Below are 57,671 nucleotides of genomic sequence, written 5' to 3' on the forward strand. Positions count from 1 at the left end.
AGGAGTCTCGCATCTTCCACTTCAATTAACTTTTCATTGAAGATTTTTCAAGCCAAAAAGGGGCTGCCTGAAGGTCAATTTTCGACTTTCTGGACAGCCCCTTTTTTTATTTCTGGTTTAAACAAGTGTTTAACCAGAATGGTTCCTTCCTTTCATTCATAGGTATAAGTAGCAGGGGTCTGGCTGAAAAGCCCTAACGTAAGAAATATTGTGCATTTTATGCTAATCTGTGGGTAGCGAAACGAAGAAAGGGATGTTATGAGTGGGAGTGGAACAAAAGGAAATTAAGCTTATTGCCCTGGATATGGACGGAACATTATTGAATGAACAGCTGGAGATCTCTGAAGGGAACCGGCAGGCGATTCGAGAGGCTCAGGCAAAGGGCGTGCATGTTGTCCTCAGCACAGGCCGTTCGCTTTTGACGTGCCGGGACTATGCAAAATCGTTAGAACTTAATTCTTATCTTGTAACGGTAAACGGCAGTGAGGTATGGGACAGCAAAGGCAGCCTTGTCGAGCGGACTCTGCTTCATAACGATCATATCGAGGCAATGATGGAGTTAACGAAAAAACATGGTGCACAGTTTTGGGCCGTGTCGACGGATAAGGTATGGCGCGAAAATTTTCCGGAAAACTGCGCAGAGATGGAGTGGCTGAAATTCGGCTTCAACATTGCCGATGATGAGGTTCGGAAGCTCGTACTCGAGGAACTCTCGAAGAACAAGGAGCTCGAGATCAGTAACTCAAGTCTCACGAACATCGAGGTTAACGCAGTTGGAATCAACAAAGCACGGGCGCTCAACCGAGTGTGCCAGGAGCTTGGCATCACGATGGGTCATGTGATCGCGATGGGCGACAGCCTGAACGATATCGCAATGATTACGGAAGCCGGGATTGGCGTGGCGATGGGCAATGCTCAGGACGTTGTAAAACAAGCGGCCGACTGGGTGACAGGCACCAACGTGGAAGATGGTGTCGCCCAGGCGATCAGGCATTGGGTGCTTTAGAATAGTGGAGAGACCATTCAGACGATGTCTGGATGGTCTTTTTTTGTGGGAACTTCAACTGGGCTGAGCAGGCGATCCTTTAACGCGTGTAATGAAGGCAATGTGGATGATTTTAGCGCTGTTTTTGGTGATAAAATGAGGATTTTCAAGTGATTTTTTCTTCGTGAAGCTTTCACTCGCGTTTTAAGCAGCTTTAGGAGGGTTCAGGAGGTCATTTAGCACTTGATTTCAGAGAAAATTTAGTTTTTTTCTTCTGTGATTTGATGTTGCGGAAATTTAATTATCGAAAACACCAAATATTTTATCGAAATTCTCGTTTTATTATCGAAAAAGTCAATATATTATCGAAACAGCTGATTTTATTATCGAACAGGATATGCCCGACGCTAATCGACTGTTTTCGACGCATTTGTCCCACAAAACCTGTAAATACGCCTCAAGTCGTATGTGGAAATACAGCCGGAGGACATTATGGAAAAATCGGCCAGCAAGTAAACTAATGTTATGAATTTTAAAGGTATATTTACTTTTTTGGTTTATATATCCATAAAATGTAAGTATACTGTATATGGGCATTTAGTCTGCTTGAAGAATGTGAACAAATGAGGCAGACAGTCCGTCATACATAGGGGAGGATGAACAAACAAAGGGGTAGTTTGTTCTAACAGCTCTATAACAAATTAAATGGGGAATGGTGGGAAACGTATGCAGTTTATAACAAAATGGGCTTTTCGGAATAAAGCGTCGGTGACATTGCTTGTCATTATTGCGCTCATTATCGGGACGGTGAGCTATTTCCGTCTGCCGATGGAATTTTTGCCGGAAGCGGATAATCCGCAGGTAAGCGTCGTGACGCTCGGGCAGGGATATGATGCAGGATCCATGACAGACAAAGTAACCGAGCCAGTGGAACAGGCCGTTTCAGGGGTAAAAGGAAAGTCGTCAGTTCTTTCGACGACAGGGGACGGCTATTCTCAGATTACGATTAACTTTGATTCGAAAACAAATATGAAAGACGCAAAAAGAGAGGTTCAGGAGGCGGTCAGCGGACTGCAGTTTCCTGAAACGGTCGGCAAACCACTAGTATCACAGCTCAACACTTCCATGATACCGGTCGGGCAGATCTCCTTTACGTTTGCTGACGGACTGACCAAGGCAAATATGGAAAAGGCAAAAAAGACGCTGCTCCCTCTTTTTGAAAATAAGAAAAGCATTTCCCAAGCCAGTATTTTCGGGGAAAACAATTCCCGTGTAGAAGTGAAGCTGGATACGAAAAAAATGAAAGAGAAAAACATACCCGTCAATAGCGTGATGAGTGTTCTTCAAGGACAAAACGCCTCGGTAACTGCAGGCGGCGCAACGATTGACGGCAAGAAAAGTACGATCAATGTGACGGACAATCTAACATCCGTCAGTGCGTTGGAAAAGCTGGTCGTTCCGGTTCAAGTGATGAATCCAAAAGCACCAGTCATCCATTTAAAAGATATCGCATCTATTAATCTGAAAAAAACTGAGAACACGGTGATGCGCATTAACGGAAAAGAAAGCCTGGCCATCACTGTTTTCAAAGACAACAGTGCAAGTGCTGTGACAGCCAGTAAAGATGTGAAGGCAACCGTGAAAAAAATCAATAAAGACTTTCCGGGTGTAAAAGCCAGTACGGTATTTACGACTGGAGACATGGTGGAAAACTCCGTAAACAGTATGATGAAGGAAGTACTGCTCGGAGCATTGTTTGCGACTCTAGTCATTCTTGTTTTCTTGAGAAGAGTGAAGCCGACCCTCGTGACGATCGTATCCATCCCGCTTTCGCTGGCGATCACACTTCTTCTGCTCTGGCTGTCAGGGGTTACACTGAACATCCTGACTCTGGGAGGAGTGGCGGTGGCTGTCGGACGGCTTGTTGATGACAGCATCGTGGTCGTTGAAAATATTTTCAGACGAAGCCAAAGCAAAGCATTTACGAAAGAAAATGTCATGGCAGCAACGGCTGAAGTATCACGGGCCATTACTTCATCAACCTTGATTACAGTCGCCGTGTTCCTGCCAATGGGCCTCGTCAACGGCTCCCTAAAAGAATTTTTATTGCCGTTCGGTCTTACGGTGACGTATTCGCTACTTGCTTCTCTTTTAGTAGCATTGGCCGTCGTACCGTTATTGAGCCAGGGCATGCTGAAGAAGATGAAGCTTCCTGCCCACTCCGAGCCAAAGCGTTATTTGAATGTTTTAAAATGGTCGCTTAACCATAAATATGTTCCGATCATTATCGCAATTGTTGTACTTGTCGGCTCGCTTGGATTGTATGTTTCCTTGCCGAAGGGAGCTGTCAGTGCAGAGGATGCCAGCATGGTTGCCGTCAATATGGAGTTCCCGAGCAACACGCCGGCAGACGACATTAAAGATCGCATGGTTGCCTTTGAAGAGAAGCTGGCTGATATCAAGGGCTATGATTATTTGATCACTCAGTATGGAGCCAGTGAAGACGAAGCGAAATACGGTCAGGTCAGCACCCCGGATACGGTCAAATTTACCGTCATCATGAAAGAAAAGGGCGGCGCCGATAATTACATCAAAAAGGTAAAAGAACTGAAGAAAGACGAAAACGGAGTAACCATTACCGCTTCTGCCGGATCAATGTTCGGCAGCGGATCCGGTGGTTCTGCCATCACGTATGATATCAGCGGGAATGACCCGGATGAAATCATGAGTTCCTCTAAAGAACTAATGAGTGTGATAAAAGATGTAGACGGAGTGAAGAAGGTCTCAAGCAACCAGGAAAAAACTGCTCCTGTCTATACCGTCAAAGTAGACACTGAAAAAATGAACACCCAGCAGGCTGCACAGCAGGTGGCTTCTCTTATTCAGCCAATGCCGATCGGATCCATTACGCTGGATGGGAAATCAACACCGGTGCTGCTGAACGCAGGAATCAACCCTTCAAAGGCATCTGACCTGGAGGATCTTTCCATCCAGACAGCCCAGGGTATTCTGCCTCTTTCCAAAGTTGCTCAGATTACAGAGGAAGATAAACCAAGCACCGAGCTTCATAAAGACGGCAAACCGTTCATCCGCATTTCTGCGGAAGTGAAACCTGAAAAGCTGTCAGTTGTATCCGCAGCAATTGATAAGAAAGTGAAAAAAGTCGACTTGCCAAAAGGCGTCAGCCTGGAGCAGGGCGGAGCGGCACAGCAGCAGTCCAGCGATTTTGCTGATCTTGGTCTGACGATGCTCGCTTCCATTTTAATCGTGTACCTCATTATGGTCATTACGTTTAAAACGTTCCGTGCGCCGCTCGCGATTTTAATGACGCTTCCGCTAGCTTCCATCGGTGCGGTTCTCGGCCTCCTGATTTCAGGCGTGCCAGCTGATCCGACTGCATTAATCGGCGGACTCATGCTGATCGGTATCGTCATCACGAACGCGATCGTACTTATCGACCGCGTGAAGCAGAACGAAGAAACCATGATCATTCGCGACGCGATCATCGAGGCGTGCGGTACACGCTTACGCCCAGTTATCATGACAGCGGTCGCTACGATTTTTGCGATGCTTCCGCTTCTGTTCTCTCAATCCGAAGACGGCAGCCTCGTTTCAAAATCACTTGCTGTCGTTGTTATCGGTGGACTGACAGGTGCAACCATTTTAACGCTTGTCATCGTCCCGGTCTTCTATGAGCTGCTTCATTTCAGAAAATCAAAACGCCAGCGGGTGAAGATGTCCCAGCAAGATGGCTTCCCACTGAGCCAGGATGCGTAATGAAGCAGGAAAAGAGGGGGCTGTCCAAGAAGTCTGGTAGCTGTTGATCTCCGCTCCAGGCTGCTCGCTTTCCGCGGGGCGTGCGGTGAGCCTTACCGGCGTGAACGCCTACTTTTTGGCGCAAGCGCCTGCGGGAGTCTCACCTGTCACGCTAGTCCCGCAGGAGTCTCGCACCTTGCACTCCAATCAACTTTTCATTGAAGATTTTTCACGTCAAAGGAGCTGCCTGAAGGTCAATTTTCGACTTTCAGGACAGCCCCTTCTTTTTTTTGAGTGGATGAAGGCTAAAAATGGATGCCGCTAGATTATTTAGCTCAGGCGCCAGATTAATTACTTCAGGCGCCAGTTCTGCAGGGGTTGTCCTTAGCTAATGACACAAAAAAAACCTGCCGCAGCAGGTTTTTTTAGTTCTTAAGTTTGGACAGCAGGCGGAGCATTTCAAGATACAGCCAGACGAGTGTAAGCATTAACCCAAATCCTGCGTACCATTCCATATATTTTGGCGCTCTTTGTTCAACGCCTCTTTCAATAAAATCAAAATCAAGCACAAGATTGAGAGCGGCTACGCCGACAATAACCAGACTGATGATAATGCCGACTACACCAGTTTCATGAATAAAAGGAACATGAAGCCCGAAAAAGCGAAGAACAAAATCAATCAGGTAAACGATGGCAATCCCCAGAGTGGCTGACATGACGCCAAGCCTGAAATTTTTCGTGACTTTGATCAAGCCCAATTTGTATACGATCAAAAGCGCAAAGAGCACGCTGAATGTGAGTAAAACTGCTTGCGTGGTAATGCCTGAAAACTTTGCCTCATACATGGCACTTATGCCGCCAAGAGCCAGACCTTCCAGCATCGCATACAGCGGTGCTAAAAAGGGTGATGCCTTTGGAACAAAAATGGTGATCAGCGAAACAATGAAAGCTCCGATGACTCCTGCGAGCAGAAGCGGAGCCACCTGTTTTCCATCAAAATATTGATTCCACGTGTAAAAGGCAGTCGCACATAATAAGACGAGCAGGATGAACGTTTTATTAACCGTCCCCTGAAGGGTCATCGGGCGGTCGATCCCTTGCCCTCTCAGCTTGGAAAACGTGGAATCTTTTAAACTAGGGTTAGAACTCCTCATCACACAGCCTCCTTTTTATTTAAACTATACTAGACGTGGGGAATGGGTTCAATCTGTACCTTTTGCATCTTTGTAATAAGGGGGCATATTTTATGAAAATGATGTGTTTTGCAAGTAAACTATGTCGAACCGCAAGTAACTGGTCGATTTTTGCAAGTAAACTATGTAAAGTCGCAAGTAACGGAGCGGTTTTCGCAAGTAAACAGGGTATAATCGCAAGTAATTCAATACCGCACACCCTACAGGCTTTCTCATACCCTCCAGAACCACGCCATTTCGCCAAAAATTGTCGAACGATTCCGCCCAAAACCGCCAACGTCCTGTGCTAAAATTTACCCGACACCTCTTTTTTCTACATTAAAAAACTTCAATTCCACCCATTCTACGATTCAAATTTAGCGAAAAAATATCTTAGACTTTCATAATATGAAATTACCTCATTGAGTTTAGAAAGCGCTTTCATCTATAGTGTGGACAGGCTATAGAAAATGAAGGAGGAAGTGCTATGGGAATCCGAACGGGAGCTCAGTATATCGACGGGTTAAAGTCCCGTCAGCCTGAGATTTGGCTGGAGGGCAGGAAAGTGACGGATATTGTCAACGAGCCTGTTTTGCGCCAGCCAATCCTGGAGATCGCGAAGCTGTATGATATGCAGCATGATCCTGATCAGCAGGAAAAGATCACGCATGTTTGTGAAGAGACGGGCGAGCGTGTATCCAACGCGTTTCTCGTGCCGCGCAAGCTTGAGGACGTTATGGCAAGGCGCAGCTTGTTTGAAGCATATGCTAACGCTACATACGGTCTGATGGGAAGAACACCGGACTTTTTGAACGTCGTGGTCACCGGGATGGCGAGCAACTCCTGGTTCCTGGACAAGTACAATCCGGAATGGTCCGTTAACATTCAAAATTACTACCGATACATCCGGGATAACGACTTGTTCCTTACGCATGCGATCATCAACCCGCAAAATGACCGAAGCAAAACATCGCATGAACAAAAAGATGCATTCACTCACCTTGGAGCAGTGGAGGAGACGCCGGAAGGACTGCTTGTTCGGGGAGCGAAAATGCTTGCGACACTTGCTCCAATTACAGATGAAGTCATCGTGTATTCGTTCCCAGGCTTCAAACCGGGAGATGAGCGGTATGCACTGGCATTTGCGCTTCCGATTGATACACAGGGACTCCGCATCATCTGCCGTGAGCCGATGCAGGACGGCAAACGTTCACTGTTCGACCATCCGCTGGCTTCCCGTTTTGAGGAAATGGATGCACTCCTTGTGTTCAATGATGTCCTTGTTCCTTGGGACCGTGTGTTTATCCACAATAACGTGGAAGCGGCGAACTTGCTTTATCCGAAAACAGGGATCGCCCAGCAGCCTGCACATCAGTCAGGCGTTCGTGGGCTCGCCAAGCTGTCGTTCGCTGTGGATGTCGCCTGCCGTTTAGCGGATTCCATCGGGGTTGATGTGTATTTGAACGTACAGAACGATCTTGGGGAACTCATTCAAAGCGTGGAAACGATTCGTGCCTTGCTGCGTGTTTCTGAATATGAATGTGAGGTTACGCCTTCTGGCGAGTACATGCCGGCGGCCGCTCCGCTGGAGACCATCCGCGGCTTGCTGCCAACCTTTTATCCGCGTGCCATCGAAGTCATCCAGATCATTGGTGCCGGGGGATTGCTCATGTCACCGTCAGGCTATGATTTTGAAAATCCGGAGTTAAGAGAGGATATGGATCGTTACTATGTTGGACGTGAAGGCGTTTCGTCCATTGACCGTGTGCGCATCTTTAAACTCGCATGGGATCTGTCAGGAGAAGCGTTTGGACAGCGTGCACTGCAGTATGAACGTTATTACACGGGAGACCCGATCCGAAAGCGGGCCATCTTTTACAACAACCATAAACGCAAGAACGCATTCCCATTGGTGGACCAGGCTTTACATGAGGCAGACCGGGCCAGGGAAACGGCAAAAGCTATCCATTCTGAAAAAGAGGAGGGGATCGCTGACGCTGATACAGTAATGCAATAAGAAATGGCCGGCAGCCCAGAGCTTACCGTTTTAAAGAAGCGAAGGGGGAAGAGATGTGATTGGATCTGTTCAGAAGATTGCTAGAATCTTGAACTGTTTTACGGATGAAGAACCGGTGCTGGGGAACCTCGACATTGCTACAAAGCTTGATTTAAACCCGAGTTCTGTCCACCATCTGCTGCATACCCTGTGCCAGGAAGGCATGCTCATCAAGGACAGCCAGAAAAAATACAGGCTAGGATGGAAGCTGCTCGAATGGGGCAACCGGGTCATGTATCAGAAGGAAATGCTGAGCGGAGCTTTCCCAATTGTGGAAGGGCTCATCCGCCGTTTTAACGGGGCGGTTCATATCGGCATGTTTGATCAAGGAGAGGTCGTGTTTGTCCTGAAAGCCAGCCCTAAAGAAAGCCGGGAAATTCCGACGTATGTCGGTTCAAGAAAGCCTGCCTACTGCACGAGCTCAGGAAAGATTCTATTATCCTCAAACCCTCCCATGGTGAAGGTCACCGTGGAGAAGGGGCTTGTGCAGCGGGCTCCGAATACCATCACATGTGCGGCTCAGCTGCAAACCGAGCTTCAGGAAGTGAAAAAGCGCGGCTATTCCGTGAGCGATAACGAAAATGAACTTGGTTTGTACGGCGTGGCTGCCCCCATCCGCTCCTACTCCGGCCATACCATTGCGTCACTGAACATTGTCGGGGAGCCATTTTATATGCAGGGCCGCGACAGCAAAGGGATTCTGGAGCATCTACTGCTCACGGCTAACACTCTATCAAAAGAGCTTGGATATATCGAAGTCTAGTATTTCTATTAAAAATTCGGGAGGAATACCAAATGACAAAGACGGCTGAACGACTGTTTTCTTTTAATCTGCTTAAATGGATCGAGGAAAATAAGGATGCGTTAAAACCGCCTGTGAACAACAAAGTGCTCTGGCAGGATTCTGAGTTCATCTGCATGATCATCGGCGGACCGAACCGCCGGCGTGATTTTCACGTCGACCCTTCAGACGAGTTCTTTTACCAGATCAAAGGCGACTGTTATGTCGAGTGCATTACGGAAGACGGGGCAAGAAAGGTCGTTACAGTAAAAGAAGGTGAAGTGTTCATGCTGCCTGCGATGGTTCCACATTCTCCTCACCGTGTAGCGGACACGTACGGACTCGTCATCGAGCGCAAGCGTGCAGAAGGAGAACTAGAGGATTTCGTCTGGTTCTGTGATGAGTGCAACCATGAGATGCACCGGGTGACCGTACAGCTGAACGATATTGAAAAACAAGTGAAAGAAGCAATCCATAGCTTTAATTCAGATGCGGAAGTCCGCTTGTGCAAGAATTGCGGCCACCACATGCCGGAAAACGTGGAGGAATGGAAGTGCGAATAGATTTTCACACCCATATCATTCCGGAGAGCTTTCCGGATTTTACGGAAAAATACGGCGGAGAGCGCTGGCCGGTGCTGAACCGGACGTGTGCGTGCGGTGCGTCCATCATGGTGGGTGGAAAAAATTTTCGGGATGTGACGGACCAGGTATGGTCGCCGGAAAAACGAATTCAGGACATGGACCGGGAAGGCGTTGATATTCAGGTGCTGTCCCCGATTCCGGTCACGTTCTCGTACTGGGCGAATCCGGAAGCTGCAATCGAGATGGCAAAGATTCAGAACGATTTTATTGCAGAAACGGCCGCAAAGCACCCGGACCGTTTTGTCGGCTTAGGGACGGTCCCGATGCAGGAGAGTGTAACCGCCGTCCGGGAGATGGAACGCTGCATCAATGAACTTGGTCTGTATGGCATTGAGATCGGAACGAACGTCAACGGCAAGAACTTGGATGATCCGTCATTTCTGCTATTTTTTGAGATGGCAGAAAAATGGGAAGTGCCAATCTTCATCCACCCGTGGGAGACGCTCGGACGGGATCGGATGCCGAACCATAACTTCATGTATACGGTAGGCATGCCGAGTGAGACGGCGCTTGCAGCGGCCTCGCTCATCTGGAGCGGCATTATGGAGAAGCATCCGCGTCTGAAGATCTGTTTTGCCCATGGAGGCGGTTCGTTTCCTTACCTCATTCCAAGACTGGATCAAGGCTGGAACGTCTGGCCGCACCTCAGGCTGACGACTCATCCGCCGAGCCATTATGCCAAACAGTTTTATTTTGATTCGTTAAACTACGATCCGCTGAACATCAAATATATGATGGAGCGGTTTGGCTTCGAGAAAATTTTCATGGGTTCGGATTATCCGTTTTTGCTGCGTGAAATCAATCCTGGCAAGGTGATCGATGAAACGCTCGAGTTAACAGCTGAGCAGAAACGCGGCATGCTTGGTGAGAATGCAGCACGGTTTTTAAATTTGGAACTCGGGAAACGGGGTGCAGTTCTTGCAAACAGTGCAAAATCCGGAGAGTAAGCTGGAGGAGCTCGGGCTGACCCTCGCTCCTGTCCGGACGGCAGTCGGAAACTATGTGAGCTGTGTAAGAACCGGAAGCCTTCTTTTTACATCCGGTCAGGGTGTTGATCAGTATCATGGCAAACTGGGCCGGGAACTAACGATTGAAGAAGGATATTTGGCCGCCCAACAGTCGATGCTGAATCTTCTCAGTGTCGTGAAGCAGGAGCTTGGTGAGTTGAGCAGAGTGAAGCGTGTCGTGAAGATACTTGGCATGGTGAACTGTACAGAGGATTTTACCGCGACTCCCCAAGTGATGAACGGGGCGTCGGATCTGCTCGTTCAAGTGTTTGGCGAAAAAGGAAAACACGCGCGTTCAGCCGTCGGGATGGCACAGCTTCCGAACAATACGGCGATTGAGATCGAGATGATTCTGGAGATCGAAGAGTAAGGAGGTTCACACATGACGAAAGAAATGACGGCTGATAAAAAAACACTGAAAGACGCGCTTCTTTTTATTGACGGCGAGTACGTAGAGGCCCGTTCCGGCAGCACGTTCGACTCCATCAATCCGGCGACCAATGAAAAGCTCGCAGCTGTTGCGAACGGAAGTCCGGAAGATGCGGAGCGTGCGATCGAATCGGCCAAGAAAGCTTTTGACAGCGGTGTTTGGAGCAAGATGCCGGTAGAGGAACGCTCTGATATTCTATGCCGGATGTCCGACCTGATCATGGAGAACGTGGACGAGCTCGCGATGGTCGAAACGCTTGATGTTGGCAAGCCAATCAAAGAAAGCCGTGGATTTGATATTCCGCGGGCCGCTTCCAACTTCCGCTTTTTTGCCGAGATGTCCAAATACATGGTTCACGAGCATTACGACAAGCACAATATCATGTCCTACGCTAAATATACTCCGGCCGGGGTTACGAGCCTCATCATCCCGTGGAACCTTCCGTTCATGCAGATGACGTGGAAAGCGTCGGCCGCTCTTGCAGCAGGCAATACGGTCGTTGTAAAGCCGGCATCCTATACACCGCTTAGTGCGGTCATGCTCGGCGAGATTGCGAACGAAGCCGGGCTGCCGCCGGGAGTATTGAACATAATTACCGGTCCGGGCAGCACGATGGGCACGGCGATGACAACCAATCCGTCAGTCCGCAGGATCTCATTTGTGGGTGAATCGAATACAGGCAAAACGATCATGCGCAATGCGGCGGAAAACCTGATCCCAGTTTCATTGGAGCTTGGCGGAAAATCAGCGAATATCGTGTTTGAAGATGCCGACCTGGATGAAGCGGTACAAGGTTCACTTGATGCGATCTACCGCAACCAGGGGGAGATCTGCTTAGCGGGGTCGCGCCTGTTATTGCAGGAAAGCATCTATGATCAGTTTTTGGAAAAGTTTACGGTGGCTGTTCAGAAAATTAAAGTCGGCGATCCGACCGATGAAACGACAGATATGGGCGCAGTTGTCTCAAAGAGCCATCTCGAAACGGTACATAACTATGTAGAGATCGGGCTAACTGAGGGGGCGAAGCTGGCATGCGGCGGCAAGCAGGTTAAAGGGCTGGAGCATGGTAACTTTTACGAGCCGACCGTCCTTTATGATGTGGACAACAGCATGCGGGTCGCCCAGGAAGAGATTTTCGGTCCGGTTCTTGTGGTTATTCCATTTAAAACCGAAGAAGATGCCATTCGGATCGCCAATGATTCAATGTACGGCCTTGCAGGAGTCGTCTGGACGAACGATATCCGCCGGGCACAGCGGGTGACGGCAGGTGTGGATTCAGGACTGCTCTGGATCAATTGCTGGTATATTCGTGACCTAAGAACGCCTTTTGGCGGCTCGAAAGCAAGCGGGATCGGGCGTGAAGGCGGCCGGCACAGCTTCGAATTTTATACCGAGGCAAAAACGATCACGATGAAATTATAAGGCTGTTTCAGCAGCTTCTGTTGCTCTTGGAAGTGGTTGATCTCCGTTCCAGGATGCTCGCTTTCCGCGGGGCGTGCGGTGAGCCTGTAGTCTCACCTGTCACGCTACTCCCGCAGGAGTCTCGCACCTTCCACTCCAATCAACTTGGCAATGAAGCTAATTAAACAAAAGCCTTCATAATTTTTTAGAAAAAAGCTAAGAGACGAAAGGTGCTAAATGCCTTTCGTTCCTTATTTTATAGAGAAGGGATGAAACGCCAATGCAAAAATTCATAGATCAGCTCGCAGGGGAACTGCTTGAGGCTGAACGCACGACCGTGCCGGTGGCTCCACTGACGGAACGATTTGAGAACCTTACCGTGGAGGACGCCTATCAGATTCAGCTTGCGATCGCCAAAAGCAAGACAGAAGAAGGCCGAAAAGTGATCGGGAAGAAGGTCGGCCTGACGAGCAAAGCAATGCAGAACATGCTCGGTGTGACAGAACCGGATTATGGCCACTTGTTTGATGATATGGCTGTGAAAAATGGAGAGACCGTTAGAATTAACTCCATGATCAAGCCAAGGGTCGAAGCAGAAATCGGCTTTGTGCTGCGAGAAGAGCTGTTTCAGCCCAACGTGACGTTTTTAGATGTACTTATGGCAACCGATTATGTGGTTCCAGCACTTGAGATCATCGACAGCCGCATCGCCGACTGGAAAATCAAGCTCGTGGATACGGTTGCAGACAACGGATCATCGGCAAAGGTCGTCCTTAGTGACAAGAAGAAAACCATTGATGAGGTTGATTTTAGAAGTGCCAGCATGGTTTTATTCAAAAATGAAGAGCTGATTGCAACCGGGGCAGGAGCGGCAGCACTTGGACACCCGGCTCACGCGGTCGCCTGGCTTGCCAACAAGCTTTACGAGTTCGGCATTCCGTTAAAAGCAAACGAGCTCATTCTGCCAGGTGCTTTATCGGCGGCCATTGACGTTTTGCCAGGAGATACAGTGACGGCAGAATTCGGTCCATTGGGCTGGGTATCCGTCCATTTTGCATAAGAAAGGAGAAAGGCTATGGAGAAGGTAAAAGCAGCAATCATCGGTTCGGGGAACATCGGAACGGACCTCATGTACAAGCTTGCACGAAGTGAATGGCTCGAACTGACTGCTGTCATTGGTATTGATGCGGAATCAGATGGTTTGAAGCGGGCTAAAGATGCGGGGTACACCACGTTTGATAACGGAATTCAGGGGTTGTTGGAAAACCCTGAGCTTGCGGACATCGTTTTTGATGCAACGTCTGCCAAGGCTCATGTGCGCCATGCAGAAGTGCTGAAGGATCTGGGGAAGTTTGCAGTCGATCTCACTCCGGCAGCACGCGGACCGTTCGTATGCCCTGCGGTAAACCTTGGCAGTTATCTTGATGAATCAAATGTAAATATGATCACGTGCGGGGGACAGGCGACGATTCCTATCATTCACGCGATCAACAGGGTGGCAGATGTGGAGTATGGGGAAATCGTAGCGACGATCGCCAGCAAGAGCGCCGGACCTGGAACACGGGCCAACATTGATGAATTTACGATTACGACCCGCAGAGGGATTGAAGAGGCAGGCGGGGCGGACCGCGGAAAAGCTTTGATTATCATGAACCCAGCCGATCCCCCGATTCTGATGAGAGACACGGTGTATTGTGAGGTTAAAAATATGGATGAAGAAGCAATCCGGCAGTCCATCTATGACATGGTTTCTCAAGTTCAAGCGTATGTGCCTGGCTATCTTTTAAAACAAGAGCCGTTGTTTGAAGACAACCGGGTCACTGTTTTTCTTGAGGTGGAAGGGGCTGGAGATTATTTCCCTCCGTATGCCGGCAACCTTGATATCATGACGGCAGCTGCAGTCCGGGTCGCGGAGCAATACGTCAAACACCGGATGGAACAAGGGAAGTCGCCGGAAAGGAAGGGTACCTATGAAACGAAATAGCGAAAAGCCCATAAAATTGACCGAAGTTTGCCTTCGTGACGGCAGCCATGTCATGAAGCACCAGTTCACGGCAGAACAGGTGTGGAAGGTAGCAAAAGCGCTGGATGAGGCTGGCATGCATTACATTGAGGTAAGCCATGGGGATGGACTCGGCGGTTCAACCCTGCAATACGGGCGTTCTCTAGTGGATGAGATGTCACTGATTGAAACAGCGGTCGAGGCGTGTAAGTCGTCAACAGTTGCGGTCCTCTTAATTCCTGGAATCGGTACGGTTCATGAATTGAAACAGGCTCGTGACCTAGGGGCAGGCCTCGTTCGTGTGGCGACTCATGTTACAGAGGCTGATGTTTCTGCTCAGCATATTCACCTGGCACGAGAGCTTGGGATGGAAGCCTTCGGATTTTTGATGATGGCTCACTCTGCTCCCGTCGAAAAGCTGGTCGAACAGGCCAAGCTGATGGAAAGCTATGGCGCGCAGGCGGTGTATGTGACGGATTCCGCGGGTGCCCTGCTGCCTCACGAAGTCCGTGAACGAATCAGCGCTCTTCGCCAGTCGCTGGATATCGAGATCGGGTTTCATGCCCATAACAATCTCTCAGTCGCCGTGGCCAATACACTGGTGGCTATTGAAGAAGGAGCGACCCGGATTGATGGCAGTGTCCGCTGTCTGGGGGCAGGAGCGGGGAATACGCAGACAGAGGTATTGCTGGCTGTACTTGATCGCCTCGGTCTTGATGTGGGGATCGACCTCTATAAAATGCAGGACCTCGCGGAGGATATCGTAGCACCGATGCTGCCGCGTCCGCAGGAGATCAGTAAAGGCAGTCTTGTGATGGGGCATGCCGGTGTCTACTCGAGCTTCCTTCTGCACGCCGAACGGGCAGCTGCTCGTTTCGGACTGGATTCACGGGATATTTTAGTAGAGCTTGGCAAGCGAAAGGCAGTCGGGGGACAGGAAGATATGATACTTGATGTAGCGGCCGAGCTGGCCAAGACCAAACAGGAGGTGTGATTCGTGACGGTAACAAAAAGAGGACAGGATGAAATGGTAGACTATCTTTTGGGCGCAGAACGCGATATCCGTGAAGTCATCAAGCTGACGGACCAGAATCCTGACCTTGCCATAGATGAAGCGTATGATATCCAGCAGCTTTTGATCGAAAAAAAGATGGAACAGGGAGCAGGAAGAGCGGGGATTAAGCTTGGCTTAACGAGCAAAGCGAAGCAGGAGATGATGGGCGTTCACGAGGCAATCTATGGTTTTCTGCTCACGGATATGCTCGCGTACGAATGGGAGCCTGTTCGGTTCAACCAGCTAATTCATCCAAAGGCCGAGCCTGAAATCGCCTTTTTAATGGGTGAGGATCTGCAGGGAACAAACGTTACGGCTGAGGATGTACTGAAGGCGACCAAGTACATAGCACCTGCCATCGAGATCATTGACAGCCGATATAAGGACTTTAAATTCACGCTTGTTGATGTGGTAGCGGATAATTGCTCGTCTGCGAAGTTCATAGCCGGAAGCAAGTGGATCTCGCCAGACAAGTTGGATCTTGCCCATATCGGCATGGTTATGTCCAAAAACGGCGAAGTGGCCACAACAGGAGCTGGAGCGGCCGTGCTCGGGCATCCGGCAGCAGCGGTTGCCTGGTGCGTGAATAAGATGGGAGAGAGGAACGAAGGCCTTAAAAAAGGCGACATCGTCCTGAGCGGCGCTTTATCAGAAGCCATTGCCTTTGAGCCGGGCGACACCATTATTGCCACGTTTGACGAGCTCGGCAGCGTATCGTTCTCCTGTAAATAGAGATGCCGATCATTCAGGTGCAGATCATTAAAGGCCGATCCGACGAGCAGATTCAGAACATGATTGCGAGTGTGACTGAATCGGCAGCCAGCACGCTGAACGTGAAGCCGGAGCAGGTCAGAGTGCTCGTTACTGAGGTTGAAGGGAAGCACTGGGCAGTTGGGGGAAAAGCGAAAGAGTAATAGATTAGCAGGGAGCCATTCAGCGGTGCTGGGTGGTTTTTTTGTGTGGTGGGTTGGATCAGGTGGGCGCATTTATGAAAATGATGTGTTTTGCAAGTAAACCTTGTCGAACCCCAAGTAACAGGAGCATTTTCGCAAGTAAACTCTGTCGAACCGCAAGTAACAGCCTCGTTTCCGCAAGTAAAGAGTGTCGAATCGCAAGTAACGGTCTGCCTGGAGTGCTTCCTAATCCACAGAAGAGGGTTATTGATGAAGGTTTTGACAAGTTGATCTCTTTTTCAACGCTTCCGCAGGTAAATTTATATGTCTAAATTCATTTTTTATCGTTCGTTACGGAGCCAAATCCCATAAGTACCGCTTGCAGGGGAAAGCTGTAGAACGACAAGAGTTCTATTAAGTAATGTCTAGTATTACTTAATATTTTATGAAAAGAAAAAGGAATATCGTATTCTAAGAGATATCTTAACCCTACTTGTTATATAACAGACTATGATATAATAGACTAAAATTTCTAATTATTTAAGTTACGGAGGGATCACTCGTTGAATGTACCAATGCTGTTGCCTCAATTTCTTGATCGTGCGGTAAAGTTGTATGGAAAGAAAGCTGCGATAATCGGTGAAAAGCAAACCTATACATACAGTGAAGTGAATAACCGGGTCAACCAGCTTTCACGCGGGTTAATGGAAGCTGGGATTGGAAAAGGAGATCGTGTGGCTTACCTTGCTCCGAACACGTCCGAGATGTATGAAGGATTTTACGGTGTGCTGCAGATCGGGGCTGTTATGGTACCGCTCAACACAAGGCTAAAGCCGGAAGATTATTTATACATACTGAATCACAGCGGATCAAAAGTACTCCTTGTTGACCATGAACTGGTGAACCAAATCGAGCCAATTCGAGAACAGTTAACGACGGTTGAAGCCATTATAGTGCATGGTCTTGAACGGGCAGGGAACGGTTTAATTCCCTATGAAAACTGGCTGGATCAGTTCGACACAGCACCTGTTGAACGTCCGGAGATCGATGAGAATGACTTGGCGACGCTTTTGTATACGAGCGGGACGACCGGCAAACCGAAAGGGGTTATGCTGTCACATCGGAGCAATTTTTTGCATGCGCTTACATCTATGCATCATCTGCGGGTTTCCGATCGTGATGTCCTGCTTCATGTGCTTCCGATGTTCCATGTGAACGGCTGGGGCTCGCCTTTTTACTTTACGGCGAACGGAGCGACACAGGTCTTCCTCAAAAAGGTAGTACCTGAAGAGATTTTTAGAAAAGTGAACGATCATGGAGTTTCGGTCATGCATATGGCTCCGACCGTCCTGAATGGACTTCTGCAGTATGCGGACAAGAAAGAGACCGTTAAAGAGGTTAGCAACCTCCGTATTGTCATTGCCGGTTCGGCACCGCCGCCAGCCTTCGTGAAGCGGGTTGAGGAAGAACTGCAGTGGGAGTTTATCCAGGTGTACGGCATGACGGAAGCCTCGCCGCTCATTACGACGTCCATCATCCGGGACACACAGGATCATTTGACGAGTGATGAGAAATACCGATTGAAATCGAAAGCGGGATACGAATTTATTGGTAGTGAAGTGAAGGTCGTCAATGAGGACGGAGACGAAGTAGCCCATGACAGCCATGAAATCGGCGAGATTGTTGTGCGCAGCAACACTGTTATGGAAGGGTACTGGAACAACCCGGAGGAAACGAACCATGTCCTCCGAAACGGCTGGTACCATACGGGAGATATGGCGGTGGTCGATGAGGAAGGCAATATTGAGATTGCCGACCGGAAAAAAGACATCATCATTTCTGGCGGGGAAAACATCTCCTCCATCGAAGTCGAGGGTGTGCTGTATGATCACCCCGCTGTTCTGGAAGCAGCCGTTATCGCAGTCCCTCATGATAAATGGGGAGAAACACCGCAAGCCATCGTCGTGCTCCGGGAAGGGCACGAGGCTAGTGAGGACGAGCTGATCACGTTTGCCCGCAGCCGGCTTGCACACTTTAAGGCGCCGACCATTATCGTTTTCGTGGAAGAATTGCCGAAGACCGGCTCCGGAAAGATCCAAAAGGTGCATTTGAGGAAAGCCTACTGGAAGGACCAAGGGCGGCTTGTTAACTAGCGGGCTCAGACCGTGGCTGGTTATAAATACAAATGGTGTATTTCTCTGAAAATATGTATAATGGCACTTTAAGCGTTTAAAGCGTTTCATGGTAAACAATGCTAAAGGAAGGCAGGGGCAGCATGGAAAAAGATCATCAGGATTTAAAAAAGGGGTTATTGCCGCGTCATGTTCAATTTATCGCCTTAGCAGGGATGATTGGAACGGGGATATTCAAAGGAAGCTCAGACACGCTCAGTTTGGCAGGGCCTAGTGTCGCTTTAGCTTATTTATTAGGCGGGGCATTATTATTCATTGTTATGACGGCATTGGCGGAGATGGCCATTGTCTATCCAAATTTAAATGTTCAGAATCTCGTTCACAAAGCATTTGGACATCGGATTTCATTTATCGTTGGCTGGCTTTATTGGGTGCAGTGGGGGATCGTCACGATTGTTGAAATATTGGCTGCGGGAAGCTTTTTGAAATACTGGTTTTCTTCCACGCCGCTATGGCTGCTAGCTCTTTTCTGTGCCATCTTCATTATTGGAATCAATCTGTTTCAAGTAAAGTACTATGGTGAGATCGAGTTTTGGTTTGCTGGAATTAAAATCGTTGCGCTGACGGCCTTTATCATTTTAGGAGCCTGTATTTTGTTCGGTGTGATTCCGAGCTCGATTGATCAGCCATTAAATAATTACACAGCTCATGGCGGTTTCTTTCCTAACGGGATCGGCGGTATGCTCAGCGCGTTCTTAATCGTTATGTTCTCCTATGGCGGAGCCGAGCTGATCGGAGTTGCGGTAACCGAAACGAAGGATGCACAAAAGGTACTGCCGAAAGTGATCAAAGGGACGGTAGGGAGAGTTGTTATTTTTTATATTCTTCCGATTTTGATCATCTGTGGTCTGATGCCTTGGAATAAAGTATCCCTTGTTGAAAGTCCTTTCGTCCAGGTTTTCGATATTACAGGAATCCCTGGAGCCGGGCACATCATGAACTTTGTTCTTTTAACAGCTGTGCTATCAGCGGCAAACTCAGGGATCTATGCGACGTCAAGAACCCTGTTCTCAATGGCACAAAGCGGAGAAGCGCCTAAAAAATTTCTTAGGGTGTCCAAAAACGGTATTCCGATCAACGGTATCATCATTACGTCCATCTGTATTTTATTCGGTGTATATCTTGCATATAGGACACCGGAAAAGATTATTGGGTATATGATGTCGATTCCTGGATTCACGATCCTTCTCATCTGGATCGCCATTTGTCTTGCCCAGTTAAAGCTGCGCCGCCATTATGAGGAAAAGCCATTCTTCCAAGTGAGGGGTTTTCCTTTTACGACGATTCTCGGTGCGGTGCTATTATCCGTCATTTTTATTTTCTTCATCTTCAATAAAGATAACATTATCGGCACAACAGTCTGTCTCGTGATCGTGGCCGTGATCACTTTGCTGGCTTTCTTGAGTAAAGTGCCAAAAAGAGATTCGATTGAATAGCGTTTTAGTAAGCTTTGGAAGTGGTTGATTTCCGTTTCAGGTGCTCGCTTTCCGCGGGGCGTGCGCTGAGCTTCCTCGGCGCAAGCGCCTGCGGATCTCACCTGCCCCGCATGTCCCGCAGGAGTCTCGCACCTTGCACTCCAATCAACTTATCAATGAAGGTTCAAAACAGAAACATTTCCAAAGCACAACAATCTTTTAGAAAAGAGCTTTTAGAAAAGAATCTAAAAAAAGAAGCAGCTGGCCTTTTGGCTAGCTGCTTTTTCCTTTAGTCTGCTTCTTTTTGGCTCAAAAAGTAAAACATTCCCTGTGAAAAGAACTTAAAATCGCCAATGTTTTAATGTCGCCGCCGGCATCGGAAAATAAGATGCCCGCTCCTAAAACGATCGCAAATAATGCGAATCCCATGAAAAACTCACCACCACCAGAAATACTCTTTCATACATTCAATAACAGAAGGGGCTTTTCCTTCCGTTATATCTTTTCAGCAGCGGATTGTCAGCGAATGGAGATACGAAGAGATTTATTTACCACGATATTTTTCCAATATTTGTTTATAATGAGAAGGGTAAGGGGGTTATCCCGTGAAAAGAAAGCATTACTTATGGGGATTGATGATTGCCGTTCTTTTATTTGTTCTTCCACCGATTCTGGCTCCTTCCATCCATGATGGTTCTTCTCAAAAATCGGCGATACGAGAATACTTGGTCAATGAGGGCCATCCCTATCAAAGCTTCCTCGCCCGTATTACAAGCAATGGACAGGATAAAAAATACGGGGAAAGATATGAGGTTGCCTGGAACGATTTTAACAGCGAGACCGGAATGACGCCTGCCATTTTCTATGTGAAGAAGAATGATAAGGGATATTATGTGGAGTCTGCAGGGACGGGTTCTTGAATTGAATATGCCATTTCACAAAAAAGCAGCTGACACTTGTCAGCTGCTTGTCTCATACATTAGCTTTTGCTTGGCTGTATACGCCATGTGGAAGTATTTGCTCGCTTTTTGGTCGTTCTCGGTGTTGTAGAACTCGGAGGCGAGTTTTTCCGCGTAGTCCTGGACAAATCCCCAGAGCTGGACGGATTGAAAGTATGGAATGGCAGCGGCTGCTGTTTGTTCCAATTGTTCAGCTGAGGAGGACTGGTTGTACTCGCTCAGGATGGAGAAATGGTGAATGTATTCCTCGTTTTGTGCATCTCTTGCTATTTTCAGTCCCTGAATGATCCAGTCGTCGGCAATGTCATGATTCCTGAGCTTGACGTGTTCCCGGGCAATCAGGAAGGTCGTTTTGTAGTCGGTTGCTTTGTCTTCAAACACCTCGGTGAGCTGGGCAATCGCTTTTTCCGAGAGGTTTTGTTCGGCATATAAAAGGCCCAGATTGTAGCGGATCTTAAGTTCGAACGGTTCTTTTTTCAAATTGTATACACGAAGAATGTCCAGGGCGGTTAGAAAATGATGCTCGGCTTCCCGGAACTGTTTTAATGATGTTGAGGCAAGACCGATGATATTTTCGCAGCCGGCGAGTTTCACTTCATAGCCGGATTTGTCTTCAAAGTATTCTTTTGCCTTTATGGCGTGGCGGACGGCAAGCAGAGGCTGACGGGTGTGATAATAAAAGGTAGCGACTTTGTAGTTGAATTCTGCTTTTTCGATATCATCAGGAAACTGGTTTAACATCTTTTCGGCCAGCTGATAGTGCAGCTTGGCTTCGAGATAGTTTCCAGTATCGGTAGCATAGATGGCTTTGAAGAAGTGAAAGTAATAGGATAAGAAATCATCTGTTTCTCTTTTTTTCTCCACATCCAGTTTGTTCAGGGTGTACCGCGCTTCCCAAAGGTCATTGACAAGGAGCTGGTACCTGAAGCTTAACAAAGAGTAGTAGATAAAGAGAGTCTGTGTAGGGTCCATTTCCATGGTTTCAATCTTTTCATCGATTTCCAGCTTTAATCTGCGGGATTCTACGAGGTTTTGGGAGAGAATTTCACGATACCAGCCGTTTAATAGTTGAATCATCTGTTCCGTGCTCGTCAGCTCTACTTCCATAACGTACGCCCACCTTTTAGCATAAATTTACAATTTAACACAATATTAGCATAACAAGTCAACTAACGATTGAGTAAATTGTCGTAATTACCTGAAAACTTAAGGGTAACTTTTCTACTAATTTTTTACTATACAAGAGAGAATAGTTTGGCAACCCATAAAAAAAGAGGAAAGGAGATTGCTCTCTTTCCCTCTTTGCTGTTTATGTGAATGTCTGGGTGTACAAATCTGCAACCAGTTACCCATTTGTCATAGAAAATGTCTTTCCGTGTTCCGCATTCGTTACCGCTGAATGATCCGCGATATAGCCGCCAATCAACAAAGCACCAGCCAACGCAATACCTACAAGAGCACTTGCCATTTTCTTCATATTGACACCCCTCAATATTTATTTTTTTCTGTGTTTTTGTTTCTGCTGAAGTTTCTCAGGTGCAGGACTTCGAATAATAAAAGCTCCCGGCCTCCTTTTCCTTCAACAATATCTTACAATTTACAACAATAATAGCAAATATTAATAGTTTTGCATTGGGTAAAATGTCGCAATTTACACAATTTTCTTACATAACTTTTTTACTAATTTTTCCTTTCTTAATTTTATCAGTATTGATCGTTGAAAAAATGCTCTGAAAGATAGGCTCATAGTGGTATAGACAACCTGTCGGCAGAATAATACCCTTTAAATGACATCTTAGGGAAGGAAAGGAATGTGAAATGAGAGGAGGAAGGAAAATGAAAAAGCTAGTAGCCTGTATGCTGCTGGTTATACTCTTCGCCGGGCTCTCTGCTCCTTTAGCCGCCAGTGCGGCTGATCAGGGATATGGGCACAAAGTCAATATCCGCGTGATGAGCTATAACCTGCACTACGGAAACAGCATGGGGAACGTGTATGATCTGAATGCTCAGGCTGAAGTGATCCGCCAGTCGGGTGCTGAGATCATCGGGCTGCAGGAAGTGGATGTTCATTGGAGCAGCCGGAGTTTGTTTGAAGACGATATTAAACTCCTTGCTGAAAAGCTTCAAATGAATTATTTTTTCGCACCAATCTATGATCTGCCGCCGCTGTATGCCGGAGAACCGAACCGCCAGTTTGGGGTCGCTGTTTTAAGCAAGTATCCCATTCTGAAGGCAGAGAACCGTGAGATCACAAGACTGTCTACGCAGGTTCCCAACCCGGTTCCAGCTCCTGCACCAGGTTTTGCCCAAACCTTGATCAATGTTAAAGGGATCAAGCTTCATGTCTATTCCACGCACCTCGATTACCGAGCGGATCCAGCCGTCCGGTCCATGCAAGTGAACGATATGCTCTCTATCTTTTCCGAGAGCTCCCGCCAAAAGATTTTATTCGGAGACATGAACGCCCAGCTGAATGCACCGGAACTAAAGCCGCTTTTCAGCATTCTCCAAGATACATGGAGAAGCGGAGAACCAGGGAGCACGTTTCCAGCGAACAAACCTTCATCCAAAATCGACTTCATTTTAACCTCACCGCGGATCGAATCAAGATCTTCGTTTATTACCGACACACTCGCTTCCGATCACCGTCCGATTATTGCGGACCTGACCATTCCGCGCAGATAAAACATTAAGGAGGGAGTAAAATGACGAGCAAGTTTATTCGAGCGTTGTTCATTATTATGGCCATTATGCTGGTCTTTCCTCAATCGTCACTCGCCGCTTCAAGCCCGGTGAAAAAGGAGAAGGATGATGCCTGGCTGAAGCGTATTGTGAAACACATGACGGTTGAAGAAAAGGCAGGCCAAGTGTTTATCATTCATGTGTATGGAAAAACAGCTGAGGATCCTGCGTATGAACAAATCAATATCAAGCAAAAACGAGGAGCGAAAAACTTCGCAGAAGCGATTGAGAAGTACCACTTGGGAGGCGTCATTTATTTTAACTGGACCGATAATATCGGGATGCCGGTGGATAAAGCTCAAGTAAACGCCCTGTCTAATGGCATTCAAAAAGCGGCGATGAAACAAAGGATTCCGATTCCGCTGTTCGTTTCCACTGACCAGGAAGGGGGAGTTGTGGCACGGGTGACGGAGCCAGGCACCGTTTTCCCTGGGAACATGGCGCTGGCTGCTGCTCAATCCACAGACTATGCCAGACAGTCGGCCAGCATCATGGGACTTGAGCTGAAAAGCCTCGGAATCAATCTGAACTTTGCTCCTGATCTGGATGTGAACGTGAATCCTAACAATCCGGTCATCGGTGTCCGTTCATTTTCTGAAAATCCGGATGTCGTCGCGCGTATGGGAGTCGCCCAGGTGAAGGGCTATCAGGAACAGAACATGATGGCGACCGCCAAGCATTTTCCGGGCCACGGTGACACAGATGTGGATTCACATTCTGGTCTTCCCATCATCAACCATGATCTGAAGACATTGAATAAAGTTGACCTCAAGCCGTTTAAGGCTGCCATTAAATCAGGCATCGATGCGATCATGTCCGGCCATCTTGTCGTTCCTGCGCTTGATGATTCCGGTATGCCGGCTACGTTATCGAAGCCAATCCTGACCGGCCTGCTTCGTGAAAAAATGAAATTCAAAGGGCTGATCATCACGGACAGCCTGGGTATGTCGGGTGCCAATATCGTACCGCCTGACCGCGTGCCGGTAGAAGCGTTTAAAGCGGGGGCAGACATTCTCTTAAATCCGCCGGATGTGGATGTTGCGTATAATGGGCTGTTGAATGCGGTGAAGAGCGGAGAAATCTCTGAAAAACGTCTGAATCAGTCCGTGATTCGAATTCTAAAAGCCAAAATTAAACGCGGCTTGTTCCGCCAGCCGTTAGTAGATCCAAGTGCGATCAACCAGATCGGACTTCTAGAGAATCTTCAGAAAGCGGAAAATATGACGGATCGCTCGATTACCCTGATCAAAAATGACAACCATACGCTGCCTTTAAAAGAGGGAAGCAAGGTGCTCGTGACCGGGCCGTCTCTCGGTAAGCCGGCAGAGCTGGCCGCAGCTTTGAACGAAAAAGGAATAGCGGCGAGCGGGTATGCGACCTCAGCCAGTCCGACTGCAGCCGAGCTGGCGAGTGCTGTGAACCAAGCGTCCAGCACGGATCTAGTGGTGGTTACCGCTTATACGGCTAACACGAACAGTGCTCAGCAGAAATTCGTAAAGGCCCTGCAAGCGGCGGGTAAACCAGTGGTGCTTGCCTCCATGCGCAATCCGTACGACATTATGACACTGCCGGACGTTACGTCCAATATCTTAACCTATGGAAATCAAAATGTATCTGTTAGGTCGCTTGCCAAAGCGCTTGTCGGCGAGATCAACCCGAGCGGAAAGCTGCCGGTTACGATTCCCGGGAAGTACGAGTTTGGGTTTGGGTTGAGTTACTAATTTTTTGAATCGAAAAGGCTGTTTTCGTAACCTTTTCTGCTTTTAGGAGTGGTTGATTTCCGTTTCAGGATGCTCGCTTTTACCGGCATAAACGCCTACTTTCGCGGGGCGTGCGGTGAGCTAGCTAATGAAGCCTGTGGGTCTCACCTGTCCCGCTGCTCCTAGCCGTAGTCTCGCACCTTGCACTCCAATCAACTTAGCAATGAAGGTTCTTTACAAAAATGTTCCCAAAGCAGCAATCTTTTAGAAAAGAGCCATCGAAAAAGAGCTTGGGATCGATAGGACTCCCAAGCTCTTTTCATTTAAACGGTCGTTTAATTTTTTGCAATATATCCTTCTACTTTATTGACTCCTCCACCGAACCAGCGTTTTCCGGTTCCAGTGTAGGTATAGCCGAAGCTGTCTTTTTGTTTGTAATGATTTACGGCTTTATCCAGGTCATGGAAGATCCGGTGCAGATAGAGCAGGGCTGTTCTGTCTTTAGAGGCTGCCACATCCTGCGCCAGGTCTTTGGCGTTCTGCAGATCCTTCTCTACGTTTTCATTTTTTACCTGGAGCGTTTCAATTCTGGATACGAGCTGGCGTGCATGTTCCTGCTGATCATTCCAGTTGATGTGGTTATCGGCATCAAAGCAAAGGGTCCTGTTGTAATATTGATGGTAAGAAGCAATGATCGTTGAGTAGGATTCAGCAGAGGCTTGTCCTGTCCCGGAGGCTTCCACCTGTTCGGTTACGGAAGTGGTTGAGATATAGTACCAGGCCAATCCAGCAATGGTGAACAATAGAAGGGCAAGGACAGTGAGTGTTTTCTTTTGCCTAACGAATATGCTCATGAAATCACTTCCTTTTATTTTCTAATTATTCCGAATATTATACCATAATTTGGGCGATAAAAGTATTTTTTCTTTGTAACTTCTGAAGTGCGGTGACGACTAATGAATTGTAAATCACAAATGATTTATAAAAAAACGAGAGTCTAAAGGAGAGGGTCTTGTTATGAAACCATGGAAAAAAGTTACGGCTTCAGTGTTGACAGCATCAGCCTTGCTTATGGGAGCACCTTCAATTGCGGGAGCACAAGAAAAACCCGATTATTCTATTTTTCAGCTGCCAAAATCAGGCGTGCTGAAAGCAGGAGACAGAGGAGAAAACGTTAAAGTTTTACAATGGGCGTTAAATAAAGTAGTGGCTGCCGGTTTGAAAACAGACGGAATCTACGGTTCAAAAACAAAAAATGCCGTCATTAAATTTCAAAAGAGTACTAAAAATTTAGCTGTCGATGGCATTTATGGGAAGAAAACACATGCTGCCCTTTCGGAAAAAATCAATTCCTCTGGTTTTCCGGAAATTGTTTTGAAGGAAGGCAGCAAGGGGGAAGCGGTCCGCATTCTCCAGAAAGCGCTAAATGAAATTGGGTCTGCTCTTACAGTTGACGGAATCTATGGCCCTAAAACAAAAGCAGCTGTTCTTACGTTTCAAAAGAAATACCCTGAGGTAAAGGATACGGGTGTATTTGATGCAGACACAAGAATCCTACTTGATAAAGTTCTGCATGACTGATTCCTGTTCACAGAAAAAGCTTGCCAGTCTCATTAGAGGCCGGCAAGCTTTTTGCTTGTTGTCCTATTTCGTCACTAATACCGGGCAGTTCGCTTCGGAAAGCACTCTTTGGCTGACGCTTCCGAGCACCAAACGCTTTAATCCGCTTAGGCCGCGGCTTCCCATGATGATCAGGTCGATGTTATTTGTGCTGGCATAGGCACAGATGGAGCGAGCTGCTTCTCCTTCGAGCAGTTCTGTTTTTACGTTGATGAAATCCTTCGGAACAGCGTCGCTCGCTTGAGCTAAAAGCTCTTCTCCATGACTTTTTTCCAGGGTGGCTGCCTGTCTGACTTCCTGTTCGATCGAATCTTGATAAGCCGCCATCGAATACCCTTCTCCATAAAGCGGGTAAGCAGGCTCATTCAAGACATGAGCCAGCGTTAATTCGCTGCCCATGCTATTTGCCAGCTCAATTCCGTATTCCAGCGCCTGTTTGCTTCCTTCCGATTCATCCATCGCCACGAGAATTTTTCCATACTTCATGATCATTCTCCTCCTTTTTTCAAGTGAAAATAGCAGCGAGAAGCACTAGTGTATGTTCTGCTCAATGGCTTAGTGTTAAAAGTAGTGTTTATACTTTTCAATAACCTAATGCTAGAGGTTTTAAACCCTTTTGCGAGGGGGGAAGTAGGTGACGCCCGTAAATTTGGGAAACGCGCCTGTATTTTGTTCGAATGCGCTCGTAAATTTGTGGAACGCGCCCGTATTTTTCACGAACGCGCCAGAAAATCTCCCAAACGCGCCCGTAAATAGATAAGAGCATATTCCAGGCATAAGCAAAAAATTAATCTGCTCCCTTTTCCTTTTTCTCCAAGATCCATATTGCCATTTGCAGGGTAAGGGCATCCTTGAAATTCCTGGGGTCATACCCTGTTTCCTCCTTTATCTTATTGAGCCTGTAGATCAGCGTATTACGGTGAATGTGAAGGTGATCTGCCGTTTTCTGCATGTTGAGATGATGTTCAAAAAATACCTGCAGGGTTTCAATCAATGGACGCAATGATCGATGGAGCACGCGCTTAATCAGTCTATTGCCAGCTGCCGTTTCCGTTTGGTGGATGAGCGCTTTTGCTTCAAGCTCGGCAAACGAGACCACTTTCTGATGAACATCACTGATTTCAAGTGCAAGAGAACAATCTTCATATGATTGATTAAACAGTTTAAGGTCCATAAAAAGCGTGCTGTAAGCCAACCGGAAAGTCAGTCTTAGAAAATTCAGCACCTGATCGATCGCTTCTACCTTCTTTTGGATCATTTCATCTCCGATGCCGGAAAGGACAATGCATAAGCGGTCGGTGTTCACAAAGCCAATCAGGCAGCGGGATGCACCAGCTGCTTTTTCAAGCTGCTGAAGAATCATCGTATCGGAAAGAGAACGGTCTTCCAGCTGGATCACAACGGTATAAAAGGGAGGAGCAAGGCTAATGTGAAGGAGGCTTAGCCGGCGCTCGATATGTTCCATGGCGGGCACCTCTTTAAGCAGGTTTTCAATGATCATTTCCTTCGTTCGCTGCTGCCACACCGCCTGTGTGGCCATGTAAGCCTGCGTGATCAGCAGTTCGGTTGTCATTTTTACCAGTCCCCCAAAGTCCCTCATTTCCTCTGGATCTCCAGTAATTCCGATCACACCGACAATTTTATGATCAAAAACAATCGGCAGGTTAATGCCGGATTGAGCTCCTTTCCATTTTCCTTTGTGATTAATCGGAATGGTAAAAGGCTGTTCGGTTCGCAATACCTCTAATGCACCTTCATGCATGTGATACAGGCGCGAAGAGTCACAGGAAGCGATAATGATTCCTTTATTGCTCATGATATTGACGTTTCGGTTTAGGCGGGCAGATGTTTCTTTTACAATCATCTCAGCCATCTCTGTTGTAAGCATTAGGGCCTCCATTGTTAGAATCCTACAAAAAAACAAAGTTATTAACCTGATATTATAGTTGTTTCGACCATAGATTTCTAATTTTCAGACAAGTATAATATAAAAAACTGAAAACTGAAAGCGTTTTCTCAGGAAGGGGTTCTAATAATGAAAATTGTGATCGCTCCCGATTCCTATAAAGGAAGCTTGACAGCGGTAGAGGCAGCGGAAGCCATAGAAAGGGGAGTGAAGAAAGCCGACTCCACGATCCAGACCATTCTTGTGCCGGCAGCTGACGGGGGTGAAGGAACGATGGATACCTTGGTTACTGCAACGGGTGGAAGGAAAAAATCGGTTCGGGTAACCGGTCCTCTTCACAGTGAGATCAGTGCTGAATACGGCATATTGGGAGATCAAAAGACTTGTGTGATCGAGATGGCATCTGCCTCAGGCCTGTGTCTTGTTTCTCCTGAAGAGCTTAATCCTCTGACAGCGACTACATATGGCACGGGACAATTGATCAAACAGGCGCTCGATGATGGTTTTCGTTCTTTTGTATTGGCGATCGGAGGATCCGCTACGAATGACGGCGGAGCGGGAATGCTGCAAGCCCTAGGTTTAGAGCTGCTGGATGATAGCGGACAACGTGTTCAGTTCGGAGGCGGTGAGCTTCATAACATAAAAGAAATAGACCTGTCCGGGTTCGACCCGAGAGTGAAAGAATGCACCTTTCTGATTGCCTCAGACGTGCAAAATCCGCTGGTCGGCAAGGAAGGTGCATCTGCTGTTTTCGGCCCGCAAAAGGGGGCGACAGAAGAGATGGTGAAACTACTCGATAAAAATATGGTCCACTGGGGAGATATGGTGGAGCAAGCGACAGGAATCAGGCTTCACGATATGCCCGGTGCCGGAGCAGCAGGCGGGATCGGCGGCGCGTTCCAGGCTTTCTTTCCGGCACAGATGAAAAGGGGAGTGGACGTTGTCACAGAGTATGCCGGTTTGCCGCAGGCTCTGGATGGAGCGGACCTCGTCATTACAGGTGAAGGAAGAGTTGATTTTCAGACCGCTTCAGGAAAAACGCCGATGGGTGTGGCACAGCGGGCCAAACAAAGCGGAATTCCAACGATGATTCTTGCCGGTTCTGTCGGAGAAGGGGTTGAAGTTCTCTATCAATACGGAGTGATCAGTATAACAAGTATGATCCAGCAGCCATTAACACTCGAGGAGGCGATGCGGCGTGCGCCTCAATTACTGGAGTATAGTGCAGAACAGCTCGTAAGAACGTTTATACAGTGCAATAAAAAAACGGAAAGCGGGGTTTTACACTATGAAACTTAAACAAACGATTGAAAGAGTGCCAGGCGGATTAATGGTCGTGCCTTTATTGTTCGGTGCGTTGCTTAATACGGTGGATCAGCTTCATCTGTCCCCTGTGATGAAATTTTTAAAATCACTTGGTGTGGCAAAGACGCCCGAAGGCTATTACGAGTTTTTGAGGATTGGGGGATTCTCTCAGGAACTGTTTAAAGACAGTGCCCTTGTCTTGATTGCCCTCTTTCTCTTTTGCGCGGGCAGCCAGATGAATTTGCGTGTAGGAGGCGCCGCCCTAAAAAAAGGTGTGCTGCTCACTACTTCCAAGTATCTGACCGGGCTTGCTGTGGGATTGCTGTTCGGCTGCTTCTTTGATCCAATGGATGGTTTGTTCGGCTTATCGACTCTGGCGATTATCGCGGCGATGACGAATGGAAACGGAGGAATGTATGCCGCGCTCACGGGCCAGTACGGCAACCGTTCTGACGTTGGGGCAGTAGCAGTGCTCTCCTTGAACGACGGACCTTTTTTCACGTTAATGTCATTGGGCCTTTTGGGATCCAGCTTTCCGATCATTGCTTTCATTGCTGTTCTCCTGCCGATCGCGATCGGGATGATTCTCGGAAATTTGGACGAAGATATTCGCGATTTTCTCAAGGCGGGAGAGATTCTGCCTGTTCCGTTCTTTGCCTTCGCACTCGGAGCCGGTATGAACCTGGCGAGTTTCTTTAACCCTTCAGTCGTTACTGCAGGTCTTACAATAGGAATTCTAACGACAGTTCTTACAGGATTCACTGGCATTCTCGTGTTTAAATTATTCAGGGAAAAAAGCTATATCGCACCGGTATCCGAAGCTTCCACAGCCGGGAACGCAGCCGGTACGCCTGCAGCCATAGCTGCTGCGGCGTCCGTTGCCGCAGGGTCGGGAATGATGAGTGCCGCTGAAGCACAGTCCTACCAGGATATTGTGAACATCGCCACCGCACAGATCTCGATTGCCACCCTAACAACGGCTCTATTATGCCCGATCGCAGTCATTTTGGTGGACAAGTATCAAAGAAGAAAAGGAATCAACGGCCGGCTAGAGAAGTTTGAGTTGGAGAGCGGCTCGAGCCAGGAAGAACGTGTTCCTTCAACTACTGTCTGATACAGAACATTCCTATACAAAAGGAGAGAGCGTAAATGGAATCGACCTTGTTATATGGAAAAGAAGGGCTGACGCTTCGTTTGCCTGATTCCGCTTTTATCGTGGAGCCAAACAATTTGCCGGGACTTGAAAATGATGAGCAGGCTTTAATGGAGGCACTGCGGCATCCGATCGGTACACCTCCATTAAAGGAGATGGTAAAAGCATCAGATAAAGTGGCGATTGTCATCAGCGACATTACCAGGCCAACTCCGAATGACAAGCTTGTTCCTTTGCTGATCAGGGAACTGGAGCATGTGCCGCTTGAGAACTTTGTCATTATTAACGGAACAGGAACGCACAGGGACCAGACGAGGGAAGAATTTGTTCAGATGCTTGGAGAATGGGTAGTGGATAATGTCAGAATCATCAACAACCAATGCCATGATAAAGACTCTCTTGTAAATTTGGGGAGAAGCCAGTTCGGTTGTGATGTGTATTTGAACAAAGAATATGCGGAAGCTGATTTCCGCATCGTTACAGGCTTTATTGAGCCACACTTTTTTGCCGGTTTTTCAGGCGGTCCTAAAGGGATCATGCCTGGCATTGCCGGGATCGAGACCATCATGACGTTCCATAATGCAAGGATGATCGGGGACCCGCGTTCCACATGGGGAAACATGGAGGACAATCCTGTTCAGGAGATGACACGGGAAATCAACCGCATGTGCAAACCGCATTTCATGCTGAACGTGACGTTAAACCGGGAGAAGGAAATCACGAATGTGTTCGCCGGTGAGCTGTATGAAGCGCATGACCAGGGGTGTGCGTTTGCAAAAGAGCATGCCATGATCCAATGCGAAGAACGGTTTGATGTCGTCATTACCTCCAATTCCGGCTATCCGCTTGACCAAAATCTGTATCAGGCTGTGAAGGGGATGAGTGCTGCCCATAAGATTGTAAAAGAAGGCGGCACGATCATTATTGCTTCAGAGTGTTCAGACGGATTGCCGGATCATGGAAACTATTCGAAGATCTTTCAGTTTGCCCAAACGCCTCAAGCATTGCTGGATTTGATCAATGATCCGGAGTTTAAGATGTTTGATCAATGGCAGGTGCAAAAACAGGCGGTGACCCAGGTATGGGCTGATGTGTATGTTTATTCAAAACTATCAGATGAACAGGTTAAAGGGGCTATTCTTAAGCCTACCCATGATATCGAAGGGACGCTTGAAGAGCTGAAGCAGAAGTACGGGCAGGATATGACTGTTGCGGTATTGCCGCTCGGTCCGCTTACCATTCCCTATGTAGAAGAACGGAGGGATCCAATTGCTGCAGGCTAAGTATGAGAAACTGCAAGAGATTCTAACCGAGATGAAGACAGTTGTTGTTGCTTTTTCAGGAGGGGTCGACAGTACCTTCCTGCTGAAAGTGGCTCTTGATACACTTGGCACTGAAAACGTGCTTGCGGTGACCGCCGACAGTGAAACCTATCCGCTTGAGGAGCTGGAGGAGGCCAAACGGTTCGCAGCCATTCTCGGTGCCAGGCACCAAATCATTGAAACGTCAGAACTGAGCATTCCAGGCTACTCTGAGAATACCTCCAATCGCTGTTACTTTTGTAAAAAGAGCCTGTTTGAGCATTTGATACCGATCATGCATGAGCATGGCTATGCGAATATAGTGTTCGGTCTTATTGCCGATGATATGGGAGAACACCGGCCGGGCACAAAAGCAGCAAGAGAATATAACGTACGGGGACCGATTCAGGAGGCGGACCTGTATAAGAGCGAAATCCGTGAGCTTTCTCAAGAGATGGGTCTGCCCACCTGGGATAAGCCTTCTTTCGCCTGTCTTTCATCACGGATTGCATATGGCGAAGAGATTACGATGGAAAAACTCCGCAAGATCGACCGTTCAGAGCAGGCTATCCGTGCGCTTGGCATCCGCCAGGTGAGAGTGCGTACTCATGGCGACATGGCACGGATCGAAGTGGAGCCTCATGAGATGCAGCGGCTTCTTCAGCATCATGAGGAGATTACCTCCAAGCTGCAGGAGTTCGGCTATTCCTATGTGACGATGGATCTTACCGGCTATAAGAGCGGAAGCATGAACAAAGTCCTTGCCGAAACAAAAACGACGTGAGGAGAGGCGAATGGGATGAAAAAGTTTGAAGACTTAGGCTTCAGTAAAGTGGATCTGGATCGGGAGACGCGGACAGGCTATCCGGAAGTGATCTATGGAGAAGGAAAAACAGCGGAACAGATCCGTCAGATCATGGAACCGCTCATTGAGACCCATGGCAAGGTAATGGTGACGAGGCTTTCAGAAGAAAAAGCAGAAATCTTGACGGAGGCCTACCCTGATGCGCGTTATCATGCCGTCTCACGTATTTTGCTCTACGGCTCACCGAGGGAAAAATACGGCGGAGATGTGATGGTGCTATGCGCCGGAACATCGGATCTTCCTGTTGCTGAAGAAGCGGCAGTCACGGCGGACTGGATGGGGTGCAAGGTTAACCGCCTGTATGATGTCGGAGTCGCAGGTATCGACCGTCTGCTCGCTTATCGCGAGGAAATTAAAAAGGCCAGTGTGCTTATTGTCGTGGCGGGCATGGAAGGAGCGTTGCCCAGTGTTGTAGGCGGTATGGTCCAGCGGCCTGTTATTGCTGTTCCGACTTCTGTCGGCTATGGCGCTCATCTGCAAGGACTGACACCGCTTCTCGCCATGCTGACTTCCTGCGCTTCAGGGATGAGTGTCGTCAATATCGATAACGGATTCGGGGCTGCTTACCAAGCTGCGCTGATTCTTAAACTTGCTACAGAGGGGGTTCATCATGAAACAGCTCTATCTTGATTGCCAGTATGGCATTTCGGGTGACATGACCTTGTCTGCGCTCATTGACCTGGGGGCAGATCTTGCTTATATTACCGGGCATCTAAAGAGCTTGCCGATCGATCCGTTTTCTATGGCGGTCAATCGGGTCAATAAGAGGGGCATCTCCTCCAACCTGCTGGACCTTCAGTTTGCGGAAGCTGAATTGGCGGCTGTAGGGGCACAAGCTGACACAGACCATCACCATGAACACGATCATGAACATGAAGAAGAGGGCCATTCCCACCAACATGCCCACTCTCATCATGAGCACCACCATTCCCATCATCACGTACATAATCACCATCACCATCATCATGACCATGAACATCGCAAGGCATCCACCATTTTAGAGATGATTGAAACGAGTGATCTGCCTTTACGGGTAAAAGACAGGAGCAGAAGGGTCTTTGAAGTGATCGCCGAGGCAGAAGGAAAGATTCATGGGATGGATCCGAGAGAGGTTCATTTTCATGAAGTCGGTGCGATGGACTCTATTATTGATATTATTGGCGTGTGCCTTGCCCTTGAAAGTCTTGAGATTGATAGAATAACAGCTTCTCCGGTACCAACAGGCCACGGGAAAGTGAAGATGGCTCACGGTCTCTATCCGATTCCAGCTCCTGCCACTGCGGAAATCCTGAGAGGGGTTCCTCTTGAAGATTTCCATGTAAGAGGTGAATTAACGACACCTACTGGGGCTGGCTTTCTAAAGGCATTGGCGGATGATTATGGCTACATGCCAGCGCTTGCGATCGATAGGATCGGCTATGGCGCCGGCCGGAAAGACTTCGAACATCCGAACGTGCTTCGTGCTATTTTATTTGAGTTGTAGTTTGCTTGATTGCGGCTGAGACTACTTTTAACTAAAAGCTCTGTTAGTCAATGTTGTTGTTTTCTAGTGGGGTGTGATTGAACCGCTCTTATCATCGCCGGCTATCACACCCCTTACTAAAAATAGTACATTATCATTAGTTTTCAGAAAAATTAAAAAACGAATTGACATGCTTTGACACCATGTACTATGATATTCACAGAAATGAAAATAAAGAACAGAGTTTTATATTATAAAACAACTAAGACATTGCACCCAGAGAAGAACGTCCAACGCACATTCATTAAGGGAGCAATGTCTTTTCTACGGCCAATAACAAGAACAGAGTTTTATAATGTAAAACAAAATCAGTTTCTCCATCTTTACATACAAAATTTTTTTGGCAAAAATGTTACCGCTTTCAAAACTAAATGAAAAGAAAGGGTGGACTCGATGAAATTGAAAAAAAGTTTAGGGATTTTAATGGGTACGGCTTTATTGTCATCCGTATTATTAACAGGCTGCGGCAGCCAGTCTTCGTCTTCCTCCTCGGGAGAAAAGACAAAGACGATCAAAATAGCCAACTATTTTGCTAAAGACCATCCTCAGAACGTAGCGCTGAGAGAAAAGTTCAAGCCGATGGTAGAAAAGGAATCGGGAGGTACGCTGAAGGTTCAGATCTACGACAACAGCACGCTTGGTGCTGAAAAGGAATTTTATGACGGGGTGCGAAACGGCACGATTGAAATGGGGGTACCCGGTCTGATCATGCAGTCCGACATTGAGAAGATGGCAGTGCCTGAGTGGCCGTTTCTGTTTAAGGATTATGAGCATGTCAAGAAGGTGCTGAACGGGCCAATTGGCAAGGAGCTTACTGAAGACCTGGAAAAGAAGCATGGAGTGAAGCCGCTGGCATGGAGCGCGAATGGATTCAGGATGTTCTCCAGTAACAAAACTCTTCAAAGTATGGATGATCTAAAGGGATTGAGGATGAGAATGCCAAACATCCCTAACTATATCAAGCTTGGGAAGCTGCTGGGAATGAATGTAACACCAATGCCGATTTCTGAAGTGTTTTCTGCTCTCGAACAAAAAGTGGTGGATGGCCAGGATAACCCGGTAGCTACTTTGCGGGCGTCCGGCTGGTATGAGGTTCAGAGTAATGTACTGGAATCCAAGCACATGTTCAGTCCGAATATTTACATCATCAACAGCAAATTTTTCAACGGGCTGTCCAAGAAACAGCAAAAAATCATTGAAAAAGCATCCAAAACCGCTGCTGATTATGAATTTGATCTGATGGAAAAAAGCTATGATGCTGATAAAAAGTTCCTGTCAGGAAAAAAGGTGAAATTTACAACACCTGATGCAGCATTTGAGAAGAAAATGGAAGATTCAGCAAAGCCTATGTACGACGAATTCTACAAGCAGTATGACTGGGCCGAGGATCTCGTTAAAAGGATAAAAGCTGAACAATAATACAGGCGGTAAATCGGGATGAAAGGCGGGAGAAAAAGATGGAGAAGGTCTCAAGGTTCTTGGAAAAACTGCTGAATATTTTTATGGCCGCAGCACTGGGGTTAATGGTCATTCTTGTATTTGGAAACGTGGTTCTGCGCTACCTTTTCAACTCAGGAATTACATGGTCAGAGGAGATGTCGCGTTACTTATTTGTCTGGCTTACATTTCTGGGAGCTATTGGTGCCTTTAAAAGCAAGGAGCACCTTGGGGTGGACATGCTGGTCAGGCGGCTGCCCAGGGGAGCAAAGAAAGCTGTCCTTGTGGTCAGTGATCTGCTTATGCTGTTTGTTCTCTTTCTGGTGATGGAAGGAAGCTGGAAGATGACCGTTATCAATATGGACAGTAAAGCACCTGCTACAGGCCTGCCGCTATCGTTCGTTTATGGAACGGGGATTTTAGTCAGTTTAGCCATGGGGCTAATACTTATCAACAATCTGTATAAAGTTCTATTCAACAAGATAAAAGATGAAGATTTGATCTTAATCAGTGATTCAGAAGAATTGGTAGATTATCAGGAAAGCGATTTAGGAAAGGAGGAAAAACAAGCATGATTGGAGTGTTTATTGGGTCTCTCCTTGGAACGATGGCACTTGGTATGCCTATAGCGTTTGCTCTGCTGTTAAGCGGGGTTGCTCTTATGTTCTTTCTCGGTATCTTCGACAGTCAGATTATTGCGCAAAATTTAATCAACGGAGCAGACAACTTCCCATTAATGGCCATCCCATTTTTTATGCTGGCTGGTGAAGCCATGAATGCCGGCGGGCTGTCGCAACGAATTGTTCAGATGGCCATGTCCATGGTCGGACATATCAGAGGCGGCCTTGGTTATGTAGCCATCATTGCAAGTGTCTTGTTTGCAAGTCTGTCTGGCTCCGCTGTAGCTGATACCGCTGCACTGGGAGCCATCTTGATCCCGATGATGGTGAAGAGCGGCTACGATATTAACCGTTCGAGCGGTCTTATAGCTTCTGGGGGGATCATTGCTCCGATTATCCCGCCGAGTATTGGCTTTATCATATTCGGGGTCACGAGCGGAGTCTCCATCACTAAACTTTTCATGGCTGGGATTGTACCTGGTGTGATGCTGGCAGTAGGGCTTTGTGTCACATGGGGTATTGTTGCCCACAAAGATAAGGTGCAGGTTCAGCCTCGGAATTCCATGAAAGAGATTTTGACTTCTGTCAGAAAAGGATTCTGGGCCCTTTTATTGCCGGTCATTATTATCGGCGGCCTGCGCGGAGGAATCTTCACACCGACTGAAGCGGCGGTAGTTGCGGCAGTTTATGCGCTGTTCGTCGGATTGGTGATCTACCGCGAACTGAAGGTGTCTGAGCTCTTTACCATCTTGGTAAGGGCGGCCAAAATGACGAGTGTTGTCATGTTTCTTGTTGCAGCAGCCCTTGTATCCTCGTGGCTGATTACGGTAGCCAATCTGCCTGCTCAAGTCATTGGACTGCTCGAGCCTCTCATGGGTCATCCGCTGCTCATTCTGCTCATGATTAACCTTTTGGTCATTCTGATCGGAACGGCTATGGATATGACACCAACGATTCTTATCCTTACCCCTGTTTTAATGCCTGTTATTCAGCAAGCGGGAATTGACCCGGTTTATTTCGGAGTCCTGTTTATTATCAATAACGCCATCGGTCTTCTGACTCCTCCGGTGGGTACAGTATTGAACGTAGTATGCGGAATCAGCAAGATCAGTATGGAAGACATCATGAAAGGAATATGGCCGTTTCTCCTAGTGGAAGTGGTCGTGCTGATTCTGCTGATATTCTTCCCGTCCATTGTCATGGTTCCGCTTGGATGGTTTACCTGATAAATAAGGAGTGAAAGAGATGAGCAAGTTTAAAGTTGTGGTAACAGACTGGGAATATGATGATCTGCGGTTTGAAGAAGCCGTTTTTCATCAATATCCCGAAATAGAACTGATTGCGGCTCAGTGCCGTACAGAGGAAGAGGTTATTGAGGCCTGTTGGGATGCGGACGCATTGATTAATCAGTACGCGCCTCTCAGCAAAGCCGTTATTGAGAAGCTCGAAAAATGCAAAGTCATCACCCGTTATGGGGTGGGTGTCAACACGATTGACCTGGAAGCGGCAACAGCTAAGGGAATCTGTGTCGCCAATGTGCCGGATTATTGCATGGATGAAGTGGCTGACCACGCGCTGGCCCTTCTGCTTTCTGCGAAACGTAAAGTCGTGGCCGCCAACCAAAACGTGAAGAAGGGGCTGTGGGATTTTAAAGTCACCCAGCCGATCCACCGGCTGCGCGGGCAGGTGCTCGGACTTGTGGGATTCGGAAAAATCCCCCAAAGCCTCGCGGAAAAGGTCAAGCCTCTAGGGTTTAAGGTGGTGGCTTATGATCCGTATTATCCTGTGGAAGAAGCTGAGAAAAAAGGCGTACAGCTCGCAAGCCTTGAGGAACTATGCCGGATATCAGACGTCATCTCCGTGCATGCTCCATTGACTGAGGGAACAAGAGGAATGATCAATGCCTCACTGTTCTCTGTGATGAAAAGCACCGCCCTTCTGATCAACACTTCAAGGGGCCCGGTTGTGGATGAACAAGACTTAATTGATGCATTGGAATCAGGAAAAATCGGCGGGGCGGCTCTGGACGTGATTGAGGATGAACCGATTTCCGTCAGCCACCCGTTCCTCTCCATGGAGAATGTGATTATTACACCGCATGTCGCCTGGTATTCCGAGGAAGCGGCGAAGGAGATGAGAACAAAAGCTGCGCTCGGAGCAGTGGATGTGCTGATCTGCAAGGAATTTCCGAAATATCTTGTCAATGTTCAAGTCAAAGAGCAATCACAGCTTAAGTCCAGTCAGCCTGAAAACCGTTATGTGATGAGTTAGCCAAATTATTCAAGGGGGAAAGAAAATGAAAAAATGGGTGAAAAAGCTGGCGATAGGGATTGTCATTCCGGGAATGTTGGTTCTAGGGGGCTGCGGTGCTTCCAAATCGGGAGGAACAGCTTCGGGTTCGGGGAAGAGCGGAATTCATCAGCGGACGATTAAAGCAGGAATCGGTTTAAATGAAGATCATCCAGAAGGACAAGGAATGATTAAGTTCAAAGAGCTTGTGGAGAAGAAGAGCGGAGGGAAAATGAAAGTCCAAAACTTCTTCAGTGCCACTCTCGGTGATGATCAGAAGATGACAGAAGCATTGCAGGGCGGGCTTCAGGAGGTTACGGTTCCTTCTACGTCTCCACTTGTAGGAATGATCAAGGAATACGGTATTTTTGATTTTCCTTTCGTATTTAATACCGAGAAAGAGGCTTATGCCGTCCTTGATGGAAAAGTGGGGCAGGAGCTTTTGAAAAAACTGCCTGAACACGGTCTGGTTGGACTCGGATACTGGGAGAATGGCTTCCGTAACCTGACGAACAGTAAACATCCGGTGAAAACCGCGGCAGACTTTAAAGGGCTGAAAATCAGAACGATGCAAAACGAGGTTCACCTGGATGCCTTTAAACAGCTGGGTGCCAATCCTTCACCAATGGCTTTTTCAGAAGTGTTTACGGCCTTGGAAGGTAAAACGGTAGATGGCCAGGAAAACCCGCTCGCAACCATTAAATCAAGCAAATACGATGAAGTTCAGTCTTACTTAAGCATGACAAAGCACGTCTACACACCGTTTGTTTTTCTCGTCAGTAAAAAATTCTGGGACGGGCTGTCTAAAGAAGAACAGAAGATCATGAAGGATTCTGCGGTGGAAGCCGGTAAATATCAGCGCGACTTAAACCGTAAAGAAAATGAAAAAGCGTTGAAAGATCTTGAAAAAGCAGGCATGAAGGTCAATGAAGTATCTGATGCTGAAAAAGAAAAGATGAAAGAAATCATTAAGCCGGTCACCGATAAATACGCCAAGAAGTTTGGAGAAGACCTGGTCAAACAAATGATGGATGAAGTAGACAAAGTAAGAAACCAATAAAGAGAAGCACCAATTGAGGAGGAAGATGGATGGAAATCATATCACAGCTTCTTCATGACATACCCTTGCCAAAGATGATGAAAGTAAAGCAGGTCTTCCATGCCCCTGTGCTGGAAGACACAGCGGAGGAGGTTCGGAAAACCCTTAAGGATACCGGCCTTTTATCGAGAATATCTCCGGGAGACCGGGTAGCCATTGCGGTAGGAAGCCGGGGAGTTGCTGACCTTCCCATCCTTGTCAGGGAGACAGCAGCGGCGGTCGAATCCGTTGGAGGCTCTCCATTCATTGTTCCTGCCATGGGAAGCCATGGCGGAGCGACCGCTGAAGGGCAGCAGGAGGTTCTCGAACAGCTTGGTGTAACGGAAGCGTCAACAGGTGCACCTATTCTGTCGAGCATGGAAGTCGTGCAGACCGGCACTCTGCCAAACGGACTTCCGGTGTATACCGATAAACATGCCTATGAAGCAGATAAGGTCATCGTCATTAACCGGATCAAGCCTCATACTGCGTTTCGCGGTCCTGTTGAAAGCGGACTGATGAAGATGATCACGATCGGCCTTGGAAAGCAAAAAGGAGCAGAAGCCGCCCATGCCTACAGTTTTAAACACATGGCCGAGCATGTTCCAGAGATGGCCAAGATCGTCCTCTCCAAGGTTCCAGTCATTTTTGGGCTTGGAACGATTGAAAATGCCTATGACCGTCCCGCCAAAATCGTGGCGGTTCCAGCCGAAGAACTCGAACAGACTGAGCCCGGACTCTTGCTCGAAGCCAAGCAGCTTATGCCAAAGATCATGTTTGATCCGATCGATGTGCTGATCGTCGACGAGATCGGAAAAGACATTTCGGGTGACGGAATGGATCCAAACATTACAGGAAGATATGCTACCCCGTATGCTTTTGGCGGACCTAAAGTGTCCAGGATCGCCGTACTCGGCCTGACAGAGAAGACGCATGGAAACGCAAACGGAATCGGCATGGCCGATATGACAACAAGGGCTTTGGTTGACAGCATCCATTGGGAAAAAGGGTATGCCAATGCCTTAACGAGTACGGTAATCAACGTCATCAAAGTGCCGATGGTTCTCGAAAGTGAGGAAATGGCGATCAAAGCGGCCATTAAAACCTGCAATGCGTATGATCTTACAAAAGCCAGGGTCGTCCGCATTAAAAATACGCTTGAATTAGAGCATATCTGGATCTCGGAAAGCCTGATGGAGGAAGCGGCGGGACAAAAGGAAATAGAAGTGCTGTCTGAACCGGCGGCAATGAGTATAGCTGGCGAAAAAGGGTGATATTACTCGCTGTTTACAGCATGATGGTTTTTTCCTATACGGTGAATCTGTTTTTGGACAGCGTCATGCTTGATGAAGTGACGGGTATTCTTGCCCTGTTTTCTCTCATTCTTTCCTTTCCCAAGGCGTCAGGCTTATACAAAATCACTGGAACGGTTTTCATGGTGATCGGCTTCTCTCTGTATCTCTATTTGCAGAAGCCGCTCCTTGAGCTTCCGCATTACATGAATTCAACGGTGGTCCTGCTCGTTATCTTTTATGTTCTTCCTTTTATCAACAGTATTATTATCGTCGGGCGGTACGATAAGAGTGTCAATAAACTGCTCAAGCGGCGCGTAGGCCATCTTGGGCAGCTCTATTACAGAAGCTCTCTTGCCAGTTTTCTGCTCGGCTCTTTTTTAAATATAGCGACCATCCCGCTCGTAGAATCGGTGCTGCGGCGCAATCTTCAGAAGGTAGAAGACCATGTCAGAGACCTTTTCATCAGCCGGGCGATGCTCAGGGGATATGCCCTTTGCCTGGCATGGAGCCCTATGGAAATCCTGGTGGCGATCAGTGTGGATATCACACACTCTGACTATGTTCACTTGCTGCCGTGGCTTTTCTTGTTTTCTACGATTCTCTTATTCGTTGACTGGCTGATTGGCTTGCGGTATCGGAAGTTCCGGGTGGAGCAGTCTGCAGCGGCTGAGGACGTGCCGCTGGATGCCAGAACCGCCAAAAAGGTAGCTGTCCTTCTTCTGTATCTGAGCGTATTTATTGCAGCGGTCATTTTGGCCAAGAGATGGCTGGGCGTGAATTTTCTCATGTCTGTCGCTCTCGTGATCCTTCCCTATTCCATCATCTGGGCGCTGCTGATTAAGAGGGCTAAATCGTATGCATCTTATAGTTTAAGAGAATGGCGGCGCAGGGCCGGGTCGCAGCAAAATTACATCGTTCTGTTTTTGGCGGCCGGTTTTTTAATCAGCACCTTGAAAGAAACACCTTTTCTGGACTATCTGCAGCAGCCTTTTGCTTCCGTGCAGCATATGCCCTTTTATATGTTCGTTATGATTCAGATCATTTTTCTGGGGCTCGCCATGATTGGATTCCATCCCCTCGTGACCATCAGCATTCTGGGTGAAGTCATTCAGCCTTTGTTAGGACAGGTTAACCCTTTGAGCTTTGCGATCGTCCTTATTACATCTGGGCTTTCTACCGTTATGGCAGGGCCATATAACATTACCGTTTCCTTAACCGGAAGTTTGTTAAATCAGAATCCCTATCGCATTACATTCTGGAACATTGGCTTTGCCTTTCTATACAGCAGTGTAGGCACAATAATAGCCTTGCTGCTGCTGTGAAAATAGTGCAGTGCCAAAGAAGGAGGTCATATGACAAGGATTACAGGATTTCAGCTGTATAAAGTCGCACCCCGCTGGCTGTTTTTAAAAATTGAAACAGACGAAGGTATTTCGGGCTGGGGAGAACCAATCGTTGAGGGAAAAGCGAATACAGTGGAAGCATGTGTTAATGAACTCAAGTTTTATTTTTTGGGTAAGGATCCTCGCCGTATAGAGGATCATTGGCAGGTCATGTACCGTGGGGGCTTCTACCGGGGCGGACCAGTCTTTATGAGTGCGATCTCTGGGATTGAACAGGCCTTATGGGACATCAAGGGGAAATTATATAACCTTCCTGTTTACGAAATGCTGGGCGGCAAAGCCCGTGAAAAGATTAGAGTGTATTCATGGATCGGCGGAGACAGGCCAAGTGATGTAGCGGCTGAAGCAAAAATAAAATCAGAGCAGGGCTTTACCGCTGTAAAAATGAATGCAACAGAAGAAATGGATTATATTGATTCTTTTTCAAAGGTTGAAGAAGCCATAAACCGGATAGGGGCCGTTCGTGATGCGGTAGGAAAGGATTTTGGCATCGGAATCGATTTTCATGGAAGAGTCCACAAGTCTATGGCTAAGATTCTTGCCAAAGAACTGGAACCCTACCACCCGATGTTTATTGAAGAGCCAGTGCTGCCTGAAAACAATGAAGCGTTAAGAGAAATTGCCAGATATACCACCGTTCCTATCGCAACAGGAGAGAGGCAGTATACAAGATGGGGGTTCAAGCAGCTGCTGACAGACGGGTATGTCGACATTATTCAGCCTGACCTTTCACATGCCGGCGGTATACTGGAATGTAAAAAAATAGCTGCCATGGCTGAAGCTTATGACGTTTCTGTTGCCCCGCATTGTCCGCTTGGACCTATTGCATTGGCTTCTTCATTACAGCTGGATGCCTGTACTCCTAACGCGATCATTCAGGAACAGAGCCTGGGCATTCATTACAACGCGGGCAGTGATTTATTGGATTATCTTGTTGATCCCTCTGTATTTAAGTACGACGATGGCTTTGTCGAGATCCCTGAGGGTCCTGGTCTTGGAATTGAAGTATGTGAGGAGAGTGTGAAAGAGGCTGCTGAACGGGGTCATGAATGGAGAAACCCGGTATGGAGAAATGCAGACGGCAGTGTGGCTGAGTGGTAAAAGAAAAAAGAGGCGGTGAAATAAAATGAAATATCCTTACATTCACAATACATATAACCCTTATCGTGACAATGTTCAGGGAAAGGCCAATGAGCCGATCTGTGTTGCAGGCCTCCTGGACCGGTCAAAGCAGATCATCGGACACTCTTATGAAGGAGAAGCGCCGGACTGGACCCTGGAGGAGATCTACAATCGTCTTCATGAGAATGCGCCGAGGATCGCTATCATTGGAGGTTCTTCAGACCATCCGGCACATATCATGGACTTTCAGACGTCTTCCAGAGCAGCTTTGCGGATATGGCAGAACGGCGGTGTTCCCTTCTATTTCTCAACCCCCGTCATGTGTGATGGAACGGCTCAAAGCAACCAGGGGATGAGCTATTCACTTCAAAGCAGAAATGCGGTGGCGGAAATGGTAGTGAATCAGATTGAGGCACATAGCTATCATGGCGCCTTTGTTATTCAGGGCTGTGATAAACAGCCGCTTGGGGTTGTAAGCGCCCTGGCTCATCTGGACCGCATCCGTAATTACAGGGGAGAGGCTCCTTTTTTTGCGACATTCGCACCGGCTCATGTCTTGCAGGGGGGAACAATTCCTGCAGATTTATTTGAGGAGCTTGAATCAGTGGCAAAAACTGCAGAGGAAATGGGGGCTGAGGATATTGCCTTTGATCTTCGGGATGCCATGGCCTACATCCTTCAATGCTCATCCAACACTGCTTTTCAAGGAGTGCTTCAGCGGGCGAAAGAAAGAGGGTTCATAACCCAGGCGGCCCACGATGATTATGAAAAGCGCCTTGCGGTCAATACGTGTGACGGGCTCGGCGGCGTATGCGCCTTTAATGGAACAGGAAACAGCTCCCGTCATTTAGTAGCCGGGATGGGTCTGGTCCATCCAGAACTGGAGCTTCTGACCGATCCGCCTTCGCAGGAGCAGATTAATACGGCATTGGATGCACTTTCTGCCATGATCAATCAGCCGGCCTTTGGTGTTTCGAATATCTTGGCGGCAAATATCAAAAACGCAGTTCGTATTCACAGTGCTTCAGGAGGATCTACCAACCTGATGATGCATATTGTAGCGGGCATGCTGTATGGCGGTTACACGTTCAGTCTTCATGAACTGGACAGGATCCACCATGAAGTGCCGGTACCCGATTTGTTTGATTACAGCCTTACTCAGGGCAGGGATATTTTTGCCCTGGCGATGCAATGCTGCTCAGGCAACAGCCGGGGCATGGAGTCGCTGTTTTATGAACTGCTCCAGAACGGAGTTCCGATGGATGTGGACGCGCCGACTGTAACCGGAACAAGCTGGCGCGACCGGCTGGAGAAGGAAGGGAAGAGCCCGATCGAAAGGATTGCGCAAAACCCTGTCATCCTTTCTAAGCCGCGCCGCCCATACAGCGGAGTGGATGTACTGACCGGGAATTTTTTCGAAAGTGCCGTCGTGAAAATCAGCGGGATGACCACCCGGCAGCTCGATGAGTTTGATAAAAAGGCAGCTTTTGTTCTTTATTATGAAAATGAAGAGGATGCGAATCAAGGTCTGCTTGATGATGAATTGATTGAAAAGCTCCAAAAGGACCGGCTGTTTTCCCATGAAAACTTGATTGCGGTTCTGAAGCAGAACGCTCCAGAACGTTATTCAGCTTATGCAGACCTTTCCTATGACCCATTGTTTGATGCCCTGGTGGAAGAAAGTATTTTAAAACTCGCCGTTGTCGTATCGGGTCAAGGCCCTGTGGCTTTCGGCATGCCGGAGATGTTTACTCCGATGCAGCATATCAACGCCAGCAGGAAGCTGAAAAAGCTGGCGACGCTCATCAGTGATGGACGCTACTCAGGCGTAACATATGGAGCTGCTGTCGGCCACATGACGCCTGAAGCGAAGGAAGACGGCGGGATTCTTTACCTCCAGACAGGAGATGTTCTGTTCCTCGATTTTCGAGAACGAAACATTCAGTTCATGGAGGAAGCTTCTTTTCAAAAAGGTGAGCTGGTCTTTGAGTTTGATCACATAATGCAGCATCGGAAAGCCCTGGCTGAAAGCAGGATGACAGCAATCCGCAAACGCCAGCGGATGGTTGCGGCGAGCAATCGACTGACTAGCCATACGGATGCAGCGCACGGAGTTGTCCCGCTGCAAGTATTTGAAGAAGCTGACCTTGATTACACCAAAGATGTAGTCTCCCTGAAACTGGCTAAACGTTAAGTCCTTTTACTAAGGCTCTTTTCTAAAAGATTGTTGCTTTGGAAACATTTTTGTAAAGAGCTTCGTTGACAAGTTGATTGGAGTGGAAGGTGCGACACTCCTGCGGGACGAGCGTGACAGGTGAAACTCGCAGGCGCTTGCGCCGAGGGGTTCAGCGCACGCCCCGCGGAAAGGGAGCGGCCTGAAACGGAAATTAACCACTCCCAAAGGCAACAAAGGTTACGAAAACAGCCTTTACTAAAAACGGAAAGGTGGAATGCATGTTGGAACAGACAAGAAACGCGATTGAGAAACTGGGGTTTCCAGGACGAGACTGTCATGAACTGCCGGATTCAACAAAAACTTTCCCTGATGGCGCACAGTATCGGGTGGAGATTCCAAGTGTGGAAGGGCCGGCTTCTTTTGAAGCAGTCGTTGAAGCTTGTGAGCAATATGAGGTAGACATTCACCGTATTTCACAGGGAAGCGGCATCATGCTGCTGACGGATGAAGAACTCGAACAGATGTCAGCCATCGGCAAGCGGGAAAACCTTGAGGTCAGTTTGTTTGTAGGGCCGAGGGGAACGTGGGATGTATCAGCCATGCAATGGGCAAGCGCCGGAAAAATAGCCGGCCTGCGCGTTCAGGGAATGGACCAGCTCGTTTATTCCATTGAGGATATAAAGAGAGCATGCAACGCCGGAATCAGGAGCATCCTGGTGGCGGATGAAGGATTGCTTTGGCTGGTGAACGAGTTTAAGAAAATGGGTGAACTGCCGGGAGACCTTATTGTGAAGGTTTCGGTACAGGTCGCCCAGGCTAACCCCGTTTCCATCCGGCTAATGGAACAGATCGGGGCCGGAACCTACAATGTTCCTACCGATCTCACACTGTCCAGGCTAGCTGCGATCAGGCAGGCTGTTGATCTTCCTATTGATATTTATGTAGAGGTACCGGACGATGTAGGCGGGTTTATCCGGCACTATGAAATACCAGAAATCATCCGTGTAGCAGCTCCCGTTTATATCAAATTCGGCTTGCGGAACGCACCGAACATTTATCCTTCAGGTTCCCACCTTGAAAAGACCTCAATTGCTCTATCAAAAGAGCGAGTAAGAAGAGCCAAGCTCGGACTTGAAATGATTAAGCGGTATGCTCCTCATTTAAAGGTTTCAAAAAGGGGAGCAGAAGGCATTGCCACCCCAGTGCACGGTGAAAAAGTATGGACGTCGTAACGTTTGGCGAAACGATGGTGCTCTTCCATCCATCATCAGCGGTCCCTCTCCGCTTTGCGGGACAATTTGAAAAAACGATCGGAGGAGCAGAATCCAATGTTGCCATCGCTCTCTCGAGGCTGGGACATCAAGCAGGATGGATAAGCAGACTGGGGAATGATGATTTTGGAATATATGTCCGGAATTTTATCAGAGGGGAAGGAGTGGACACCTCCAGAGTAGTGTTTGACCAAGCAAGATCAACAGCCATTTTTTTTAAAGGAAAACGTACAGAACAAGAACCAAAGGTCTACTATTACCGTTCAGGTTCCGCTGCCAGCAGAATGTCTCCGGAAGACTTGGACGAAGACTATCTATCCAAGGCAAAGTATCTGCATGTAACGGGAATTACTCCGGCGTTAAGCGACAGCTGCCGAGATTTGGTTTTCCATGCCATTGCGATGGCAAAACGGCACGGAGTTATGGTTGTTTTTGACCCTAATATCCGGTTGAAGCTTTGGAGTAAGGAACAGGCAAAAGAAACCTTAATGGAAATCGCTTCTCGATGTGATATTGTTCTTCCAGGAATAGAAGAAGGGATTTTAATGACCGGCAAATCTCAGCCTGAAGAAGCTGCCCGGATGCTTTTGAAGAATGGAAGCAAAGCCGTTGTTGTGAAATTAGGAGCTGAAGGAGCCTATTATGATAATGGCAGTGAAAGGGGATATGTAGAAGGTTTCCCTGTTTCACGCATGGTGGATCCCATTGGGGCGGGAGACGGTTTTGCTGCAGGTTTTCTTTCGGGTCTGTTAAGAGGATGGACGTATCAGGAGGCTGTGAGGCTGGGGAATCGTGTAGGTGCCTATGCTGTAACCGTTTCTGGAGATGTGGAAGGCTACCCGTATTTTGAACAAATCATACGGGATAATGAGGAAATCCTTAGATGAGGAAAAAGGAGGCATCGCATGCTGTCAAAAGTGAAATTGCTTCAGGAATTAACGGAAAGCGGCATCATAGCAGTGATACGCCGAATGCCGAGAGGACAAATCATTCCTATCGCTGAAAGTCTAGTAGACGGAGGAGTCAGTGCCATTGAAGTAACGGTCGATTCTCCAGACGCCTTCCTTGTGATAGAGGAGTTGTCTGATCAGCTGAAAGGCCGTGCGATCGTTGGGGCGGGTACGGTGATTGACAGTGAATCTGCGAGACTCGCCATTCAAAGCGGTGCAGAGTTCTTATTTAGTCCATCCTTGCATGAGGAGGTTATCCGAATGGCGCTCCGCTATGGAAAAGTGGTGATGCCGGGAGTTATGACCCCTTCAGAAATGATTCAAGCCATTGAATGGGGAGCTGATATGGTGAAGCTGTTCCCTGCCTCTGTTTTAGGTGCTCAATATGTAAAAGACGTCAAAGCTCCTTTTCCGCACGTACCAGTCGTTCCAACAGGGGGAATCCACCTTGATAATGCAGCCTCCTATATCGAGGCGGGTGCTGTTGCAGTTGGGGTAGGAGGCAGCCTCGTCCATGCTGAAGCTGTTCAAACAAAAGATTATACCCGTATTCAGCGAACCGCTGAGCAATTTGTTTCCATCGTTAATGGTGCACGCCAATCACTCTCCCTCTCTGACAATATGCGTTAATTAGAGTCTTTCCAATATGAGGTATGTTACTATTAGGAAAAAGACAAACCTACTAAACTTTCTTTTAAAGGGTGATTGAAAAATGCCAATTATTCAGTCCGTAGACCGTGCACTTCGAATTCTGGATCTTTTTGATGAATATGAGACCGAATTGAAGATTACGGATATCAGTTCAAGAATGAATCTTCATAAAAGCACCGTCCATTCGCTATTAAAAACATTGCAGCACTATCGATATATTGAACAAAACCTGGAAAACGGAAAATACAAGCTTGGGATGAAGCTGTTCGAACGCGGGAACTTTGTCATTCATAATCTGGACATCCGTTCTGTCGCTAAAAAGCATTTAATGGAACTTTCAATGCAAACGGGGAACACGATCCATCTCGTTATTTTAGACGGAAAAGAAGGCGTTTACATTGATAAGGTAGAAGGTTCTGCGGCTACTATTCTATACTCCAGAATCGGGCGCAGGATTCCTGTTCACTGCAGTGCTGTCGGAAAAGCGCTCGTCGCTTTTAAAGGCCAGGACGAGCTGGCATCTATCCTAAAAGATTATGAGTACATCAGCCAGACTCCCAAAACGATTACGAATGAAAAAGATTTCCTGGAAGAGCTGGTTAAAGTAAAAGAAGAAGGCTATGCCGTCGATAACCAGGAAAATGAACCAGGAGTATCCTGCATTGCCGTACCGGTCAGGGATCACTCGGGGAACGTCATTGCCGCTATCAGCATGTCACAGCCGGTTCACCGGATCAATAAAAAAACGGTAAACGAGGTTGTCAGTATGCTGAAGGATACGGCAGATAAAATCTCACATGAGCTCGGGTTCGGTGTAAAAGCCTCTTCCAGCTGATCCTGTCGGCACTCCGTATTGCAGGAGTGTGCCTAATAACGAGAACAAGGTTTTATAATATAAAACAAAAGGAGAGCGACCAATGCGAATTTTACGTTACGAAAGAGAAAAAGGGACTTACACTCTGGCGGCGCTGGCAAATGATGAAAGAATCTATGATCTCCCTTATCCTGACTTTATGGATATGATCTATGCCTCTGAACAATCAGGGAAAACTCCGCTTCACTATGTTCAAGATCTGATCGCAGGGCAGGAGCCGATCGAAGAAACACTGGAGCAGCTCCAGCTGGCCGTTCCGATTACGGCACCGGAAGTATGGGCATCTGGTGTGACGTATGAGAAGAGCAAGGACGCCAGAAATTATGAAGCCACCGCAGGAAAATTGGATGCAGACACATTTTACGACAAAGTATACGAAGCAGAACGCCCGGAAATCTTCTTTAAGTCAACGGCAGCAAGGACGGTTGGCCCTGGACAGCCCGTCTATTTGCGCAGTGATTCCGACTGGCAGATTCCTGAACCGGAGCTTGGGCTTGTGCTGAGCAAGAGCGGAAAGGTGCTCGGGTATACGGCCGGGAACGATATGAGCTGCCGTGACATTGAGGGTGAAAATCCTCTGTATTTACCCCAGGCCAAGGTTTGGAAGCATTCGTGTGCCATCGGTCCGGTCATCTTACTGGCTGATGCGGTAGACGATCCGTATTCCTTTGATCTCGCGTGCCGGATCTACAGGGCGGAGGAAAAGATAGTGGATGGAACGGCGAATACGAAGCAGCTGAAGAGACGATTTGATGAGCTGGTAGAGTTTCTTGCCCGTGACAACGACTTGTTTGACGGAACGGTTTTACTGACAGGTACATGCATTGTGCCTCCTAACGACTTTACCTTAAAGGACGGCGACCGGATTGAGATTGAGATTTCATCGATCGGTGTACTGAACAACCCTGTGAAAAAGCAGGAAAGCAAGATCCCAACGGCTCGCTAAACCTTAAAAAGACTGAATTTTCAGGGAGGTCCCATTTGGCAATTGGCGTGTATTTCAATGAGAGTGGCGCGTATTTTTCCCAAAAGAGCGCGTAAATACCATGAACCCGCGCGTAAAGAGTTCCAGCGCTTTTTCGGGGCTTGCGTTTTTCTTAAAAGGAGGTATATGGCTATGAACTATAAAACGATCATGATGAAGCCGCTTGATCATGTGGCGATCGCCTTAATGGATCTTCCGCAAGGGTCACTGCTCCATGTCCGATGTGAAGACAAAGAACAAGAGGTGGAACTGAAGCACGACATTCGTTTTGGCCACAAATTCGCGGTAAAGGCCATTGGACAAGGCGAGGAGATCTTGAAATACGGCGAAGTCATCGGCCGGGCGGTTGCTGATATTGGAATAGGAGAGCATGTTCACGTTCATAATCTGGAAGGCATAAGAGGAAGGGGAGATAAAGTTGAATCCGGAGCTTAACACGGACCTGCTTGGATACAGGCGGCCGGACGGGAAAGTAGGCGTGCGCAATCATGTGCTGATCTTGCCTACGATTACGTGCGCCACCCAGGCGGCAAAACAAATTACGGAACTGGTGCAGGGAACAGTGAGCTTTATCCATCAGCACGGCTGTGCGCAGGTGGGGGAGGATTATGATCAGACGTTTCGCACGTATGTCGGGATGGGGCTGAACCCGAACGTTTATGGCGTGGTGGTCCTTGGACTTGGCTGTGAGACCCATCAGGCAAGAAGTGTTGCGGGCGAAATTGCCAAGAGCGGCAAACCGGTGGAGGTTGTTTCCATTCAGGATCATGGCGGAACTTTGATGACGATCGCTGAGGGAGCAAGGGCAGCGGCAAAAATGGTTCAGGACGCCTCCGCACAGCGCAGGGAACCCTTTGATTTCAGTGAATTGATCATCGGCACCGAGTGCGGAGGATCGGACGCCTGCTCCGGCCTTTCAGCAAACCCTGCAGTCGGGGTGGTCAGTGACCTCGTTGTGGATGCCGGCGGAACAGCCATTCTGGCAGAGACGACCGAACTGATCGGGGCAGAACATTTATTGGCGAAAAGAGCCGTAAATGAAAAGGTAGCCAAGCGGGTGTATGAAGTGATTGAAAAGATGGAAAGCAGAGCCATCCTTATGGGAGTTGATATCCGAACCGGTAATCCTAGTCCCGGAAACATTGAAGGCGGCCTCAGTTCACTTGAAGAAAAGTCGCTTGGCGCGTCCAATAAATCCGGCAGCAGGCCACTTCAGGAACTCATTGATTATGCAGAGTACCCGACAAAAAAGGGCCTTGTTTGGATGGATACCCCCGGACATGACATTGAGCAGCTGACAGGAATGGTCGCTGGAGGAGCACAGGTCGTTCTTTTTACGAGCGGACGCGGCACGCCGACAGGATCGCCGATTGCTCCAGTTATTAAGATTTCCACCAATACGGCCATGTTTGAAAAGATGAGGGATAACATGGACTTGAATGCCGGGACGATCATTGATGGAGAAGAAACGATTCAAGCTGCCGGCAGACGGATTTTTGACGAGATCAAAGAGGTATCTTCAGGGAAACTGACAAAGTCGGAAGTGCTGAAACAGCATGACTTTGGTATTTGGAGAATCGGGCCGACGTTTTAATAGGGCTGCTAGTCAATGGTGTTGTTTTTAGGAGGGGGTGATTGAACCTCCTTTTGAAAAGCAGAAGGGTATAAGCAAGCTTTTTCCCATCTGCTTTTCAAGCGATTCATTTGTTTCACCAATCAGCCGGCTCTTATCATCGCCAGCTGTCACCCCCCTTACTAAGAAGAAAAAACTTGAGGGTCTCTTTCAAGCATCAGTATGCGATGTCCAAAATAAAAGAAATTCAGCTACATGTTTTAACCAAGCCTAAATAATAAAAGGGAGAGATGAACAATGACGGTACAAACACAAGTGAAAACCTTTCTGAACTATGTGAACGGTGAATGGGTGGAAGCGTCCACGAATGAAACGATCCCTTGCATCAACCCCGCCAATAAAAATGAAACAGTAGGCCGCGTTCAGCGTTCGGGGAAGGAAGATGTCGATCAAGCCGTAGCTGCTGCTAAACGCGCACAAGCGGCGTGGAAGAAGCTTTCCGGAGCGGCACGCGGAGAATTCCTGTATAAAGCCGCAAGCATCATGGAAAGCCGGGCGGATGAAATCGCAGAGACGATGACGAATGAGATGGGAAAAACTCTAGCTGAGGCAAAAGGGGAAACGTTAAGAGGCGTTGCCATCCTTCGCTATTATGCGGGTGAAGGGATGCGCAAGACCGGTGATGTGATTCCTTCAAGCGACAGTGAGGCACTCATGTTTACGACGAGAGTGCCTCTCGGAGTTGTTGGCGTCATCTCGCCATGGAACTTCCCGGTCGCGATTCCCATCTGGAAAATGGCGCCTGGCCTCATCTACGGAAACGCGATTGTGATTAAACCGGCACAAGAAGCAGCGGTAACCGCCGTTAAGGTCATCGAATGCCTCGCTGAAGCGGGAATTCCTGCCGGAGTTGTAAACATGGTGACAGGCACCGGCTCTGTGGTCGGACAGGCGATCGTGGATCACCCTGATGTGAATGGAATTACTTTTACCGGTTCGAATGCAACAGGAAAAGCAATCGGACAGGCGGCGCTCTCACGCGGAGCCAAATATCAGCTTGAAATGGGCGGAAAGAACCCGGTTATTATTGCAGCTGATGCAGACCTTGATCTTGCCGTAGACGGTACAATCAGCGGCGGACTTCGCTCAACGGGGCAAAAATGCACAGCGACGAGCAGGGTCATCATCCACGAGGATGTCTATGAATCTTTTAAAGAAAAATTGCTGGCTAAAGTTAGAGAGCTCAAGGTGGGTCCTGGACTTGACGGAGAAACATGGATGGGCCCTTGTGCGAGCGAAAAACAGCTTGAAACCGTATTGTCATATATTGAAAAAGGCCAGGCAGAAGGGGCTTCGCTCGTTTATGGCGGACGTCAGCTTACCGAAGCTGATACAAAAGACGGCTTTTATGTGGAACCGGCTATCTTTGAAAATGTAGAGACGGGCATGGCCATCTCTCAGGAAGAAATCTTTGGACCTGTACTTGCATTAATTAAAGTAAGTACGCTGGAAGAAGCCATCGAGCTTGCGAACGATGTGGAATATGGCCTAAGTGCTTCCATCTACACGACCAACATCAGCCACATGCTCTCTTTCATCAATGATATGGATGCGGGGCTTGTACGAATTAACGCAGAAACGGCTGGTGTGGAACTGCAGGCGCCATTCGGAGGCATGAAGCAGTCAAGCTCTCATTCCAGAGAACAAGGACAGGCAGCCATTGAATTCTACACATCGATCAAAACCGTGTTTGTCAAAGGATAATAAAGATGGGGCTGTCCAAGAAGTCTGTAAGCTGTTGATTTCCGTTCCAGGCTGCTCGCTTTCCGCGGGGCGCGCGGTGAGCCTTACCGGCGTGAACGCCTACTTTTTGGTGCAAGCACCGGCGGGAGTCTCACCTGTCACGCTAGTCCCGCAGGACAAGGAAGGCTCCGGCAGCGTTTAATCGCACGAAGAAAATGTGAAGTTCATTTTCGAGGAGTCCCGCATCTTCCACTTCAATTAACTTTTCATTGAAGATTTTTCAAGCCAAAAAGGGGCTGCCTGAAGGTCAATTTTCGACTTTCCGGACAGCCTCCTATTTCATTTAAAAAGGAGCATTGCAAATGAAAACATTAACGTTTAAAAAGGATGGAGAATGGACGCTTGGGGTTAAAACCGAGGGAGGCATATTGGACGTAAAGGAAGCCGTTCGTTTGAGGATGGCGGATACTGAAGGCATTCCAGTTACCGTTGATGAGCTGATTTTACAGGGAGAAAAGGGGAAAGAGGCTCTTCAAAGACTGGCAGATACGGAGCTTGCGTCTCGTGAAGGCGTGTTTTATCCAGAGGATTCCCTTACGCTCGGCCCTTGTGTCGTTTCTCCGCAGAAGATCATTTGTGTCGGACTGAATTATAAAAAGCACGCCGAAGAGTCCAACATGGCATTGCCTGAAACACCTATCCTTTTCAGCAAGTTCAGCAACGCCCTGGCGGGACATCTTCAGGAAGTGAAAATACCAGAGCGCTCTCTTCAGGTAGATTACGAAGTTGAACTGGGCATGGTGATTGGGAAAACAGCCAGTAAGGTGGAAGTGGACGAAGCGAGAAATTATGTTTATGGCTATTGCACGGCCAATGACCTGTCGGCAAGGGATCTTCAGTTTAAAACAGGACAATGGCTGCTCGGTAAAACGTGTGATGGCTTCAGTCCAGCCGGGCCTTATCTTGTGAGCAGTGATGAGATAGAGGATCCTAATCAATTAGGGTTGAAAACGGTCTTAAATGGAACGGTACGCCAAGATTCCAATACGGCTGATATGGTTTTTTCCTGTGAAGAGATCATCAGCTATGTTTCACAGCATATGACCCTCTATCCCGGCGATCTTATTTTAACGGGTACCCCTGAAGGCGTGATTATGGGTGAACCGGAGGGCAAAAGATTCTGGCTCAAGGACGGAGATGAGGTTACCGTGGAGGTAGAAGGGCTTGGTAAATTAACGACAATTATGAGAAAATAAGCAAAAAAAGAGAATAGGAGATTACATATGGAGTTTACAACCATTTTAGTCATGGCGCTGCTGCTCGGATTAAAGCATGCCCTTGATCCGGACCACATTGTGGCGGTGACGACGATCGTCAGTGAAAAGAAGAAAGCCCGGTTTTCCGCACTTGTTGGTGCCTGGTGGGGTGTCGGGCATATGACGACCATCCTTGTGATTGGCAGCGCTATTATTTATTTCAACCTCCTAATCTCTCATTCTGTTGAAAAGCTCCTTGAGGGCATTGTAGGCGTCATGATCATTTACCTCGGAGTAAAGGCGTTCTACTCTTTGAGCTTGGGAAAGACACATGAACATGCTGCATCCCGTGAAAAAAACAGATGGATGCTGAGGCCGCTTATTGTTGGTTTATTGCATGGCCTTGCAGGGAGTACCGGTGTCGCTTATTTATTCCTGAGCACGATTGAGGACAAGTATATGGGCTTTTTGTATCTACTTGTTTTTGGTGTCGGAACACTCTTTAGCATGGTGCTCGCTACACTGCTGATCGGCATGCCTTATTCCTGGGCTTCAGACCATAAGAAGCTTAATCTGTTATTAACGCGAAGCACCGGTATACTGAGCGTCATCTTTGGAATCTATTATCTCTGTGAGATCCTGTTCCTTTCTTAAAAGGGCGGGATTTTTTTATTTGTTTTGGCTGATCGCGATGGATTTCGCCTCGTCATAAATCAGTTGCAGAGGGAGGTTGTGCTTTTCAGCAAGAGCCCTGCACTCCTCAAATTCGGGTGAAAACTTAATACGCTCTCCTTGATAGAATCCGATCTTGACAGAAACCTCTCCCCATTGTGTTTTTGCTTTGCAGAATTCCCTTCCGAGACGGTGGCAGGATACTGGAAAAAATCGAAGGCCAAAGCTGGTCGTTTCTCTAAAAATGATCTTCTCCAGTTTTTGCTGTTTGGTTGGGGAGGTAAGCACAGACAGTTTATACGCCGGGCGGTTTTTTTTCATATAGATGGACGTATAATACACATCATTGGCACCGGCAGCGAGCAGTTGATCCATCGTATAAGCGAGAACTTCACTGCTGCAGTCATCTAGATTCACTTCGATCATGACCATTTCGTGATCGAGCTGTTCATGAGCGTGCTGGGACGAAAAATTATTCATATGGCCTGGCTCCTTTTCTCTATGTACTGTTGTTTTCATTATAGCAATTAAACGACTGTTTAATAAAAGTATGTGGTCATGTTCTGGCAGGATAAGGTATGATGAGAAGGGATAAATGAAAGCGTTAACAGGATAAAGGGGGATTCTGCATGCTGAACAAAAATGATCAGCCAGATGTGAATGCAACAAGCACGGAGACGAACATCCATACGGATTTTAAAAATAATATGACGTACGGCGAATATTTGCAGCTTGATAAAATCTTATCGGCACAGCGCCGGCTGTCCGGCCATCATGACGAGGTGCTGTTCATCGTTATTCACCAGGTGAGCGAGCTGTGGATGAAGCTCATTCTGCACGAAATGCACTCGGCGATTGAATCGATCACGAACGATGACTTGTCCAGTGCGTTCAAAAAGCTGGCGAGAGTATCAAAAACCCAGTCGCAGATTATTCAGGCGTGGGACGTGCTTTCCACAATGACACCTTCAGAGTACATGGAGTTCCGTGATTCGCTTGGCCAGGCGTCCGGCTTCCAGTCGTATCAATATCGGATGATCGAGTTCGCACTCGGTTATAAGACGCCGCATGTGCTGAAGATCTATGAAAAGGATCCTGAGCTGTTAGTTGAGTTGAAGAAGGCTTATGAAGCTCCGGGATTGTATGATGTGGCGATTCGTGCGCTGAATAAAGCGGGATTGGCGATTGATGAGGAAGTGCTGAATCGCGACGTGACGCGCACGTATCAAGAGAATGACTCGGTCCACCAGGCATGGATCACCGTCTACCGTAATCCAAATCAATATTGGGATCTGTACGAGCTCGCTGAGAAACTCGTAGATATTGAAGACTGGCTTCAGCAATGGCGATTCCGCCACATGAAGACGGTTGAGAGAATCATAGGGTTTAAGATGGGCACTGGCGGTTCATCTGGT

Annotated in this window: 55 protein-coding genes (1 of these 55 cut by a window edge); 48 read left to right on the top strand and 7 right to left on the bottom strand. The window is 47.8% G+C overall.

Features of this window, described 5'->3' with window-relative positions:
• The first annotated feature begins 304 nt into the window (after positions 1-304).
• From AR335_RS15030 to AR335_RS24195, 3 genes are all read left to right on the top strand, one after another.
• Positions 305-1,006: a Cof-type HAD-IIB family hydrolase gene (locus AR335_RS15030; protein ID WP_062237998.1), complete on the top strand. Its 702-nt coding sequence runs from the start codon at positions 305-307 to the stop codon at positions 1,004-1,006.
• A gap of 705 nt (positions 1,007-1,711) precedes the next feature.
• Entirely contained in the window at positions 1,712-4,762 is a 3,051-nt protein-coding gene (locus AR335_RS15035; protein ID WP_062237423.1) for an efflux RND transporter permease subunit, read from the top strand.
• 43 nt (positions 4,763-4,805) lie between these two features.
• On the top strand, positions 4,806-5,066 hold the full coding sequence (locus tag AR335_RS24195; RefSeq protein ID WP_156419017.1) for a hypothetical protein: 261 nt from the start codon (positions 4,806-4,808) through the stop codon (positions 5,064-5,066).
• Positions 5,067-5,166: 100 nt separating this feature from the next.
• Here AR335_RS24195 and AR335_RS15040 read toward each other — a convergent pair whose 3' ends face one another.
• The gene (locus tag AR335_RS15040) at positions 5,167-5,895 is read right to left on the bottom strand and encodes a Bax inhibitor-1/YccA family protein (RefSeq protein ID WP_062237425.1); all 729 of its coding nucleotides are present in this window, start codon (positions 5,893-5,895) and stop codon (positions 5,167-5,169) included.
• A gap of 505 nt (positions 5,896-6,400) precedes the next feature.
• On the opposite strand from AR335_RS15040, the gene AR335_RS15050 reads away from it, so the two are divergent.
• The 15 genes from AR335_RS15050 to AR335_RS15120 all read left to right on the top strand — a co-directional run bounded on the left by AR335_RS15050 (position 6,401) and on the right by AR335_RS15120 (position 20,708).
• Positions 6,401-7,930 (top strand): 4-hydroxyphenylacetate 3-hydroxylase family protein, encoded by a 1,530-nt coding sequence (locus tag AR335_RS15050; protein ID WP_062237429.1) that lies wholly within the window; start codon positions 6,401-6,403, stop codon positions 7,928-7,930.
• A 55-nt stretch (positions 7,931-7,985) separates the two neighbouring features.
• Complete coding sequence (locus tag AR335_RS15055; RefSeq protein ID WP_062237431.1) at positions 7,986-8,732, top strand: IclR family transcriptional regulator; 747 nt, start codon at positions 7,986-7,988, stop codon at positions 8,730-8,732.
• Between the two features lie 32 nt (positions 8,733-8,764).
• Entirely contained in the window at positions 8,765-9,313 is a 549-nt protein-coding gene (gene nbaC, locus AR335_RS15060) for a 3-hydroxyanthranilate 3,4-dioxygenase (protein ID WP_053356784.1), read from the top strand.
• Positions 9,298-10,341 carry an amidohydrolase family protein gene (locus tag AR335_RS15065; RefSeq protein WP_062237433.1) on the top strand — a complete coding sequence of 348 codons (1,044 nt, stop codon included), beginning with the start codon at positions 9,298-9,300 and terminating at the stop codon, positions 10,339-10,341. The genes nbaC and AR335_RS15065 overlap by 16 nt, the downstream gene beginning before the upstream one ends.
• Positions 10,313-10,771, top strand: a complete 459-nt coding sequence (locus tag AR335_RS15070; RefSeq protein WP_053356786.1) for a RidA family protein — start codon at positions 10,313-10,315, stop codon at positions 10,769-10,771. The genes AR335_RS15065 and AR335_RS15070 overlap by 29 nt, the downstream gene beginning before the upstream one ends.
• A gap of 12 nt (positions 10,772-10,783) precedes the next feature.
• Complete coding sequence (locus AR335_RS15075) at positions 10,784-12,253, top strand: aldehyde dehydrogenase (RefSeq protein ID WP_062237435.1); 1,470 nt, start codon at positions 10,784-10,786, stop codon at positions 12,251-12,253.
• A 20-nt stretch (positions 12,254-12,273) separates the two neighbouring features.
• Positions 12,274-12,417, top strand: a complete 144-nt coding sequence (locus tag AR335_RS24200) for a hypothetical protein (protein WP_156419018.1) — start codon at positions 12,274-12,276, stop codon at positions 12,415-12,417.
• Between the two features lie 95 nt (positions 12,418-12,512).
• Complete coding sequence (locus AR335_RS15080) at positions 12,513-13,292, top strand: 2-keto-4-pentenoate hydratase (RefSeq protein WP_062237437.1); 780 nt, start codon at positions 12,513-12,515, stop codon at positions 13,290-13,292.
• 15 nt (positions 13,293-13,307) lie between these two features.
• Entirely contained in the window at positions 13,308-14,216 is a 909-nt protein-coding gene (locus AR335_RS15085) for an acetaldehyde dehydrogenase (acetylating) (protein WP_062237439.1), read from the top strand.
• Positions 14,203-15,228: a 4-hydroxy-2-oxovalerate aldolase gene (dmpG, locus tag AR335_RS15090; RefSeq protein WP_062237441.1), complete on the top strand. Its 1,026-nt coding sequence runs from the start codon at positions 14,203-14,205 to the stop codon at positions 15,226-15,228. Before AR335_RS15085 ends, dmpG begins: the two co-directional genes overlap by 14 nt.
• Before the next feature lie 33 nt (positions 15,229-15,261).
• Positions 15,262-16,020 (top strand): 2-keto-4-pentenoate hydratase, encoded by a 759-nt coding sequence (locus AR335_RS15095; RefSeq protein WP_062238000.1) that lies wholly within the window; start codon positions 15,262-15,264, stop codon positions 16,018-16,020.
• A gap of 2 nt (positions 16,021-16,022) precedes the next feature.
• A complete protein-coding gene (locus AR335_RS15100) occupies positions 16,023-16,202 on the top strand; it encodes a 2-hydroxymuconate tautomerase family protein (RefSeq protein ID WP_062237443.1) in 180 nt (59 codons plus the stop codon).
• 542 nt (positions 16,203-16,744) lie between these two features.
• Positions 16,745-18,334 carry a long-chain-fatty-acid--CoA ligase gene (locus AR335_RS15110; RefSeq protein ID WP_062237448.1) on the top strand — a complete coding sequence of 530 codons (1,590 nt, stop codon included), beginning with the start codon at positions 16,745-16,747 and terminating at the stop codon, positions 18,332-18,334.
• 122 nt (positions 18,335-18,456) lie between these two features.
• Positions 18,457-19,809: an amino acid permease gene (locus tag AR335_RS15115; RefSeq protein WP_062237450.1), complete on the top strand. Its 1,353-nt coding sequence runs from the start codon at positions 18,457-18,459 to the stop codon at positions 19,807-19,809.
• Positions 19,810-20,393: 584 nt separating this feature from the next.
• Positions 20,394-20,708: a hypothetical protein gene (locus AR335_RS15120; RefSeq protein WP_062237452.1), complete on the top strand. Its 315-nt coding sequence runs from the start codon at positions 20,394-20,396 to the stop codon at positions 20,706-20,708.
• A gap of 39 nt (positions 20,709-20,747) precedes the next feature.
• Here the strand turns inward: AR335_RS15120 and AR335_RS15125 are convergent, their stop codons facing one another.
• Both AR335_RS15125 and AR335_RS25230 read right to left on the bottom strand, forming a co-directional pair.
• Positions 20,748-21,854, bottom strand: a complete 1,107-nt coding sequence (locus AR335_RS15125) for a tetratricopeptide repeat protein (RefSeq protein WP_053356796.1) — start codon at positions 21,852-21,854, stop codon at positions 20,748-20,750.
• Positions 21,855-22,092: 238 nt separating this feature from the next.
• Positions 22,093-22,224 (bottom strand): hypothetical protein, encoded by a 132-nt coding sequence (locus tag AR335_RS25230; RefSeq protein ID WP_255357587.1) that lies wholly within the window; start codon positions 22,222-22,224, stop codon positions 22,093-22,095.
• 359 nt (positions 22,225-22,583) lie between these two features.
• On the opposite strand from AR335_RS25230, the gene AR335_RS15130 reads away from it, so the two are divergent.
• Positions 22,584-23,432 carry an endonuclease/exonuclease/phosphatase family protein gene (locus AR335_RS15130; RefSeq protein WP_234293314.1) on the top strand — a complete coding sequence of 283 codons (849 nt, stop codon included), beginning with the start codon at positions 22,584-22,586 and terminating at the stop codon, positions 23,430-23,432.
• Between the two features lie 20 nt (positions 23,433-23,452).
• Positions 23,453-25,210, top strand: coding sequence for a glycoside hydrolase family 3 protein (locus tag AR335_RS15135; protein WP_062237456.1), 1,758 nt, complete (start codon positions 23,453-23,455; stop codon positions 25,208-25,210).
• Between the two features lie 314 nt (positions 25,211-25,524).
• Here the strand turns inward: AR335_RS15135 and AR335_RS15140 are convergent, their stop codons facing one another.
• Positions 25,525-26,043, bottom strand: a complete 519-nt coding sequence (locus tag AR335_RS15140; protein ID WP_062237458.1) for a hypothetical protein — start codon at positions 26,041-26,043, stop codon at positions 25,525-25,527.
• 163 nt (positions 26,044-26,206) lie between these two features.
• On the opposite strand from AR335_RS15140, the gene AR335_RS15145 reads away from it, so the two are divergent.
• Entirely contained in the window at positions 26,207-26,770 is a 564-nt protein-coding gene (locus tag AR335_RS15145; protein ID WP_062237460.1) for a peptidoglycan-binding domain-containing protein, read from the top strand.
• A 63-nt stretch (positions 26,771-26,833) separates the two neighbouring features.
• Here the strand turns inward: AR335_RS15145 and AR335_RS15150 are convergent, their stop codons facing one another.
• On the bottom strand, positions 26,834-27,295 hold the full coding sequence (locus tag AR335_RS15150; RefSeq protein WP_062237462.1) for a universal stress protein: 462 nt from the start codon (positions 27,293-27,295) through the stop codon (positions 26,834-26,836).
• Positions 27,296-27,596: 301 nt separating this feature from the next.
• Positions 27,597-28,697, bottom strand: coding sequence for a CdaR family transcriptional regulator (locus AR335_RS15155; protein WP_062237464.1), 1,101 nt, complete (start codon positions 28,695-28,697; stop codon positions 27,597-27,599).
• Between the two features lie 147 nt (positions 28,698-28,844).
• On the opposite strand from AR335_RS15155, the gene AR335_RS15160 reads away from it, so the two are divergent.
• The 26 genes from AR335_RS15160 to AR335_RS15280 all read left to right on the top strand — a co-directional run bounded on the left by AR335_RS15160 (position 28,845) and on the right by AR335_RS15280 (position 56,238).
• A complete protein-coding gene (locus tag AR335_RS15160; protein ID WP_062237466.1) occupies positions 28,845-30,014 on the top strand; it encodes a glycerate kinase in 1,170 nt (389 codons plus the stop codon).
• Positions 30,004-31,134, top strand: coding sequence for a 2-keto-3-deoxygluconate permease (locus AR335_RS15165; protein WP_062237468.1), 1,131 nt, complete (start codon positions 30,004-30,006; stop codon positions 31,132-31,134). The genes AR335_RS15160 and AR335_RS15165 overlap by 11 nt, the downstream gene beginning before the upstream one ends.
• Before the next feature lie 35 nt (positions 31,135-31,169).
• Positions 31,170-32,456, top strand: coding sequence for a nickel-dependent lactate racemase (gene larA, locus AR335_RS15170; protein ID WP_062237470.1), 1,287 nt, complete (start codon positions 31,170-31,172; stop codon positions 32,454-32,456).
• Positions 32,443-33,258 (top strand): ATP-dependent sacrificial sulfur transferase LarE, encoded by an 816-nt coding sequence (gene larE, locus AR335_RS15175; protein WP_062237472.1) that lies wholly within the window; start codon positions 32,443-32,445, stop codon positions 33,256-33,258. Before larA ends, larE begins: the two co-directional genes overlap by 14 nt.
• 15 nt (positions 33,259-33,273) lie before the next feature.
• A complete protein-coding gene (gene larB, locus AR335_RS15180; RefSeq protein WP_062237474.1) occupies positions 33,274-33,969 on the top strand; it encodes a nickel pincer cofactor biosynthesis protein LarB in 696 nt (231 codons plus the stop codon).
• Positions 33,950-34,822, top strand: coding sequence for a LarC family nickel insertion protein (locus tag AR335_RS15185; RefSeq protein WP_062237476.1), 873 nt, complete (start codon positions 33,950-33,952; stop codon positions 34,820-34,822). The genes larB and AR335_RS15185 overlap by 20 nt, the downstream gene beginning before the upstream one ends.
• Positions 34,823-35,254: 432 nt before the next feature.
• Positions 35,255-36,280 (top strand): TRAP transporter substrate-binding protein, encoded by a 1,026-nt coding sequence (locus tag AR335_RS15190; protein ID WP_062237478.1) that lies wholly within the window; start codon positions 35,255-35,257, stop codon positions 36,278-36,280.
• Positions 36,281-36,318: 38 nt separating this feature from the next.
• Positions 36,319-36,873: a TRAP transporter small permease gene (locus tag AR335_RS15195; RefSeq protein WP_062237480.1), complete on the top strand. Its 555-nt coding sequence runs from the start codon at positions 36,319-36,321 to the stop codon at positions 36,871-36,873.
• A complete protein-coding gene (locus tag AR335_RS15200) occupies positions 36,870-38,144 on the top strand; it encodes a TRAP transporter large permease subunit (RefSeq protein WP_062237482.1) in 1,275 nt (424 codons plus the stop codon). Before AR335_RS15195 ends, AR335_RS15200 begins: the two co-directional genes overlap by 4 nt.
• 19 nt (positions 38,145-38,163) lie before the next feature.
• The gene (locus AR335_RS15205) at positions 38,164-39,189 is read left to right on the top strand and encodes a C-terminal binding protein (RefSeq protein ID WP_062237484.1); all 1,026 of its coding nucleotides are present in this window, start codon (positions 38,164-38,166) and stop codon (positions 39,187-39,189) included.
• Positions 39,190-39,214: 25 nt separating this feature from the next.
• Positions 39,215-40,267, top strand: a complete 1,053-nt coding sequence (locus tag AR335_RS15210) for a TRAP transporter substrate-binding protein (RefSeq protein ID WP_062237486.1) — start codon at positions 39,215-39,217, stop codon at positions 40,265-40,267.
• Positions 40,268-40,296: 29 nt separating this feature from the next.
• Positions 40,297-41,559, top strand: coding sequence for a lactate racemase domain-containing protein (locus AR335_RS15215; protein WP_062237488.1), 1,263 nt, complete (start codon positions 40,297-40,299; stop codon positions 41,557-41,559).
• On the top strand, positions 41,556-42,902 hold the full coding sequence (locus tag AR335_RS15220) for a hypothetical protein (RefSeq protein WP_062237490.1): 1,347 nt from the start codon (positions 41,556-41,558) through the stop codon (positions 42,900-42,902). The genes AR335_RS15215 and AR335_RS15220 overlap by 4 nt, the downstream gene beginning before the upstream one ends.
• 30 nt (positions 42,903-42,932) lie before the next feature.
• Positions 42,933-44,084, top strand: coding sequence for a galactonate dehydratase (gene dgoD / locus AR335_RS15225; protein WP_062237492.1), 1,152 nt, complete (start codon positions 42,933-42,935; stop codon positions 44,082-44,084).
• A gap of 25 nt (positions 44,085-44,109) precedes the next feature.
• Positions 44,110-46,299 (top strand): dihydroxy-acid dehydratase, encoded by a 2,190-nt coding sequence (locus tag AR335_RS15230; protein ID WP_062237495.1) that lies wholly within the window; start codon positions 44,110-44,112, stop codon positions 46,297-46,299.
• 263 nt (positions 46,300-46,562) lie between these two features.
• The gene (locus tag AR335_RS15235) at positions 46,563-47,513 is read left to right on the top strand and encodes a U32 family peptidase (protein WP_199805103.1); all 951 of its coding nucleotides are present in this window, start codon (positions 46,563-46,565) and stop codon (positions 47,511-47,513) included.
• Positions 47,501-48,439 (top strand): sugar kinase, encoded by a 939-nt coding sequence (locus tag AR335_RS15240; RefSeq protein WP_062237499.1) that lies wholly within the window; start codon positions 47,501-47,503, stop codon positions 48,437-48,439. The genes AR335_RS15235 and AR335_RS15240 overlap by 13 nt, the downstream gene beginning before the upstream one ends.
• A gap of 18 nt (positions 48,440-48,457) precedes the next feature.
• Positions 48,458-49,132, top strand: a complete 675-nt coding sequence (locus tag AR335_RS15245; RefSeq protein ID WP_062237501.1) for a bifunctional 4-hydroxy-2-oxoglutarate aldolase/2-dehydro-3-deoxy-phosphogluconate aldolase — start codon at positions 48,458-48,460, stop codon at positions 49,130-49,132.
• An 82-nt stretch (positions 49,133-49,214) separates the two neighbouring features.
• Entirely contained in the window at positions 49,215-49,988 is a 774-nt protein-coding gene (locus AR335_RS15250; RefSeq protein WP_062237503.1) for an IclR family transcriptional regulator, read from the top strand.
• An 82-nt stretch (positions 49,989-50,070) separates the two neighbouring features.
• Positions 50,071-50,973: a fumarylacetoacetate hydrolase family protein gene (locus AR335_RS15255; RefSeq protein ID WP_062237504.1), complete on the top strand. Its 903-nt coding sequence runs from the start codon at positions 50,071-50,073 to the stop codon at positions 50,971-50,973.
• A 165-nt stretch (positions 50,974-51,138) separates the two neighbouring features.
• The gene (locus AR335_RS15260; protein ID WP_062237507.1) at positions 51,139-51,447 is read left to right on the top strand and encodes a UxaA family hydrolase; all 309 of its coding nucleotides are present in this window, start codon (positions 51,139-51,141) and stop codon (positions 51,445-51,447) included.
• Positions 51,431-52,606 (top strand): UxaA family hydrolase, encoded by a 1,176-nt coding sequence (locus AR335_RS15265; RefSeq protein WP_234293316.1) that lies wholly within the window; start codon positions 51,431-51,433, stop codon positions 52,604-52,606. Before AR335_RS15260 ends, AR335_RS15265 begins: the two co-directional genes overlap by 17 nt.
• Positions 52,607-52,882: 276 nt before the next feature.
• A complete protein-coding gene (gene gucD / locus AR335_RS15270; protein WP_062237509.1) occupies positions 52,883-54,349 on the top strand; it encodes an alpha-ketoglutaric semialdehyde dehydrogenase GucD in 1,467 nt (488 codons plus the stop codon).
• 34 nt (positions 54,350-54,383) lie between these two features.
• On the top strand, positions 54,384-54,530 hold the full coding sequence (locus tag AR335_RS24205) for a hypothetical protein (RefSeq protein ID WP_156419019.1): 147 nt from the start codon (positions 54,384-54,386) through the stop codon (positions 54,528-54,530).
• Positions 54,531-54,690: 160 nt separating this feature from the next.
• On the top strand, positions 54,691-55,584 hold the full coding sequence (locus AR335_RS15275) for a fumarylacetoacetate hydrolase family protein (protein WP_062237510.1): 894 nt from the start codon (positions 54,691-54,693) through the stop codon (positions 55,582-55,584).
• A 27-nt stretch (positions 55,585-55,611) separates the two neighbouring features.
• Positions 55,612-56,238 (top strand): sulfite exporter TauE/SafE family protein, encoded by a 627-nt coding sequence (locus AR335_RS15280; protein ID WP_062237512.1) that lies wholly within the window; start codon positions 55,612-55,614, stop codon positions 56,236-56,238.
• Positions 56,239-56,253: 15 nt separating this feature from the next.
• Here AR335_RS15280 and larC read toward each other — a convergent pair whose 3' ends face one another.
• On the bottom strand, positions 56,254-56,736 hold the full coding sequence (larC, locus tag AR335_RS15285) for a nickel insertion protein (RefSeq protein ID WP_062237514.1): 483 nt from the start codon (positions 56,734-56,736) through the stop codon (positions 56,254-56,256).
• A 149-nt stretch (positions 56,737-56,885) separates the two neighbouring features.
• On the opposite strand from larC, the gene kynA reads away from it, so the two are divergent.
• On the top strand, positions 56,886-57,671 hold the 5' portion of the coding sequence (kynA, locus tag AR335_RS15290) for a tryptophan 2,3-dioxygenase (RefSeq protein ID WP_062237517.1). It continues 72 nt past the right edge of the window; 786 of the gene's 858 nt are visible here — the first part of the coding sequence; its start codon is at positions 56,886-56,888; its stop codon lies beyond the right edge, outside the window.

It is taken from the genome of Fictibacillus sp. FJAT-27399, assembly GCF_001510655.1.
Classification (GTDB): domain Bacteria; phylum Bacillota; class Bacilli; order Bacillales; family Fictibacillaceae; genus Fictibacillus_C; species Fictibacillus_C marinisediminis.

What these genes read in the sequence shown, in the direction of transcription:
- AR335_RS15030 (WP_062237998.1), top strand. Translation starts at nt 305, where the DNA reads ATGGACGGAACATTATTGAATGAACAGCTGGAGATCTCTGAAGGGAAC.
- AR335_RS15035 (WP_062237423.1), top strand. Translation starts at nt 1,712, where the DNA reads ATGCAGTTTATAACAAAATGGGCTTTTCGGAATAAAGCGTCGGTGACA.
- AR335_RS15040 (WP_062237425.1), bottom strand. Translation starts at nt 5,895, where the DNA reads ATGAGGAGTTCTAACCCTAGTTTAAAAGATTCCACGTTTTCCAAGCTG.
- AR335_RS15050 (WP_062237429.1), top strand. Translation starts at nt 6,401, where the DNA reads ATGGGAATCCGAACGGGAGCTCAGTATATCGACGGGTTAAAGTCCCGT.
- nbaC (WP_053356784.1), top strand. Translation starts at nt 8,765, where the DNA reads ATGACAAAGACGGCTGAACGACTGTTTTCTTTTAATCTGCTTAAATGG.
- AR335_RS15065 (WP_062237433.1), top strand. Translation starts at nt 9,298, where the DNA reads ATGGAAGTGCGAATAGATTTTCACACCCATATCATTCCGGAGAGCTTT.
- AR335_RS15075 (WP_062237435.1), top strand. Translation starts at nt 10,784, where the DNA reads ATGACGAAAGAAATGACGGCTGATAAAAAAACACTGAAAGACGCGCTT.
- AR335_RS15080 (WP_062237437.1), top strand. Translation starts at nt 12,513, where the DNA reads ATGCAAAAATTCATAGATCAGCTCGCAGGGGAACTGCTTGAGGCTGAA.
- AR335_RS15085 (WP_062237439.1), top strand. Translation starts at nt 13,308, where the DNA reads ATGGAGAAGGTAAAAGCAGCAATCATCGGTTCGGGGAACATCGGAACG.
- dmpG (WP_062237441.1), top strand. Translation starts at nt 14,203, where the DNA reads ATGAAACGAAATAGCGAAAAGCCCATAAAATTGACCGAAGTTTGCCTT.
- AR335_RS15095 (WP_062238000.1), top strand. Translation starts at nt 15,262, where the DNA reads ATGGTAGACTATCTTTTGGGCGCAGAACGCGATATCCGTGAAGTCATC.
- AR335_RS15100 (WP_062237443.1), top strand. Translation starts at nt 16,023, where the DNA reads ATGCCGATCATTCAGGTGCAGATCATTAAAGGCCGATCCGACGAGCAG.
- AR335_RS15115 (WP_062237450.1), top strand. Translation starts at nt 18,457, where the DNA reads ATGGAAAAAGATCATCAGGATTTAAAAAAGGGGTTATTGCCGCGTCAT.
- AR335_RS15125 (WP_053356796.1), bottom strand. Translation starts at nt 21,854, where the DNA reads ATGGAAGTAGAGCTGACGAGCACGGAACAGATGATTCAACTATTAAAC.
- AR335_RS25230 (WP_255357587.1), bottom strand. Translation starts at nt 22,224, where the DNA reads ATGAAGAAAATGGCAAGTGCTCTTGTAGGTATTGCGTTGGCTGGTGCT.
- AR335_RS15130 (WP_234293314.1), top strand. Translation starts at nt 22,584, where the DNA reads ATGAAAAAGCTAGTAGCCTGTATGCTGCTGGTTATACTCTTCGCCGGG.
- AR335_RS15135 (WP_062237456.1), top strand. Translation starts at nt 23,453, where the DNA reads ATGACGAGCAAGTTTATTCGAGCGTTGTTCATTATTATGGCCATTATG.
- AR335_RS15140 (WP_062237458.1), bottom strand. Translation starts at nt 26,043, where the DNA reads ATGAGCATATTCGTTAGGCAAAAGAAAACACTCACTGTCCTTGCCCTT.
- AR335_RS15145 (WP_062237460.1), top strand. Translation starts at nt 26,207, where the DNA reads ATGAAACCATGGAAAAAAGTTACGGCTTCAGTGTTGACAGCATCAGCC.
- AR335_RS15150 (WP_062237462.1), bottom strand. Translation starts at nt 27,295, where the DNA reads ATGAAGTATGGAAAAATTCTCGTGGCGATGGATGAATCGGAAGGAAGC.
- AR335_RS15155 (WP_062237464.1), bottom strand. Translation starts at nt 28,697, where the DNA reads ATGCTTACAACAGAGATGGCTGAGATGATTGTAAAAGAAACATCTGCC.
- AR335_RS15160 (WP_062237466.1), top strand. Translation starts at nt 28,845, where the DNA reads ATGAAAATTGTGATCGCTCCCGATTCCTATAAAGGAAGCTTGACAGCG.
- AR335_RS15165 (WP_062237468.1), top strand. Translation starts at nt 30,004, where the DNA reads ATGAAACTTAAACAAACGATTGAAAGAGTGCCAGGCGGATTAATGGTC.
- larA (WP_062237470.1), top strand. Translation starts at nt 31,170, where the DNA reads ATGGAATCGACCTTGTTATATGGAAAAGAAGGGCTGACGCTTCGTTTG.
- larB (WP_062237474.1), top strand. Translation starts at nt 33,274, where the DNA reads ATGAAAAAGTTTGAAGACTTAGGCTTCAGTAAAGTGGATCTGGATCGG.
- AR335_RS15185 (WP_062237476.1), top strand. Translation starts at nt 33,950, where the DNA reads ATGAAACAGCTCTATCTTGATTGCCAGTATGGCATTTCGGGTGACATG.
- AR335_RS15190 (WP_062237478.1), top strand. Translation starts at nt 35,255, where the DNA reads ATGAAATTGAAAAAAAGTTTAGGGATTTTAATGGGTACGGCTTTATTG.
- AR335_RS15195 (WP_062237480.1), top strand. Translation starts at nt 36,319, where the DNA reads ATGGAGAAGGTCTCAAGGTTCTTGGAAAAACTGCTGAATATTTTTATG.
- AR335_RS15200 (WP_062237482.1), top strand. Translation starts at nt 36,870, where the DNA reads ATGATTGGAGTGTTTATTGGGTCTCTCCTTGGAACGATGGCACTTGGT.
- AR335_RS15205 (WP_062237484.1), top strand. Translation starts at nt 38,164, where the DNA reads ATGAGCAAGTTTAAAGTTGTGGTAACAGACTGGGAATATGATGATCTG.
- AR335_RS15210 (WP_062237486.1), top strand. Translation starts at nt 39,215, where the DNA reads ATGAAAAAATGGGTGAAAAAGCTGGCGATAGGGATTGTCATTCCGGGA.
- AR335_RS15215 (WP_062237488.1), top strand. Translation starts at nt 40,297, where the DNA reads ATGGAAATCATATCACAGCTTCTTCATGACATACCCTTGCCAAAGATG.
- dgoD (WP_062237492.1), top strand. Translation starts at nt 42,933, where the DNA reads ATGACAAGGATTACAGGATTTCAGCTGTATAAAGTCGCACCCCGCTGG.
- AR335_RS15230 (WP_062237495.1), top strand. Translation starts at nt 44,110, where the DNA reads ATGAAATATCCTTACATTCACAATACATATAACCCTTATCGTGACAAT.
- AR335_RS15240 (WP_062237499.1), top strand. Translation starts at nt 47,501, where the DNA reads ATGGACGTCGTAACGTTTGGCGAAACGATGGTGCTCTTCCATCCATCA.
- AR335_RS15245 (WP_062237501.1), top strand. Translation starts at nt 48,458, where the DNA reads ATGCTGTCAAAAGTGAAATTGCTTCAGGAATTAACGGAAAGCGGCATC.
- AR335_RS15250 (WP_062237503.1), top strand. Translation starts at nt 49,215, where the DNA reads ATGCCAATTATTCAGTCCGTAGACCGTGCACTTCGAATTCTGGATCTT.
- AR335_RS15255 (WP_062237504.1), top strand. Translation starts at nt 50,071, where the DNA reads ATGCGAATTTTACGTTACGAAAGAGAAAAAGGGACTTACACTCTGGCG.
- AR335_RS15260 (WP_062237507.1), top strand. Translation starts at nt 51,139, where the DNA reads ATGGCTATGAACTATAAAACGATCATGATGAAGCCGCTTGATCATGTG.
- gucD (WP_062237509.1), top strand. Translation starts at nt 52,883, where the DNA reads ATGACGGTACAAACACAAGTGAAAACCTTTCTGAACTATGTGAACGGT.
- AR335_RS15275 (WP_062237510.1), top strand. Translation starts at nt 54,691, where the DNA reads ATGAAAACATTAACGTTTAAAAAGGATGGAGAATGGACGCTTGGGGTT.
- AR335_RS15280 (WP_062237512.1), top strand. Translation starts at nt 55,612, where the DNA reads ATGGAGTTTACAACCATTTTAGTCATGGCGCTGCTGCTCGGATTAAAG.
- larC (WP_062237514.1), bottom strand. Translation starts at nt 56,736, where the DNA reads ATGAATAATTTTTCGTCCCAGCACGCTCATGAACAGCTCGATCACGAA.